This is a genomic window from Paenibacillus sp. F024 (assembly GCF_057814255.1).
In genome coordinates, this window is the sequence record NZ_JBVASZ010000003.1 from 173,014 (window position 1) to 230,684 (window position 57,671).

At 49.6% G+C, this 57,671-nt stretch carries 48 protein-coding genes and 1 rRNA gene (2 of these 49 only partly in view); 45 read left to right on the top strand and 4 right to left on the bottom strand.

Going from position 1 to position 57,671, the window contains the following annotated elements; genetic code table 11:
- The 4 genes from ACZYR9_RS05940 to hmpA form a co-directional block, all read left to right on the top strand.
- Positions 1-5,502: the 3' portion of a cadherin-like beta sandwich domain-containing protein gene (locus ACZYR9_RS05940; RefSeq protein ID WP_488977548.1), read on the top strand. The gene continues 3,249 nt to the left of window position 1, outside the view; the window shows 5,502 of its 8,751 coding nt (coding positions 3,250-8,751); its start codon lies off the left edge, out of view; its stop codon occupies positions 5,500-5,502.
- A 305-nt stretch (positions 5,503-5,807) separates the two neighbouring features.
- Positions 5,808-6,326 (top strand): DJ-1/PfpI family protein, encoded by a 519-nt coding sequence (locus ACZYR9_RS05945; protein WP_488977549.1) that lies wholly within the window; start codon positions 5,808-5,810, stop codon positions 6,324-6,326.
- A gap of 232 nt (positions 6,327-6,558) precedes the next feature.
- Positions 6,559-6,888 carry a hypothetical protein gene (locus tag ACZYR9_RS05950; RefSeq protein ID WP_488977550.1) on the top strand — a complete coding sequence of 110 codons (330 nt, stop codon included), beginning with the start codon at positions 6,559-6,561 and terminating at the stop codon, positions 6,886-6,888.
- 141 nt (positions 6,889-7,029) lie between these two features.
- Positions 7,030-8,292, top strand: a complete 1,263-nt coding sequence (hmpA, locus tag ACZYR9_RS05955; RefSeq protein ID WP_488977551.1) for an NO-inducible flavohemoprotein — start codon at positions 7,030-7,032, stop codon at positions 8,290-8,292.
- Here hmpA and ACZYR9_RS05960 read toward each other — a convergent pair.
- Positions 8,289-8,801: a Crp/Fnr family transcriptional regulator gene (locus tag ACZYR9_RS05960; protein ID WP_488977552.1), complete on the bottom strand. Its 513-nt coding sequence runs from the start codon at positions 8,799-8,801 to the stop codon at positions 8,289-8,291. The genes hmpA and ACZYR9_RS05960 overlap by 4 nt on opposite strands.
- 190 nt (positions 8,802-8,991) lie before the next feature.
- On the opposite strand from ACZYR9_RS05960, the gene ACZYR9_RS05965 reads away from it, so the two are divergent.
- Entirely contained in the window at positions 8,992-9,504 is a 513-nt protein-coding gene (locus tag ACZYR9_RS05965; RefSeq protein WP_488977553.1) for an acyl-CoA thioesterase, read from the top strand.
- Positions 9,505-9,660: 156 nt separating this feature from the next.
- On the opposite strand, the gene ACZYR9_RS05970 is transcribed toward ACZYR9_RS05965, so the two are convergent.
- Positions 9,661-10,965 (bottom strand): dicarboxylate/amino acid:cation symporter, encoded by a 1,305-nt coding sequence (locus ACZYR9_RS05970; protein ID WP_488977554.1) that lies wholly within the window; start codon positions 10,963-10,965, stop codon positions 9,661-9,663.
- 111 nt (positions 10,966-11,076) lie between these two features.
- Positions 11,077-12,105 carry a DctP family TRAP transporter solute-binding subunit gene (locus ACZYR9_RS05975; protein WP_488977599.1) on the bottom strand — a complete coding sequence of 343 codons (1,029 nt, stop codon included), beginning with the start codon at positions 12,103-12,105 and terminating at the stop codon, positions 11,077-11,079.
- Between the two features lie 88 nt (positions 12,106-12,193).
- On the opposite strand from ACZYR9_RS05975, the gene ACZYR9_RS05980 reads away from it, so the two are divergent.
- The 3 genes from ACZYR9_RS05980 to mnmH all read left to right on the top strand — a co-directional run bounded on the left by ACZYR9_RS05980 (position 12,194) and on the right by mnmH (position 15,934).
- Entirely contained in the window at positions 12,194-13,795 is a 1,602-nt protein-coding gene (locus ACZYR9_RS05980; RefSeq protein WP_488977555.1) for an ATP-binding protein, read from the top strand.
- Positions 13,788-14,543, top strand: a complete 756-nt coding sequence (locus tag ACZYR9_RS05985; RefSeq protein ID WP_488977556.1) for a response regulator — start codon at positions 13,788-13,790, stop codon at positions 14,541-14,543. The genes ACZYR9_RS05980 and ACZYR9_RS05985 overlap by 8 nt, the downstream gene beginning before the upstream one ends.
- A gap of 353 nt (positions 14,544-14,896) precedes the next feature.
- Positions 14,897-15,934 (top strand): tRNA 2-selenouridine(34) synthase MnmH, encoded by a 1,038-nt coding sequence (gene mnmH, locus ACZYR9_RS05990; protein WP_488977557.1) that lies wholly within the window; start codon positions 14,897-14,899, stop codon positions 15,932-15,934.
- Between the two features lie 114 nt (positions 15,935-16,048).
- Here the strand turns inward: mnmH and ACZYR9_RS05995 are convergent, their stop codons facing one another.
- On the bottom strand, positions 16,049-17,524 hold the full coding sequence (locus tag ACZYR9_RS05995; RefSeq protein WP_488977558.1) for a sensor domain-containing diguanylate cyclase: 1,476 nt from the start codon (positions 17,522-17,524) through the stop codon (positions 16,049-16,051).
- Positions 17,525-17,797: 273 nt separating this feature from the next.
- Here ACZYR9_RS05995 and ACZYR9_RS06000 point away from each other — a divergent pair, with 273 nt between their 5' ends.
- The 37 genes from ACZYR9_RS06000 to ACZYR9_RS06180 form a co-directional block, all read left to right on the top strand.
- Positions 17,798-19,336 carry a class I adenylate-forming enzyme family protein gene (locus ACZYR9_RS06000; protein ID WP_488977559.1) on the top strand — a complete coding sequence of 513 codons (1,539 nt, stop codon included), beginning with the start codon at positions 17,798-17,800 and terminating at the stop codon, positions 19,334-19,336.
- A 17-nt stretch (positions 19,337-19,353) separates the two neighbouring features.
- A complete protein-coding gene (locus ACZYR9_RS06005) occupies positions 19,354-20,121 on the top strand; it encodes a response regulator transcription factor (RefSeq protein WP_488977560.1) in 768 nt (255 codons plus the stop codon).
- Between the two features lie 108 nt (positions 20,122-20,229).
- Positions 20,230-21,336: an XdhC family protein gene (locus ACZYR9_RS06010; protein ID WP_488977561.1), complete on the top strand. Its 1,107-nt coding sequence runs from the start codon at positions 20,230-20,232 to the stop codon at positions 21,334-21,336.
- Positions 21,333-21,938, top strand: coding sequence for a nucleotidyltransferase family protein (locus ACZYR9_RS06015; protein WP_488977562.1), 606 nt, complete (start codon positions 21,333-21,335; stop codon positions 21,936-21,938). The genes ACZYR9_RS06010 and ACZYR9_RS06015 overlap by 4 nt, the downstream gene beginning before the upstream one ends.
- Positions 21,935-24,373: a xanthine dehydrogenase family protein molybdopterin-binding subunit gene (locus tag ACZYR9_RS06020; protein WP_488977563.1), complete on the top strand. Its 2,439-nt coding sequence runs from the start codon at positions 21,935-21,937 to the stop codon at positions 24,371-24,373. The genes ACZYR9_RS06015 and ACZYR9_RS06020 overlap by 4 nt, the downstream gene beginning before the upstream one ends.
- Complete coding sequence (locus ACZYR9_RS06025; protein WP_488977564.1) at positions 24,370-24,825, top strand: SRPBCC family protein; 456 nt, start codon at positions 24,370-24,372, stop codon at positions 24,823-24,825. Before ACZYR9_RS06020 ends, ACZYR9_RS06025 begins: the two co-directional genes overlap by 4 nt.
- 53 nt (positions 24,826-24,878) lie before the next feature.
- On the top strand, positions 24,879-25,763 hold the full coding sequence (locus ACZYR9_RS06030; protein WP_488977565.1) for an FAD binding domain-containing protein: 885 nt from the start codon (positions 24,879-24,881) through the stop codon (positions 25,761-25,763).
- The gene (locus ACZYR9_RS06035; RefSeq protein WP_488977566.1) at positions 25,760-26,284 is read left to right on the top strand and encodes a (2Fe-2S)-binding protein; all 525 of its coding nucleotides are present in this window, start codon (positions 25,760-25,762) and stop codon (positions 26,282-26,284) included. Before ACZYR9_RS06030 ends, ACZYR9_RS06035 begins: the two co-directional genes overlap by 4 nt.
- Positions 26,262-27,821, top strand: a complete 1,560-nt coding sequence (locus ACZYR9_RS06040) for a class I adenylate-forming enzyme family protein (RefSeq protein WP_488977567.1) — start codon at positions 26,262-26,264, stop codon at positions 27,819-27,821. The genes ACZYR9_RS06035 and ACZYR9_RS06040 overlap by 23 nt, the downstream gene beginning before the upstream one ends.
- Positions 27,822-28,622 (top strand): enoyl-CoA hydratase/isomerase family protein, encoded by an 801-nt coding sequence (locus tag ACZYR9_RS06045; protein ID WP_488977568.1) that lies wholly within the window; start codon positions 27,822-27,824, stop codon positions 28,620-28,622. It abuts the gene before it with no gap.
- A gap of 87 nt (positions 28,623-28,709) precedes the next feature.
- Complete coding sequence (locus ACZYR9_RS06050) at positions 28,710-30,044, top strand: MFS transporter (RefSeq protein WP_488977569.1); 1,335 nt, start codon at positions 28,710-28,712, stop codon at positions 30,042-30,044.
- A gap of 42 nt (positions 30,045-30,086) precedes the next feature.
- Positions 30,087-31,553, top strand: coding sequence for an aldehyde dehydrogenase family protein (locus tag ACZYR9_RS06055; RefSeq protein ID WP_488977570.1), 1,467 nt, complete (start codon positions 30,087-30,089; stop codon positions 31,551-31,553).
- 32 nt (positions 31,554-31,585) lie between these two features.
- A complete protein-coding gene (locus ACZYR9_RS06060; protein WP_488977571.1) occupies positions 31,586-32,764 on the top strand; it encodes an iron-containing alcohol dehydrogenase family protein in 1,179 nt (392 codons plus the stop codon).
- Positions 32,765-32,799: 35 nt separating this feature from the next.
- On the top strand, positions 32,800-33,654 hold the full coding sequence (locus tag ACZYR9_RS06065; RefSeq protein WP_488977572.1) for a R2-like ligand-binding oxidase: 855 nt from the start codon (positions 32,800-32,802) through the stop codon (positions 33,652-33,654).
- 39 nt (positions 33,655-33,693) lie between these two features.
- On the top strand, positions 33,694-35,088 hold the full coding sequence (locus ACZYR9_RS06070) for a UbiD family decarboxylase (protein WP_488977573.1): 1,395 nt from the start codon (positions 33,694-33,696) through the stop codon (positions 35,086-35,088).
- Between the two features lie 64 nt (positions 35,089-35,152).
- On the top strand, positions 35,153-36,916 hold the full coding sequence (locus tag ACZYR9_RS06075; protein WP_488977574.1) for an adenine deaminase C-terminal domain-containing protein: 1,764 nt from the start codon (positions 35,153-35,155) through the stop codon (positions 36,914-36,916).
- Between the two features lie 217 nt (positions 36,917-37,133).
- On the top strand, positions 37,134-38,603 hold the full coding sequence (locus ACZYR9_RS06080; RefSeq protein WP_488977575.1) for an aldehyde dehydrogenase family protein: 1,470 nt from the start codon (positions 37,134-37,136) through the stop codon (positions 38,601-38,603).
- Positions 38,604-38,985: 382 nt separating this feature from the next.
- Positions 38,986-39,879, top strand: a complete 894-nt coding sequence (locus ACZYR9_RS06085; RefSeq protein WP_488977576.1) for an FAD binding domain-containing protein — start codon at positions 38,986-38,988, stop codon at positions 39,877-39,879.
- Positions 39,879-40,430: a (2Fe-2S)-binding protein gene (locus ACZYR9_RS06090; protein WP_488977577.1), complete on the top strand. Its 552-nt coding sequence runs from the start codon at positions 39,879-39,881 to the stop codon at positions 40,428-40,430. Before ACZYR9_RS06085 ends, ACZYR9_RS06090 begins: the two co-directional genes overlap by 1 nt.
- 40 nt (positions 40,431-40,470) lie before the next feature.
- On the top strand, positions 40,471-42,837 hold the full coding sequence (locus ACZYR9_RS06095; RefSeq protein ID WP_488977578.1) for a xanthine dehydrogenase family protein molybdopterin-binding subunit: 2,367 nt from the start codon (positions 40,471-40,473) through the stop codon (positions 42,835-42,837).
- Positions 42,838-42,970: 133 nt separating this feature from the next.
- Positions 42,971-43,408 carry an SRPBCC family protein gene (locus ACZYR9_RS06100; protein ID WP_488977579.1) on the top strand — a complete coding sequence of 146 codons (438 nt, stop codon included), beginning with the start codon at positions 42,971-42,973 and terminating at the stop codon, positions 43,406-43,408.
- A 101-nt stretch (positions 43,409-43,509) separates the two neighbouring features.
- Positions 43,510-44,676, top strand: coding sequence for an acyl-CoA dehydrogenase family protein (locus ACZYR9_RS06105; protein WP_488977580.1), 1,167 nt, complete (start codon positions 43,510-43,512; stop codon positions 44,674-44,676).
- A gap of 5 nt (positions 44,677-44,681) precedes the next feature.
- A complete protein-coding gene (locus ACZYR9_RS06110; RefSeq protein ID WP_488977581.1) occupies positions 44,682-45,725 on the top strand; it encodes an XdhC family protein in 1,044 nt (347 codons plus the stop codon).
- Positions 45,726-45,760: 35 nt separating this feature from the next.
- Positions 45,761-46,765, top strand: coding sequence for a GTP 3',8-cyclase MoaA (gene moaA / locus ACZYR9_RS06115; protein WP_488977600.1), 1,005 nt, complete (start codon positions 45,761-45,763; stop codon positions 46,763-46,765).
- An 8-nt stretch (positions 46,766-46,773) separates the two neighbouring features.
- The gene (locus ACZYR9_RS06120) at positions 46,774-48,060 is read left to right on the top strand and encodes a molybdopterin molybdotransferase MoeA (RefSeq protein ID WP_488977582.1); all 1,287 of its coding nucleotides are present in this window, start codon (positions 46,774-46,776) and stop codon (positions 48,058-48,060) included.
- 202 nt (positions 48,061-48,262) lie between these two features.
- On the top strand, positions 48,263-49,057 hold the full coding sequence (locus ACZYR9_RS06125; protein WP_488977583.1) for an IclR family transcriptional regulator: 795 nt from the start codon (positions 48,263-48,265) through the stop codon (positions 49,055-49,057).
- 175 nt (positions 49,058-49,232) lie between these two features.
- Positions 49,233-49,700: a cupin domain-containing protein gene (locus ACZYR9_RS06130; RefSeq protein WP_488977584.1), complete on the top strand. Its 468-nt coding sequence runs from the start codon at positions 49,233-49,235 to the stop codon at positions 49,698-49,700.
- A 77-nt stretch (positions 49,701-49,777) separates the two neighbouring features.
- Complete coding sequence (locus ACZYR9_RS06135; RefSeq protein ID WP_488977601.1) at positions 49,778-50,152, top strand: NAD(P)-dependent oxidoreductase; 375 nt, start codon at positions 49,778-49,780, stop codon at positions 50,150-50,152.
- Between the two features lie 67 nt (positions 50,153-50,219).
- Positions 50,220-50,567, top strand: a complete 348-nt coding sequence (locus tag ACZYR9_RS06140; RefSeq protein WP_488977585.1) for an ATP-binding cassette domain-containing protein — start codon at positions 50,220-50,222, stop codon at positions 50,565-50,567.
- Positions 50,539-50,889, top strand: a complete 351-nt coding sequence (locus ACZYR9_RS06145; protein ID WP_488977586.1) for an SDR family NAD(P)-dependent oxidoreductase — start codon at positions 50,539-50,541, stop codon at positions 50,887-50,889. Before ACZYR9_RS06140 ends, ACZYR9_RS06145 begins: the two co-directional genes overlap by 29 nt.
- A gap of 1 nt (position 50,890) precedes the next feature.
- The gene (locus ACZYR9_RS06150) at positions 50,891-51,232 is read left to right on the top strand and encodes an SDR family NAD(P)-dependent oxidoreductase (RefSeq protein ID WP_488977587.1); all 342 of its coding nucleotides are present in this window, start codon (positions 50,891-50,893) and stop codon (positions 51,230-51,232) included.
- 107 nt (positions 51,233-51,339) lie between these two features.
- A complete protein-coding gene (locus tag ACZYR9_RS06155) occupies positions 51,340-52,287 on the top strand; it encodes a thiamine pyrophosphate-dependent dehydrogenase E1 component subunit alpha (RefSeq protein WP_488977588.1) in 948 nt (315 codons plus the stop codon).
- A 14-nt stretch (positions 52,288-52,301) separates the two neighbouring features.
- Entirely contained in the window at positions 52,302-53,276 is a 975-nt protein-coding gene (locus ACZYR9_RS06160; RefSeq protein ID WP_488977589.1) for an alpha-ketoacid dehydrogenase subunit beta, read from the top strand.
- Between the two features lie 41 nt (positions 53,277-53,317).
- Entirely contained in the window at positions 53,318-54,487 is a 1,170-nt protein-coding gene (locus ACZYR9_RS06165) for a dihydrolipoamide acetyltransferase family protein (protein WP_488977590.1), read from the top strand.
- Between the two features lie 169 nt (positions 54,488-54,656).
- Complete coding sequence (locus ACZYR9_RS06170) at positions 54,657-54,905, top strand: hypothetical protein (RefSeq protein WP_488977591.1); 249 nt, start codon at positions 54,657-54,659, stop codon at positions 54,903-54,905.
- A gap of 39 nt (positions 54,906-54,944) precedes the next feature.
- Positions 54,945-56,336 carry a dihydrolipoyl dehydrogenase gene (lpdA, locus tag ACZYR9_RS06175; RefSeq protein WP_488977592.1) on the top strand — a complete coding sequence of 464 codons (1,392 nt, stop codon included), beginning with the start codon at positions 54,945-54,947 and terminating at the stop codon, positions 56,334-56,336.
- Between the two features lie 1,126 nt (positions 56,337-57,462).
- A 16S ribosomal RNA gene (locus tag ACZYR9_RS06180) occupies positions 57,463-57,671 on the top strand (its annotated part continues 377 nt past the right edge of the window); the annotation flags it as partial.

The following is a 57,671-nucleotide window of genomic DNA, read 5'->3' on the forward strand; positions in this document are numbered from 1 at the left end:
AGTGTGAATGAAACCGGAATTTACGGCACGCTCAGACATAACGGGGTAGGCGCTCATGTGAAATATACCTTCAATAACAACACGATTCTGTTTGAGGTGGAGGCCGAGCCTCCGAAGAAAAAGTGGTGGGAAAAAGGTCTGGACTTCATGAACAGTGTCTCCGACTTTATGGATGCGGCCGAGCCATGGCTGGATTTGGCGGAAGAACTGTTTCTGGTGAATCCGGATTCCGGCAAGCAGGTAACCATCGCCTCCGCGGATGCGTTGAAAAGGGTATTTAATCTGCAGCCGGTCAGCTTGTCGGTCCAGCCGGAGGATACGGCGCAAACGGACGTCAAGGTGCGGATTGTCGATGGACAGCTTACCGCGCTTGATCGGACGCCGCTGATGACAACGGAGGCGAATGCTTCGGGCGGACAGGTGACCAACAGTTTTGCGGTAAACCGTGCTTTTAACGCCCTCATTGCCTTGACGGGCGATCAGCGATCTGCCGTTTTGAAGACCCCTGCCGTTCCGGGCCAAAGGTCCGAGCAAATTGTGCAGGCGGCAGTATTCTATGATGCTGCCAGTGATACAACATTTATGCGCGTGTCGCTGTATGCAGGAAACTGGAAGCTTGTGACCAACGGCAGCAGCCGCATCCGCGTAAATGAACTGCTGTTTGCTAAAGAATCGCTGACGCTTGGTATATTGGCAGGGCTATGGGTGCAATCGCCTGAGCGGTCGGTCACATCGATTACGATGGAGGAACGCGGATCCTACCTGCTGAAAATAGGTGCCGCACAGGGCGAGGTGGTTGTCTATAAGCCTGACGGACGGCCCTACAGCCTGCAAACGGCGCAGAATCAGCCGGATTGGAACGCCTACCGTGACGCAAACGGCAATCTGTACGCGCTGCTGGATGCGGTGGAGGCGGGAACCTGGATGATCAGCGCCGGCACCAGCCCGTCGGCCGTATTGAACAGCGTGCCGCCGCAGACAACGATCGGCGAAGTAGTGCAGTGGGGGCAAGTCCAAGCTTACCCAACGGCATTTCAAATGAGCCGCACGAACAATGGACAGGCCATCGTTGAGATTTACGGGGCAGACCCGCAGACAAAGCTGTATGCCCCAAGCGGTGAATTGTATACTTTGCAGCTTGATCCGAATCAGTCCGGCATGAATGCCATTTATGACGAATCGCAGCAGAAGCTGACCATTCTGCTTGACGGGGCTGATCTGAGCGGGCAGTGGAAGGCGGTCGGCAGCAGCTTTACCAGTGTGGTTGCCTACCAGTCCAGCAGGAAGCTCAAATCCATTAAGCCGCTGCTGATGGAAGGCCGCTTTAGCAAATACTTTGAATTGGCGGAGAATGGCAGCTATCTGCTGACCGTCATCGGTGGAAATGCTAACACGGTGATTACCGCCCCTGACGGCACTCCGTATACCTTGAACTTTGATGCTCCAAACGGCAATGCCTACCTGCAGCCGGCAGCAGACCGGATAGCAAGTGCGGGCGCGAGCGGGGATCCGCTCCAGCAGACGCAGATTGACACGCCAAATCCTGTAAAGGACGGACGGGATACACTTTACGTCTCGCTGCTGAACGCTCCTGCGGGCAAATGGACGATCCAAAACGCTAAAAAGGTGGATTTGCAAATTCAGAAGCTAAACCCGCTGCCTGCAATCAAGGCGTCTGTATCGCCTGTTTCCGGCGCGGAAAACCGTATTCAAGTGACGTGGTCGATGGAGAATGCCGCGCCTGATGCGGAAGTGACGGTTATGCTTACGGACAGCGCCGATCAATTCATCGGAGAAGTGATAGCAGACGGTCTGGCTGCTTCCGGCAGCACAATCATCGATGTTCCCGGTACGACGATGCCAGGGACTTATCATCTGTCCGTGGCGGGTACAAGCGCCGGCCGCGCGCCGGTGTACGCGATGGCGGAAGGAACGGTAGAGGTAACCGCGCCGTATACGCTTCATGCCCCAGAGCGGCCTGAGGTGCTTTCTACCGGTAACGGGGAAGTTTCGCTTCGCTTTTCTTCCCTGCCGGGAAATGTGACGGCGTATCGGGTTTGGGTCAGTAAAGGAACAGACGGACAGGCTGCTTCTCCGGTCATGGACTTTGCCCCGCAATCGGGGAATTCGCAGGTTGCGGTTGTTTCGGGATTGTCTGCCGGAGCTTCCTATACCATTGCCGTATCGGCTATTGGACAAGAGCAAGGACGTTTGGTATTGAGTCCTCAGTCCCCTGGCGTGACATTGGAGCTTCCTGTCCCTCAGCCGGCTGCTGTAACGGTATTGCTTGACGCAGGCTCGCATGCGGTCAGCGAACGCAGCTATACGGCAATGGACGGAAACGAAGAAACGCTGCTGCTTACATCAGCGGAGCAGGCTTCTTTGCAGGCGACAACAGATCAAAACGCAACGCTTACCTTATCTGTCAATGGCCTGCAGCTTGGCCGGCAGCAAGTATCGGCAGGTGCAGCTTACGCGTTTAAGCTGCATGAGCTGCTTAACGTAAGTGAGCTGAAAGAGCGGGAATACAATCTGCTGATCGAAGCGGTCAATGAGCGCGGCGACCGCAGCCTGGTGTACCGCAAGCTGTTTGTGGATCGTACCGGTCCGCTGCTTATCGCATCCGGGGGGGATGATCCACAAGGTAATTCTATTTCCTTGAACGGTACGGTTACGGCTGACAGCAAGGTCTTGATTACCGGTCAAACGGACGTTGGAGCGAAGCTTGACATCAATGGAGTCATTGTTCCTGTCGATGACGGAGGACGCTTCGTATATTACGCTCCGCTCGATTGGGTCACGCAGGCGGATCGTAACCAGATTACGGTGACAGCATCCGATGAGATTGGCAATAAGACGGAGTACGGCTTTGAGGTGCTCCGAGATACGGCAGGAACGATCCCGACTTACTCTGGCGATCTTGCTGCTTTAGCCTTGAACGGGGCGAAGATGGACACTCCTTATGAATTTAGCAAGGCTTCGTACCAAGCATTAGCCTACTCTGAGAAGGTTCGGGTCTACGCGGTTCCAATGGCGGCAGCCTCCATGGTAACGATAGACGGACAGGAACTTCCGGAAAGCGGCTATGTAGATGTAGAGGCGCCCGCGTCTGGACGTATCGTACAAATACGGGTCCAATCCGACAACGCGGCAGATAAATTGTACACGATACAAATTGACGGAACCGGCTCCAGTGTAGCGGGATTGCGTACACTGAAGCTGAATAACGCCACGGCTGCCCCATCGGGTGAAGAGCTGGCCGCGCAGACATTTACAGGAGCGGAAGAAAGCTATACCGTTTATGTAGACCATACGGTAGACAGCGTTACCTTGAGGCCTGGCGCCCTAAAGGCTGGATCAGACATAACAGTTAATGGGCTGGCGGTTCAGAGCGGGCAAGCTTCTCAACCGATTCAGCTTCAAGCAGGAGAAAATCGAATTCCTGTAACGGTTATCTCTCCGGACGGCTCGCAAACGCGAAGCTATCAGGTATCCGTATGGCGGGAACCAAGCAGTAATGCACTGCTGCGGGAGCTGGGACTGGCTACGGCCGGAGCGGAGCTGGTGTCTGGCTTTCATCCGGCTGCATTGAATTACCAGGTGCTTGTGCCTTATGCGACCGAAGCCTTTACGCTTCTGCCCGTTACGGAACAGTCCGATGCAGCGATTCGCATCGATGGTCAAGCCGTGACGAAAGGTACTGCCTTATCGATTCCGTTTAACCGGGATGCGCAAACCTATACGATTGAGGTAACCGCGCAGGACGGAACGCCGCTCACGTACACCGTTTCCGTTTTGCGTCAGCAGGCTTTGCCTGCACGGCCGCCTTTACTGGCGAGCATGCAAGCAGATCCAGTCTTGGATCATGCCTTTACACCTTACAAGCTGAAGTATGGCACTCTTGGAACAACCGATCGCAATTACGCTGCGATAAAGGCGATACCGAATGACCCTCAAGCCACTGTAACGGTCCAGGGCAAATCTTTGAAGGGCGGCGGCATCTTCTCACCTGATCTCGTGCTGGGCGATAATACCATTATTGTAAGCGTCGAATCCGCTGATCTAACCGTCTCGCAAATGTACTCCATTGATGTGGAGAGGGTAAGCGAGAGCTCTGAGGAATCGAACGTGCGTCAGACGCCGATTTCAGGCGCCGCCGGAGGCTGGACGGATCAAACCTCCATTGTTCGGACCCGCTCGGGAGAGGGAAAGACAATCGATACGGTGAGGCTGGATGTGGACAAAGCGCGCGCTATACTGGAGAAAGCTGCTCAGAACAAGGACGGCATCGCCCGCATCTATGTAACGGATGTGCCTGATGCGCCTGCGGATGAGCGAATTGTAAGCTTAGGTGCCGATACCGTGACCTTGCTTGCGGATGGCGGCATGTCGCTGCAAATCGTGCTGCCTGATGCGCAGCTCGCTTTACCGGCAGCTTCACTGAAGCAGCTCAGTAAAGATGGAAAGGATGCTTATTTCCGGGTGGTTCCGGTTCGCGCCGATGCCGAGCGCAGCGAGGTTACATCGCGCGTTCTGGCCGCCGAGCTGGTGCAAAACGCGGCGGGAGGTCAACCGGTCGCCGTTACAGGACAACCCGTCAAGATTGAAACGAATTACTCGGGATACACGACAGAGCTCCTGTTCCCGCTGAATCACTTGATGCTGCCAGACAACGAGGCAGAAGCCAAACAAATATTATCGGAGCTGGCTGTTTATATTGAGCACAGCGATGGCGACAAGGCGCTTTCGCAAGGAGAAATCCGTTATGATGCGGAAGGCAAGCTGGCCGGTATTGCTATTGAAGTCAATAAGTTCAGCACCTTTACCATTATTCAGAAGAATGAAACAGAGGCGTCTGAGGTGATTGAACCGTACCTCTCCGGCTATCCGGATGGCACCTTCCGCCCTTCGCAATCGATCACGCGTGCAGAGCTGGCGATGATTCTGCATCGCGTTCTGACCCAGAAGACATCCGGGGGCGGCGCTTCGTTGTCGGCACAGGAAGAGCAGGCGGCTGCAGCCGGTTACGCGGATGTTCCCGCGTCGCACTGGGCGGCGGATGCGATCAGCCGTATTCAGCGTTCCGGGCTCATGGTCGGCGACAATAACGGTTTGTTCCGTCCGAATGACGCTGTCAGCCGCGGGGAGCTTGCTACTATTGCAAGCAGAGTGCTGTCTGTGGCCAAGGCAGGCGATATTCCGGCAAGCGGCTATAGCGATGTGGAGGGTCACTGGGCCTTCCAAGCCATTATACGAGCCAGTGCGGCCGGTATTTTGCAGGGCTACCCGGACGGCACCTTCCTGCCGGATCATGAACTGAACCGCGCCGAAGCCGTGAAGGTGCTTAACCGCTTGTTTGAGCGTCCGGTATCCGAAGGTCCGCTGACCTCCCGCTGGCCGGACGTGCCGGAAGCACACTGGGCCTTGAAGGAAATCGAATCGGCTTCGAGCAAATTGATTTTACTGCCTGACGGAAGGGCGCATATTGTACCAAGCCGATAAGGCAGCAGCTGGCGGTTCTGTCTCTAGCCCTAATATTCAGGTAAAAGGAAAGCCCATGAGTGAAATATCACTCATGGGCTTTCGTACTTGCAGATAAGCTCCCGCAATACCATTTTTTTGATGAACCAGCTGTTGAGAATATTTTCTTGTGCCTGTTTTCGGCTTGCTCATCCTTTATTCTTCACAAAAGTTCCTTTTTGGTAACCTGGATACAAAAAAGTGCATGCTTCACAAGGAGGATGGAGAGGAGTAAGCTAAGCAAGGTCTTTAACAAATCGTTTTTACAATAAAGGAGGCAGCACGACATGAGTAAAAAAGCTTTATTGATCATACCGCCGGAACGCTTCAATGAAGATGAATTATTCAAACCGAAAGAAGCATTGGAGACGGCTGGGATAGAAGTGACAATCGCGAGCACCAAAACCGGTGAAATTACCGGCGACTATCAAGGTAAGGCGAATGCTGAAGTGATTTTCTCAGACGTGGCGGCCCGTGAATATAGTGTTGTCGCTGTCATCGGAGGATCGGGAACTAACGATCATCTTTGGGGAAATCAAGCTTTACAAGATTATTTAAAGCAGGCTCATGAGGATAAAGTTCTGGTAACAGGAATTTGTGCCGGGGCTGTCACGGTGGCCAAAGCAGGGCTGCTTTCCGGACGGACGGCAACCTGCTATCCCGTAGACGTTCAAATCAACGAATTAAAGGCCAATCATGTCGAATATGTGGCTCAACACGTTATTGCCCATACGGATATTATTACAGGCGATGGTCCGGATGGAGCTAAAGAATTTGGAGAAAGTCTGGTTAAGGCGTTAAGCTGATACCAAGAGGATTCAACATAAAGTTGGGTGCGGGAAGCCTTCTGAACTACAGAGGGCTTTTTTCCATCGCATCGGGTGTCGGCTTCTCTTTTCGGGGGATGACCAAAACATAAGAGAGGAAATAATATGGAAACTACACACCCCGGGCAAAAAAGGTTCCCTTTGGCGTTGATTGCTTTAATGATCAGCGCACTCGCGGGAAATATCCTTTGTGCTTTGTTGGAGTAGGAGCTTGATTGGCAACACGATAGGAGGCAAATTATCGGATTGGAAGCTCATGCCTTCTCTTGCTGCTATCCTCGCGTTATTAGCTGCGATTATGGCCGTGTTCACGATAAGCGCGAATAACAAAACGGCGGCAGTAATCACCGTATTTATATGGGGGGTGGCTGCCTTCGCAAGCATCCCTGCTTTCCAAATGCGGGTTCCCGATAAAGCAAAAAGCGCACCCCATTTGGCCTCTTCATTGAATATCAGTTCGTTTAACCTTGCTAATGCAGGCGGCGCTTACCTTGGCGGTCTTGTATCGATAGCAGCTGGGGGCTCTCCTCCGCTTCGTTAGTAGCGGCATCGGTGACAGCCTTTGGTCCCAGTCACAGATTATTGCCATTTGATGTGATTTCAATCACACGGTACGGGCAAATCAAGGGATTATACTTGGCTCATAGGATAAAAAATGCTTATGACCAAGGAGAGAACGGATATGTTAAGCAAAGAAACCATTCAGATCATCAAATCAACCGTGCCTGTGCTGGAAATCCACGGGGTGAGCATCACTAAACGTTTCTATGAACTGTTGTTTTTGAATCATCCGGAACTGCTGCATGTGTTTAATCATGCGAATCAGAAGCAGGAGCGGCAGCAGACCGCTCTTGCGAACGCCGTATACGCCGCGGCGATGCATATCGATAATTTCGCCGCTATTCTTCCCGCGGTGAAGCTGATTGCACACAAGCACCGCAGTATCGGGATTAAGGCAGAGCATTATCCGATTGTCGGAAAATATTTGCTTGCCTCCATCAAGGATGTACTTGGAGAGGCCGCAACAGAGGATATATTAAACGCATGGGCAAAAGCCTATGGAGTCATTGCGGACGCCTTTATTGGTGTCGAGGCAGGCTTGTACGAACAGACCGAACGGCAGGCCGGCGGTTGGGAAGGATATCGGGCCTTTGTAGTGAAGCGAAAAGTGAAGGAAAGCGGTGTGATCTCCTCCTTTTACCTCGTTCCTCAGGATGGCGGACCATTGGCTGGATTTGAACCGGGGCAATACGTAAGTGTCAAAACGGATATTCCAGGGGAAGAATATACCCAAATTCGCCAATACAGCCTTTCTGATGCTCCGGGGAAACCGTATTACCGCATCTCTGTCAAACGCGAGGACAGGTTCCCGAATCGCCCAGCCGGTAAGGTTTCCGTATACCTGCATAAGCAGGTAAAGGAAGGAGATATCCTGTGGTTGTCTGCTCCAAGCGGAGTCTTCACGTTAAAAAGTAAGGATTCGCGCCCGGTTGTTTTCATCAGCGGAGGGGTCGGAATAACTCCAATGCTGAGTATGCTCCATACCTTGGCGGATACAGACCCGCAGCGTTCGGTGACCTTCATTCATAGTGCTGCGAACGGAAGCATGCATGCTATGAGGGAGGAGGTTACATCCCTGGTACAAAAGCTTCCTAATCTGGCTGTTTACTTTTGCTATACTCAACCGACGGATCTCGATAGAACGGCCGGGGTACACCATCATGAGGGATACATCGACCTGCCGTGGATGAAAACGTTGATTCCGGATACGGATGCCCAATTCTATTTCTGCGGTCCCGTTCCGTTTATGAGGACGGTCAATCAGGCATTGAAATCGTGGGGGATTCCCGCAGCCGATAGGCATTATGAATTTTTCGGTCCAGCCGGCAGCTTGGATGAATCCGCCGAGGCGGCGGAGCAGGCCGGAGCAGCTATCCGAAATTAAGTTTCGGCCTCCTTCGATTGGGCTCGGAGCAGTCGGTTGATCGTCTCGCGCCGGAGCCCGATCAGTTGTCCGATTTCATCTTGTGTGAGAACCTCCGTCAAAGGCTTAGGACCGATATAGGTCTCAAACCACAGCTGCAGCTTCCGAAGCTTGTCTGCAGGAGCGATTTCGCTCAATTGATCGATTCTTTGGTGCATCATTCGAAGCTTGCCCTGCAGCAGTTGGGCGATCTCGCGGTATTTCTCCGGTTCCCGCATCAGGCTTTCGTACCACTGCTGTGATGGAAGGCTTTCGACCATGCTTGTTGTAAGTGCAATCGCCGTTCCGTGATAAGGCATAGGGCTGATCAAGGAATGGTGAGGAATGATTTCCCCAGGTACGATGATATTGATTAAAATCGGATTTCCGTTTTCATGGACGCGGACGATTTTGAACAATCCGCTTTGGACTTGATAAAGGGGTCCGGTTTCCCCTTGGCGAAACAATATCTCACCTTTATGCAGCAGCATCCCAAACACCTCATTTATTCCAAAACGCCTGATAGGTTTATCATCGGCGTTTTTTCTTTTCGTTATTTTTATTATAAATATACTACTTCAATGGCGTGGTCAGGCGGCAGTATGACTATACAAAACGCATAAGAAATTCAAGGTTAGGGTAAAATGTTGGCATTCTTTCAAGAAAGCGACGTGAACTCTCTTGGAACCAAAATTTGTAAAGGAAACGAGATGCTTTAGAATTTCGCGAATTTTTCCTCAGGATGTCAACAACCATAATACCATGTTCGGCGGTAAGCTCATGTCTCAAATTGATGATATTGCATCAATATCGGCTTCCAAGCTATGCCGTGTAACGGCGGTAACGGCTTCTACGGATTCCGTAGATTTTCTTCGGCCGATCAAGCCAACGGATAGCGTAAGTCTGGAATCCTTCGTGACATGGACCGGCACCACATCCATGGAGGTTTTTGTGAAGGTCATTACCGAGGATTTGCGTTCTGGCCGAAGGGAAATCGCGGCTACGTCTTTTTTAACGTTTGTCGGGCTGGACGAGCATAATAAACCGGTTCCCGTAGCTAGGGTCATCCCGGAAACCGAGGAAGAGAGGAAATTGTTCGAAACGGCTCAACATAGGGCCGAAATGCGGAGAAACCGGAGGGAAGCAAGTAAAAAATTCGCGGATTATTTGGTCACGAATTATCCTTGGGAATAAGCTTCTGACCGCTTTAAGTACACTAAACCGGCAAACGATAGATTCAACAAGCGGATTCCTTTTGAATTAAAGACGCTGGATGGCCATGATATACCAAAAGGAGCAAATCTATCGGATTCGCTCCTTTTGCTAAAGATCAATATGCTTATCTAAGATTTAAACCGACTTAGGTACACCGTTCATAATCGGCTGCGTTTCTTCCGCCGCTTGTCCGGCAGCGGGCTCAGGATGACCGCCCGGATGGAATTCATTTTCCGATTTGGCGACGATGACGGTGGCTACGCCGTTTCCGATCAGATTCGTAATGGCACGCGCTTCGGACATGAACCGGTCGACGCCGAGCAGCAGGGCCATACCCGCAATAGGGATGGAAGGGAAGGCGGCCAACGTAGCAGCTAGTGTGATGAAACCTGAGCCGGTGACGCCTGCAGCGCCTTTGGAGGTCACCATCAGGATGCCAAGCAGCGTAAGCTGCTGCCAGATCGTCATTTCCACTCCGGATGCCTGGGCTACAAACATGGCTGCCATAGATAGGTAGATGGCCGTACCGTCCAGATTGAACGAGTAGCCGGTGGGAACGACCAGTCCGACGACCGACTTGGAGCAGCCGTATTTCTCAAGCTTATCCATCATGCGCGGCAGTGCCGACTCCGAGGAGGAAGTACCGAGCACCAGCATGATTTCCTCTTTAATATAAGCGATAAATTTGAATATGCTGAAGCCGTATGCTTTTGTGATCGCTCCGAGAACGACAATAATGAAGACGGCCATCGTGATATATACTGAACCCATTAGCTTTCCTAAAGAAGTAAGCGACCCAATCCCGAATTTACCGATCGTATACGACATGGCGCCGAAGGCGGCAATCGGGGACACTTTCATGATTATGTTCACGACACCGAAAAAGGCATGTGAAAGCTTATCGAACAAATCGATTACAGGCTTGGCCTTTTCGCCCATAGCCGTCAAAGACAAACCGAAGAAGATTGCAAAGAACAGAATCGGCAGCAGATCGCCGCCGGCCATAGCAGCCACGACATTATCGGGTACGATGGCGACAAGAAAGTCGACAAAGCCGTGATTGGCTTGTTCCGCTGCTTTCTCTGTAAACTTGGAAATGTCGCCGGTCGCCTTGGATACGTCGATACCGGCTCCCGGTTTGACCAGGTTAACGACCGCAAGACCGATGGCCAGTGCAATCGTGGTTACGATTTCGAAATATAAAAGCGCTTTCCCGCCGATGCGACCAACCTTTTTCATATCACCCATGTTTGCAATCCCGTGAACGACGGTAAAGAATACAATAGGCGCAATAACCATTTTAATTAGCTTGATAAAGACATCTCCAAGGACTTTCAGTTTTTCGCCCGTTGCGGGGAAGAAATGCCCTAGGAGGATACCTAATATGATGGCAATAACGACCTGGACGGTAAGGTTTCTCAGATTGATCCGGAGCTTCATGGGACAATCCTCTCTTTCTTGTTTTGAAAACGTTTTTTCGTGTCCCAAGTGTATTAAAGAAAGCAATTTAAAACAATAATACGGTCATATTGTTTGTTTAGTATCTTTTGGTCAACGGATCTCCTTCATCAAGTCGTTTCCGATCATGGCGGCGAATTCATCATACAACGGCTCGAAGCGTTTTCTCCAGAGCGTCTTTTCCTCCTCGGAGAGTGTTATGATTTCAAGGGATTGATCTTGAAGAAGCGACGGCGGCCGGTTTTCGAACAAAAGCGCTTCGCGGCGATTCCAATCCGACGTTTCCGCCAACGCCTCCTGTAGAAGCTTTTGTATATCGGGAGGAAGCTTCTCCCAATAGGTTTTGTTAAATGTGACGACATAGCCAAGATAACTGTGATTGCTTATGGTCATATAGCGCTGGACCTGGTACAGCCTTTTGCTTAGAATATTGGAAACAGTGTTCTCCTGACCATCGACTTTACCGGTTTCCAGAGTTCGGTAAAGTTCATTAAATGGTGTGCTAATCGTCGATGCGTTCAGCGCTTTAAACTGCTGCTCCAGTACAGGGCTTGGCTGGACTCGGAACGTCAAGCCTTGAAAGTCTTCAGGCGTGCGCAGCGGTCGTATGTTATTCGTAACCTGCCGGAAGCCGTTATCCCAGAAGGCGGCCCCTTTCATCCCCCTGGCATCCAGCGTTGCGAGCAGCCGTTCGCCCAATGCCCCTTGAAGAGCCTGATCCACCTCCTGTTGATTCCGAAAAAGGAACGGCAGATCCATTACGAGCCATGCGGGGTCAATTCTGTTCATATTAGAGAACGAGGGAGCGATCATTTGAATATCGTCGCGCTGCAGGGCGGCGATTTCGGTGTCTTCCGTGTACAGCATGCCGTTGGGGAATACCTGAACTTCTATCCGGTCTCGCGACTTTTCTTTGACAAGCTGGGCAAAATGCGCCGCGGCCAGTCCCTTGGGGGTATTCTCGGCGACGACATGGCTGAATTTGATGATAATCCGGTCTTTTAGGCCTGTGAATTCCTCGTCGTAGGGCAGCTCGCCTCTCATATCGGGTTGAAAACCGATCAAATATGCGGCAAGCAAGCCAAGCACAAGAAAGATGCCGATTCCCGCAACCGTTTTGATGTGAGCCCACCTCCGGGTTATTGCTATTTCAGCCCTATTATTTCACAATGGAATAGAAAAATAAACCGCACGAAAGGACGGGGAAACGGTGAATCGGCTTCGCATCTATTGGAAAATCATGCTGCTTTCGTTCGGGCTGGTCCTTTTCTCCCTTCTGATCGGCGGTGTCGTGCTGATCGGCAGCCTCACCCGGCTTAAGGAGGATGAATTGAGAAACCGGCTGACGATCACAGCCCAAACCGTCGCTAACCTGCCGAATGTGATCGAAAGCATCGATAGACCTGATGCCGCGGCACATATTGCTCCGGTCGCGGACAAGATCAGGATTTTGAATCATGTGGATTATATCAGTGTACTGGACATGAACCGGAGAAGACTGTCCCATCCGTTATCGGAGCGTATCGGCGGAACGTTCGCCGCAGAAGAGAACGATCCTGCATTTGCCGAGCATATGTATGTCTCCAAGGTCCGAAGCGAGGCGGGTGTCGGTCTTAGAGCTTTTGTGCCCGTCATGAACACCGAGCATGAACAGGTCGGTGTGGTTGTGGCCGGAGGCTTGCTCCCGGGCATAGCTGAGCTGATCCGTGAGGAGAAACGTCCTCTTGCCGTCACCTCTCTGATATCGCTACTGTTCGGCATTTTCGGTTCGATCCTGCTGGCCCGCCATATCAAGCGGCAGATGTTTAATCTTGAGCCGCAGGAAATCGCCGGCATGTTTAGGGAACGTACGGCGGCGTTCCAGGCCATGCATGAGGGGGTTATTGCCATCGATCGCAACGGAGCCATTACGATGATCAATGAACGCGCCAAACGCATTTTTGGCGTCAGAGACGATGTCACGGGGCAGGCCATAGGTGATGTCGTTCCGGAAACCGGGCTGATGGAAGTACTCGAATCGGGGCAGCATGCGCTGGGCAGAGAGCTGAATTTCGGAGGAGCGATCCTATGGAGCAACCAAATCCCGATCCGTGATGCGGGCGAAACGGTTGGAGCCATCGGGATATTTCAGGATCGGACCGAAGTGACGAGGATGGCGGAAGAACTGACCGGCGTACGTGAATTTGTTCATGCTCTGCGCGCGCAAAATCATGAGCACATGAACAAGATACATACGGCGGCGGGATTGATTCAGCTTGGAAAGCAGCAGGAAGCGCTCAATTACCTGTTCGAAATCGCCGAGCAGCAGGAGGAGATCACGCGCTTTCTGCAGCAGCATATCGAAGATGACGGCGTGGCCGGACTGCTTCTGGGCAAAATCAGCCGTGGCAAGGAGCTTGGCATCGAGGTCAGGATGGATTCAAACAGCAGGCTGCAGCGCTTTCCGGAGCTTCTTGACCGCCATGATCTCGTATTGCTGCTCGGCAACCTGATCGAAAATGCTTTCGATGCGCTTGCCGATGTGGAAGCCGAACATAAAGAAGTGTATGTCGGTATCGAACAAAATGATGAGCTGTTGTCCATTGCCGTTGAGGACAACGGGTGCGGGATGTCGAAGGAAACGGTTGACCGTATGCTGGAGCGAGGCTTCTCTACCAAGGGCGGGGAAAATCGAGGGACGGGCCTGTATTTACTGAACGATATTGTAATGAAAGGCCGCGGCAAGTTAACCTGTGAATCCTCGATCGGTTTGGGCACAACGATGGAAATCCTGTTTCCGATGAAAGGTGGGACAAGTTTACGCGATGAATAACACAGAGAAACCGCACGTTCGGGTGCTGCTGATTGAGGATGATCCAATGGTTCAAGAAGTGAACCGGCAGTTCGTGGAGCAGGTGGACGGTTTTCAAGTCATAGGAATGGCAGCCAACGGGTTGGAGGGACTTAAGCTGATCGAGCAGCTAGAGCCCGACTTGGTCTTTCTTGACATCTTTATGCCTTCGCTTGACGGAATAGCCACTCTGCAGCGCATCCGTTCTGCAGCGATGCCTGTCGACGTGATTGTCGTGACAGCAGCAAAGGATACGGAGACCGTGCGCGCGATGATGCGTAACGGGGCGTTTGATTATATCATTAAACCGTTCAAGATCCAACGGGTTCACCAAACGCTGGAGCGGTATCTTGCACATCGCAAGACGCTTAGGCCCGGAGAATCAGTCACTCAGGATCAGCTGGATGACATTCTGATCAGCGGTGAAGCTGCAAGTGCTGAACGAATAAAGCCCGAGCCGGTAGATTATAGGCAGGTTCCGTCTGAAGATTTGCCTAAGGGGCTTAATGCCACAACGCTTAAGCAGGTGCTCAATGTCATGGAGCTCCAGGGCGGACGCCTGTCAGCTGAAGAAACGGCTGTAGGAGTAGGGATTTCCCGGGTCACGGCCAGACGATATTTGGAGTTTCTTGAAAAACGCGGGATTGTGCGTCTTGAAGTACATTATGGTACTATTGGTCGTCCCGTCAATAGATATGAATTGGTTATTGGTCAAAAAGACCAAAAATAAGATGTACGTTAAATTAGCGCGAAAATGTTAATGTTGTCAGGTGATAGGATGGAGGTTTAAATCATACAAAACATTAAGAAAATAAGCTGTCAAAAGGCCGGGGGCCTTTTTTATTTTTAACCTATTTCTGATAAAGCTGCAAGGCAACGGTTAACCCCGGGCGCGTTGATTCGAGAGCGGTTGAAGTGATATGCTGGAAAGGAGCCTATGCCTGTTCTGCCGCGGGAAAGCGAACTGCGGAGGAAGGCTTTGTACCTGACGGTACCAAGAACAAGGAGATACATCTTAAGGATTCGGGAAACCCGATATACATTACATCATCGCACAGGACCATCTAAAAGGAGTGTCAACATATGTTTCAGGATCTGACCGTAGCGGAACTGCTTGAGCTTCAGCGTAAAGGAGAAATCTCCTTGATTGATGTCCGGTCGCCGTCTGAATTTGCAGAGTCTACGATTCCCGGGAGTATAAACATCCCGCTTTTCGACGATGCGGAGAGGGCGGAGGTAGGTACGCTGTACAAGCAGGAGAGCGTAGAAGCAGCTAAAGACAGAGGACTGGAGATCGTATCGCAAAAGCTGCCTGGTTTTATCCGTGCGATCAGCCAAACCGAACAGAAGCGCAAAGCCGTATTTTGCTGGCGAGGGGGAATGCGGAGTAAAACGTCCGCCACCGTCGCTTCCCTGATGGGATTAAAGATGTTTCGTCTGACCGGAGGATTTCGCGCTTACCGCAATTGGGTTGTAGAAATGCTCGGCAATTTTCCGGAGCTTCCTCCCTGCTATGTTATTAACGGGTTTACCGGTACAGGCAAAACGGAGCTTTTGAACCGCCTAGCTCAACGGGGATATCCCGTTATTAATCTTGAGGAAATGGCGCAGCACCGGGGTTCGATTTTCGGGCATATCGGAAAGTCGCCGAACAATCAGAAATCGTTTGATTCCCTGCTGGTCCATAACCTTATCCGCTTGGGGAAAGCGCCGTATATTATTATTGAGGCGGAGAGCAAACGGGTGGGTAAGGTTTTTTTGCCCGAATTTCTTGTGAAGGCCAAAGAAAAGGGAACGACGATCTTCATAGAAATTCCGGTCGAAGAAAGAGTTGCCAATATCTTAATGGACTATAGACCTCAAGAGCATAAGGAGGAGTCCGTCCGCTCTTTCGAGCATATCGCCAAACGGATTCATACGCCTATCGCAGCCGAAATTCGCAGCGCGCTGGAGAACGACAGGTTTGACGTGGTAGCCAGACTCCTGCTGCTGCATTACTATGATCCGCGCTATCAGCATGCGTCGGAAAAGTATGAGAGGGGAAGAATCACGGTCCGCGCGTCCAACGTGGATCAAGCTTTGGAGGAAATCGTCCGGCAGCTGCCGCCTCCCCTTGCTTGAATAATAGGATAAGACGAGCGTAAGAATGTTTGGAAAACAACGGTTCTAACGCTCGTCTTTTTTTGAGTCGTCCCTTAGGGTTATCTTCGGCTCTTTTTCGGCTGATAAAAAAGTTTAAAGTCCGCTTTTATAGCGGCGCTTATCCTTGTACATTTCTTGATCCGCCCGTTCGATCATTTCATCCACCGTCACGGTCATGCCCGCCTGAAAAGAGAATAAGCCATAGCTGACTGAAACGGTATACGGCTTACTATTCAATTGATGGATATGGTTCAAATCTTTGTGTATTTGTTCCCATATGCTGCAGACCTCGGCAAGTTGTTTATGGAAAACAATAATAAATTCGTCACCGCCGTACCGGAAAAGAAAATCTTCGCCCTCCAGGCTGCTTTTTAAGACCTGACTTGCCGTAATGATCAAGTGATCTCCTTCGGCATGGCCGTATTGATCATTTACTATCTTCAGATTGTTGATGTCTACAAAGCAGACAATAAATCCGGTTCCCCGCGTTTGAGCGTTTAGCAGCTCGTCATGCAGCAGATTCATTCCGTGTCTTCTGTTCATCACCCCGGTCAGCGCATCGATGGAAGCCTGTTTTGTAAGCTCGTCCTCCATTTTTTTTAGCTCCGTAATATCGGTTATGCCTGCCAGAATGCATTTTTCGTTTTCGTAGTCCATGATCTCATAGTTAATCATAGCCCATTTGTTCCTGTGAGGGGGCACATTCAATTCGCAAACATAGTTATTTATGCTGCCCGTATGGAGCAGCTTCTGAATGAGAATTTTTTTTCCCTCCCCTTTTGGATAGGTCACCGCTGCATTAAGCTTATCCATTTGGCCGGGGGAGACCTGAAAAAATTCTACAGCTTTCGGATTGATCAGAACGATGGAATGATCTTTTATTCGGGAGAGAACCAGAGGGAAAGGGTTGACCGTAAACAGCTTCCGGAAACGCTCCTCATTCTCTTTCAATTTCAGATGCTGGATAAAATCCGATTTTTTGTAATTATAAAAAGCATAAGCAATAAAAAAAGCGATGACGGCCGTTGCCGTTGTATTCATTTGCTTCATCAGAAACGTATATTCATCTTGGCTGACCAGGGAAAGCAGAACCAGGAAAACGATGTGATTGAGCAAGAGGATCATGAAGAAATTCCGCGGTTTTAACGGAAGGATCACGGCAACGCTAATCACGATAATGATGTAGGCGTCCACATTTCCCGTCAACCTTTGGCTGTTAATGGAAGCAAGAACGCCCATGAAGATATACAAGGCGGCATAACTGTTTACAAGCAACGTTGGCCAGATGGAGTGTGCAAACGAGTTTTTATATTTATGGATTCTGTATACATACAGGAATAGGATGGACATCAGGAGGCCGGCTAAGTGTATGGCAATAAGCGTATATCGAAAGGCTGAATGCTCCAGATCTTTTAGCATGACAAAATCGGTATAAAAATAATAAGGATAAAAAAGAATCAGAATGACAGATACGATTCTGATTCGATCCAGTACGTGAAGAAGATGCGATTTTGTAAACAGCAAGCTCTCCTCTGGCGTCAAAGAAATCGGAGAATGAAATAAGCGCAAGCTAATCCACCTTTTTGTGTGATATAAGTTGTATTTTACCATAATATATCGCAGGATGGGGTGCAATGGTTAGCGATGGATTGAATTGTCTGCTTGCAGCAGCCAAGTACGCGGGCCGGCGTAAAAGGATTTTGACAGTCATTAACGAATCTTTTATGACAGAAAGGAGAAATGTGATCAGTTTCTAAAAGAACGAATATCAAAAAAACAAAAATGGCAGCGTCGGCATCATTGTACAATAGAACATAACAAACGATTGGGGAGTCGGTCACAATGGATTTGGGAACCGTGTTTGATTATGCCATTGAGAGATATCCGAACAAAATCGCTCTTGTGCAGGACCATAAAGTATTGACCTTCCGGGAATTGAACGAAGAAGTAAACCGGCTGGCATTTTCTCTTCAAAAACTGGGAGTCGTCAAAAGAGACCGGGTGATGGTGCTGCTCAAAAACCGGCTGGAGACGGTTTGCCTGTTTTGGGCCGTACAAAAGCTGGGTGCGATCTTTACGCCGATTAACCTGCGCCTTTCTCCCGAGGATACGCAATACTGCATCAATGATGCGGAACCTAAAATCGTAGTATATGAAAAATTCAGTCAACGTTCCGTTCTAAGCGCCAAATTTAATGAACGGCCTATTCTCATCAGTCTCGATCCGGATAAAGGCGATCTTTCCTATCAGGATTTGATTTCCAGAGGTATCGGTGACTTTACCGGGTCTTCCCATGACAGCGACGATATCGCCGTCATGCTGTACACTTCAGGAACGACCGGGGTGCCTAAGGGAGTCCCAAGATTTCACAAAAATGAATACGCCTCCACTATGGCGCACATCATTCAAAACCGCTATGAAATTTTTGACAGCACGCTCGGGGCCATGCCTTTATACCACACGATGGGAATACGTTCTCTACTATCCATGTGCGTTCTGAACGGCAAATATGTTCTAGCCCCGGATTTCGACGTCCGAAAAGCTCTTGCGCTTCTGGCTGAAGAAAAAATCAGCTGTCTTTATATGTATCCGACCATGTACCTTGAATTGCTGAATGACCCGCGTTTTTCAGATTTTGATCTGTCCTCTCTCAAGAAAATCGGCTATGCAGGCGCTCCGATGTCCGCGGCGCTAACCAAAAAATGTATTGAAATGCTGAAGCCGAATCACTTTATCAATCATTATGGAAGTACGGAAATCTATACCTTCACTACCTGTTCAAACCTGGACAAAAAGCCGGGATGCGCCGGAAGGCCGGGTATCCATCAAAAAATCCGCTTAGTTCCAACCGACAGCTCCCAATCCTCCTCTTCCGACGGCATCGTTAAGCCGGGAGAAATCGGAGAAATCACAGTTCAGGCCGAATCGATCGAAGCTTTTAAAGGGTATTGGAACCGACCGGATGCGACAAGAAATGCGATCCGGAACCATTGGTACTATACAGGAGATTTGGGATACTTGGATGAAGACGGAGATCTGTATGTCGTCGGCAGAGTGGATGAAATGGTGATTTCCGCGGGAGAAAACATTGCTCCTGCAGAGGTGGAAGAGGTTTTGCTTCAGCACCCTAAGGTATCGGAGGCCGTCGTCATGGGCGAAGAGGATGAACGGTGGGGACAGATTGTAGCCGCCTTCATCGTACCCAAAGACAGCAGTCTCACGGTCCAGGAATTGGACCAATTCTGCAAGCAGCATCCTAAGCTCTCCAATTTCAAACGGCCGCGGAAATATGTTTTTATCAACGAGCTTCCCAAAAGCCCCTCGGGCAAAACACTGCGACGTGAATTGCGGAAAGAACATTTATCGATCACGGAATCATAAGGCGGGAGGGGACGATCTTGACTGGACTGCTGATGATAGATGATGAAGCAGAAAGCCGCCAAGCCATTCGTATGATCATTGAAGAAAGCCAGTACAACTACCTCTCTGTTTACGAAGCAGGTTCCGCCGAGCGGGGGTTGTTTCTGTTAAAGCAAAATCAACCGAATATCGTAATTCTCGATTTGTCGCTGCCTGATATGGACGGGATCAAGCTGGGGAAAAAGATACTGGAAATGAATCCAAAGGTGTCGATTATTGTAGCGACGCATTTGAAAATGTTCGAAACCGTACAAACGGCCATGAATTCGGGCTTTTCCAAATATTTTCTGAAACCGCTTACCGAGACGGAGCTGATTACGGCTTTAGACGGTCTTCTGCTTCCGGGCTTGATGATGGAAACCAATTATTTGGGCAGCCCTTCTTCCTCCTCCAAATCGGTTGAGATGGATTTGGCAAATCCGATTCAAAGCGTAATCCGATATATTCACAGTCATTTCTACGAACCGATTACCTTAAACGAAGTGGCCGATTGGGTGTATCTCAGCGCTTCTCATTTCAGCCGTTTGTTTAAAGCGGAAATGGGCGTTACGTTTATTGAATACCTGACCAAATACAGGGTGGAACAATCGAAGCGGCTCATTAAGATGACCTCTCTGCCTATTGAGGTGATAGCGAATAATACCGGATTCGCGAATGCCGGTTATTTTGCCACAACCTTTAAGCGGCTAGAAGGGAAGACGCCTACCGAGTATCGCAATCTGTTTTCCAATTTAATGAACAAATAGCATAATTTTTAAAATAAGGTTGAAACAATCACGAAACCATTCCCGCCTGATCTTTTTTATACTAAAGGTACGAACTTGAGAGTGACAACAAGCGAGGTGAAAAGACACATGGTCGAGATTTTGAAAGCGCTGCAGCAGTGTTGGATCAACAAGGAACGAGCCGTGTTAGCGACGATCGTGGATGTGGATGGTGCGGCATACCGGCGGGAAGGAGCAAGATGTCTCGTCCTGGAAAGCGGCAGTGTGATCGGAACGATCAGCGGCGGCTGTGTGGAAGGGGAACTGCTTGAGTACGCGCGGCAGGTGCTCGACGCGGGCGTTCCCCGGGAGATCCGTTATGATTTTAGGCTGGAAGGAGATCTGTTCTGGGGTTTGGGAGTGGGCTGCAACGGTGCGTTAACGATTTGGCTTCAGCCTTTTGACCCCTTGCATGATCCGAAACAAGCGCAGGAGCAGATCCAGGCGTTTGAAAAGCGAATGTCCTCTCTTCAAGAATATATATCAGGTCTTGTGCTGGAATCGAAAGATCCGGCACAAATTCCGGTGGGCTCTTACCTGACATTCCATCGCAGGGAAACGGAATGGGGTGCCCCTCTTCATTTATCGTCCGGGCTTTCGAACAATACGGTGAACGGCGTGGGTGTAAAGCTGTTTGTGGAAAGCGTAAAACCAAGACCTAGATTAGTTATATTTGGTGCCGGCTCGGATGCCGTTCCGCTGGTGGAGGGGGCCAAGAGACTTCACTGGCATGTAACCGTAGCGGACCACCGTCAGGAATTTCTCGATCAGCAGCATTTTGCGCAAGCGGATGAGCGTATGCTGACCTCCAGAAATCAATATTCGCAAATGTCTGTGACAAACGATGCTTTTGTCGTCGTGATGACGCACAACTATGAGCTGGACCGCATGCTGGTCCAATCGCTGCTCCCCGAAGTCATTTCCTATTTGGGGGTTTTGGGTTCCCGCCATCGGATCCAAAGCATGCTGGATGAGATTCGCTCGGAGCGAGGAGAATTCAACGAAGAGGAGCTGCAAAAGCTCCATTCTCCGGTCGGATTGGATATCGGAGCGGATTCGCCGGAGGAGATCGCTTTAAGCATTCTCTCCGAGCTGGTGTGTCGCAAGAACGCACGCGACGGCCAATCCCTTCGGCTGCGTAAGGAACCCTTGCATGAACGGCAGGCTGCCGACGGGCTTCTAGTGGTGAATTTATGAAGCCGTCGGTATGGGTAGTCCTCCTTGCCGCGGGCTACTCCAGACGTATGGGGACGCGGAAGCTGCTTCTCCCGATAGGGGAAGAGCCGATGCTCCGGTATGTGGCCCAAAAAGCGCTGCGAATCAAAGCCGCCGGAGTCGCGGTTGTCGTGAATGCCGAATTTCCCGAATTAGCGGAAGCCATCGAAGATTTGCCCTTGGTTGTCCTGTCTAATTCTGAGGCTGATCGGGGAATGAGCTCTTCCCTCCGATTGGCGATGGATTACCTAACACGGTTGTCGGCGGATGCCGGATGTGTTCTTTTGGCGGACCAGCCGGGAATCGATCCGTTCGTCGTCGAGCAGGTGCTGCTGGATTACGAGAAAAGCGGAGCACCGATTGTCCAGGCCGCGTACCAGGGCAAGCCGGGTCACCCTGTTTTGTTCAGCCGTACCGTATTCGATGAATTGCAGCAGATTACCGGTGATCAAGGCGGCCGGGAGCTGATCAAGAAATATGCGGAAGTACGGCGATTGGTTCATGTGCCGGCATCCGAGCCGGAAGATATCGATGTATATGAAGATTATGAGCGACTTAAGGAGAAGGGAGGCTTCGATCGATGAAACACAATCGAATCGGCCAGCCGATGTCCCGGGTAGAAGATGCCAGGCTTACTTCGGGGCATGGCACTTACATTGAAGATATGAATCCGCTTCCAAACATTCATCATGCGGCGATATTGCGCAGTCCTTATCCCCATGCAAGAATCAAGGCGATTCGCACGGAAAAGGCGGCGCAAATGCCGGGGGTGAAAGGGATTGTTACCGGCAGGGATATTGCAGCGATGACAGCGCCGTTTCCCGTAGGGGTTACCGTGCCGGTAAAGTACTATTCGCTGGCGGTCGAGAAAGTGCGGTTTGTAGGAGAGCCTGTCGCTGTTGTCGTAGCCAAAAACCGGTATTTGGCGGAGGATGCGCTTGAGGCGATTGAAGTCGAATATGAACCTCTGCAAGCCGTAGTGGATATTGAAGAAGCGTTGAAAGAGGATGCCACGCTGCTTCATGACGAGGTCGGCTCCAACATTGCCAATCATCGAACTTTCGATTACGGCGATGTGAATCAGGCCTTCGCTGAAGCGGATATGGTCATCAAGCATAAGTTTTTTTATCCGAAATACAGCGCCACTCCGGTAGAAACCTATGGGGTGATCGCCCATTACGAGCCGAGCGGCAATCACCTGACGATATGGTCCAATTTTCATGGGCCCTTCACGCTGCAATCAGTGATGGCGGCCGCGCTGCAAATGCCGAGCAATCATCTCCGGATCATCATTCCTAAGGATGTGGGAGGGAGCTACGGCATCAAGTCGGGGGTTTTCCCTTATATGGTCTTGATGGGAGTAGTCTCCAAAAAGCTCGGGCTGCCGGTCAAATGGATTGAAGACCGTCAGGAGCACCTGATGGCAAGCTCCAGCGGAACCGATAGGGTGACCTGGATTGAGGCGGCGGTGCGAAAGGACGGAACCGTGACAGGCTTGAAGATGAAAATGGTCGATAACGTAGGCGGTTATATCCGTGCTCCCGAGCCCGCTTGTTTGTATCGTACGCACTCCAACAGCACCGGAGCGTACCGGATTCAAAACTTGTTTATGGAAACGATCGCCGTGATGACCAACAAGTGCCCTACGGGTCTGATTCGGGGATATGGCGGTCAGCAGCTGTATTTTCCGCTGGAGCGGGTCATGCATATGGTTGCCGAGAAGCTTGGAATGGATCCTGCGGATGTCATCCGGCGGAATCTGATTCCAACGGAGGAATTCCCATATCATACCGCTTCCGGCGGCATATACGACAGCGGTGATTATGTTGCGGCTTTTGAAAAAGCGCTTGAGGGCGTCGGTTACGGGCGGTTTCGGGAGCGTCAGGCGAAAGCCCGGCAGGAGGGCAAATATCTGGGGATAGGATTGGCTTGTATCGTAGAGCCATCCGGATCAAATATGGGATATATTACCATTGCTCTTACTCCGGAGCAGCGGGCGAAGTCGCTGCCCAAATCGGGATGTGCCGAAGGAGCTACCGTGTCGATTGATCCAGCGGGGGGAATATCCGTTCGCATCAGTACGGCTCCAACGGGCCAAGGCCATGAGACGGTTGCGGCACAAATCGTTGGGGAAGTGCTGGGGGTAGATCCACGGACGGTTCGGGTCATCGCCGAGATGGATACCTTAACGAGTCCATGGTCGGTGGCATCGGGGAGCTATTCCAGCCGTTTTGCCCCAATTGGTTCGAGCGCAGTGTATCAGGCGGCTGGAAAGGTTCGCCAAAAATTGCTTGCTATTGCGGCCGATCAGATGAACAAGCCGGTAGAGGAACTGGATATTCAGAACGGAAAAGTGGTTGTCCTGGACGATCCGCAGCAGCAAATTTCATTGAAAAGACTTATCGGCTCGGCCCATTGGAACCCGCAGGGATTGCCGGCCGGGCTGGAGCCCGGGATACATGAGACCGCTTTCTACTCTATTCCGACGGCTCTTCCTCCGGATGAGAACGATCTGGTTAACGGTTCTGCCACCTACGGTTTTGTGGCTGATGCGGTCACCGTCGAGGTCGATGCGGAAACGGGAGAAGTGAAGATCCTTGATTATATGACGGTTCATGATGCGGGTAAGCTGCTGAATCCACTCATTGTCGACGGACAAATTATGGGGGGGCTGGCTCACGGGCTTGGCGGAGCATTATATGAAGAATTGGCATATGACCGAAACGGACATTTTCTTACAGGCAGCTTTATGGATTACTTGTGTCCGACGGCAACGGAGATGCCTAAGGTTACGATTGAGCATTACGAAACGGCATCCCCGTTAACACCGCTGGGGGCCAAAGGATTGGGCGAGGGTAACACCATGAGTGCCCCGGTTGTCATCGCCAATGCCGTTGCCGACGCGCTCTCGCCTTTGGGGATCTCGATTGACAGCTTGCCGTTGTCGCCGAATCGGATATGGTCGCTCATGCAGGAAGCACAAAAAGGGAAGAAGCAATTGAAGGAGGAACCGGTATGAACGGTAGTGGAGAAATTACTTTAAATGCGTCTATCGATCAAGTATGGAGCAAACTCATGGATCCGGAAGTGCTGGCAGAGTGCATCATGGGCTGCAAGAAGCTGGACCTGATAGAGGAAGGCAAATATCGTGCGGATCTAACCGTCGGCATTGCGGCGGTAAAGGGGAAATATGATGCGACGATCGCGCTGATGGATGTGCAGGCTCCTGCCAGCTACAAATTGGTAGTGCATGGGGAAGGCGGGCCGGGCTTTCTGGATGCGGAAGGACAGCTTCAGCTGACTTCTGTCGACGAAGGTAAAACGACGCTCTCCTACAGCTATAACGCAGAGGTTGGCGGGAAAGTGGCAGCGATCGGACAAAGAATGCTGGGCGGAGTCGCTAAGCTGATTATCAGCGATTTTTTCAAAAAGATGAAAAAGGAAATCGAAAATGACAAACAATCGGCGTAGGGACGGTTCTAAAACACAGAACACAAGCCTCGCTACGAGAGGAAGGGAAGGGTATGAAACCGGCATCCTTTGATTACTTCCGTCCCTCGACGGTGGAAGAAGCGTTTGAACTGCTGACCCAGTCCGGCGACGATGGGAAACTCATCGCCGGAGGACAGAGTCTTATACCGATTTTGAATATGCGGCTGTCCGCTCCGGGGTGCTTGATCGATATCAACGGATTGCAAGATCTGAGCTACATTCGGCAGGAAGCTGAATGGATCCGAATCGGCGCCATGACCCGGCAGCGGGAGGTGGAGAAATCGGGGCTGATTCGCGAGCTAAGCCCGCTCTTATCGGAGGCGGTACCGTTTATCGGCCATATGCAAACTCGTAACCGGGGTACCGTAGGCGGCAGCGTGGTCCATGCGGATCCGACGGCCGAGCTTCCTTTGTCGCTGCTGGCGCTGGACGCAAGGGCCGTGATCCAAAGCGCCGATGATATCAGGGAGGTGGAGCTGCGCGAGTTTTTCATCACTTATCTGACCACCGACATTATGCCCGGCGAGCTGCTTACGGAAGTGAAAATCCCGCTGAACGGGATGCCTAAGGGATACTCGTTTCAGGAGTACAGCCGGAGGCACGGCGACTTCGCCTTAGTGGCGGCCGCCTGTGTCATCGACACCGATGCCGAGGGACGAATCACAGCCGCACGGCTTGCATTGGGTGGAGTGGATGCCGTTCCGTTATTGGCGGAAGAGGCGACGGAGCTCCTCATAGGAGAGAAATTGACAGAAGCTTTATTGGAAGAAGCGGGAGCTGCGGCATCGGCACAGGTCGATCCGGAGGGCGATTTGCACGCATCCCGGGAGTATAGACTCCATTTAGCGGGTGTGTTTGCCAAGAAGGCCATGAGGGCCGCTTATCACCGAGCCATCGGAAAGGGGGGAGACGCATGATTCAAGCGTCCGCTAACGAGACGATAGAGGTCCGCGTAAACATTAACGGCAAGACCTATGCAGAGCGGGTGGAGCCTCGAAAGCTGCTGAGCGACTTCCTGCGGGAGGATTGCGGCTTAACCGGGACGCATATCGGCTGCGAGCATGGTGTCTGCGGAGCATGTACCGTTCTAGTTAACGGGTCTGCGGTCCGAAGCTGTCTGATGTTTGCCGTCCAAGCGGAAGGCACGGAGATTACGACCGTGGAAGGCTTGGCTAAAGACGGCCAGCCCACTCCTTTGCAGGAGGCATTCTCTGAATGCCACGCGCTGCAGTGCGGTTTTTGTACCCCTGGCATCCTCATGTCGTCTGTCGAATTCCTGGGTTCTCATTCCGACCCGACAACAGATGAGATTAAGGAAATGCTGTCAGGCCATTTATGCCGGTGTACCGGATATAAGGGAATTATTGAAGCAATCGAGAAAGAGGCAGTCAGACGAAAGGACGGTGGAAGCGTCAATGAATCTGGGGACACTGTTTGAATTTGCGGTGGAGAGGCATCCTCAGTTCGAAGCCCTGATGCAGGGGGATATCCGCTTTACCTATAAGGAAATCAATGTGGAAATCAATAAGGTAGCCTCCGCTTTGCAAGACATGGGGGTAGAACAGGGCGACCGGGTCGTCCTTGTTCTGAAAAACCGGTTCGAGATGGTGACGTTGTATTGGGCAGTACAAAAGCTTGGAGCCATCTTTACTCCGATCAATTTCCGCCTTTCCCAGGAGGAAATCAAGTACTGTGTGCAGGATGCGGATGCCAAAGCCGTTATCTATGAACCGATAAGCGAAAAAGCGGTATTGGAAGCGGTCAAGGAACTGAACGTTAAGAAAATCGGCGTGCAGGGTGCGCAGGGCGCCGATGTTACGTATGAAGAACTTAGGGATAAGGGATCGGGAAAACCGGTACAGCCGAAAATTCATGATGAAGACATCTGTCTCATGCTCTATACGTCAGGCACGACCGGGCGTCCCAAGGGAGTTCCGCGCAGCCACAAGAATGAGTACACGGCTGCAATCGCTCATATTATTCAAAACCGATATGAAGAACAGGAAAGCACCATAGGCGTCATGCCCTTGTACCATACCATGGGCATGCGTTCCCTCCTATCGATGGCTTTCCTGAACGGAAAGATGGCGATGATACCGGATTACAGCCCGCTAGCTGTTCTCGAGCTGATCGAAAAGGAAAAAATCAGCTGTGTGTATCTGGTACCAACCATATTCCATGATGTAGTATACCATAACGACTTTCAAAATTATAATCTTTCTTCGTTGAAGAAAGTCGGCTACGCCGGTGCGGCAATGACCGAAGTCCTGACCCAGGAAATTTTTAACAAGCTGAAGCCGGAGGTCTTTGTTAATCATTACGGCTCCTCCGAGGTTTACACATTCTCGTATTGCAATTATTTGAACAAAAAAGCGGGATGTGCGGGAAAGGCCGGATTTCATCAAAATCTGCGCGTCGTCGTTCCCGATCCGGAAGGCAACTCCACGCCTAACGATATCGTTCCCTACGGTGAGCCCGGGGAAATTATCGTCGATTTAAGAACGAGTGAAGCGTTCCAGGGGTACTGGAATCGCCCTGATGCCAACAAGAAGTCAATCCGCGACGGATGGTATTTCACGGGCGATATGGGAATGCTCGACGAAGACGGCGATCTGTTTGTGCTTGGACGTCTGGACGATACGATCATATCCGGCGGTGAGAATATTCATCCGCTGGAGGTGGAGGATGTCATTGCGAAGCATTCTAAGGTCGCTGAAGTGGCTGTAGCGGGGCTGCCGGATCCGCGGTTTGGAGAAATTGTTACCGCTTTCGTCGTACCCAAGGATCCTTCTCTGACGGTGGAGGAGCTCGACGATTACTGTAAAGAGAGCAATGAATTATCCAACTTTAAGCGCCCGAGAAAGTATGTATTGGTCTCCGCCATACCGAAGAGCCCCGTCGGGAAAATATTGCGCCGGAAGCTGAGAAGCGGGGAATATGAAGAACTATATTTAAAAAAGGAGAGTGCATCATAAATGGAACAGCAGAAACTAGGACAAATCGAGTGGGATCACATCCGTGTGGAAAAAAATCAGGAGCGCAAGACGGCAACCATCATTCTGGATCGTCCCGAAAAAATGAATACGCTCAGCTACATTGCACGATCCCATTTGAACCAAATCTTTGAGCAGTTAAACAAGGATGACGAAGTACGGGTCATTATTATCAAAGGCGAGGGAGACAAGGCGTTTACTTCCGGAGGCAATATCGCCGAGTTTATGGAGCGGTCCCCGGAGGAGCTTTCTGTACTGCACAAGAACGTGGCGGCTCCGGAACGTTCTCCTAAACCGGTTATCGCCCAGCTTCAGGGCTATACGTTTGGCGTAGGACTCGAGATCGCGATGGCTTGTGATTTCCGGGTTGCATCGGAAACGACGCAGTTGGCCTTGCCGGAGCTTAGATTGGGAATGATTCCGGGAAGCGGCGGTACGCAGCGAATCGCAAGAATCGCAGGACTGGGCCGGGCCAAAGACATGATTATGCGCGCACGCCGAATCCCTGCAGCAGAGGCTTACCAATGGGGACTTCTCACCTCGGTATCGCCGCAGGAAGAGCTGGAGGCTGCGGTGCAAAGCCTGGTGGATGAGCTGCTGGAGTTCTCTCCGTTGGCGCTCAGCACATTGAAAAAGGTGCTTAACGCTTCTCAGGAGGGTCCGCTCAGCAGCGGCCTGGAGATCGAAGGATATGCTTACGGAATGCTTAGAAGCACGGGGGATTTTAAAGAAGGCGTGGATGCGTTCTACAGTAAAAGAAAACCGAAATTCACCGGAAAGTAAGGTCTTGAAGCCTGCCGGGGGCGAATTCCTGCCCCCAAGGCTTAAGGGATGGCATGTATCATATACCCAATATCGGAGGGAAAAAAGATGTCGCTCGTTACTCAGGAAAATACCAACATCAATGCGCCGAAGGTTACGGTTAGCCGTCGCCAAATGATTAACGCTTCATTAGCTTCTCTTTTAGGCTGGTCGTTGGATTTGTTTGATTTGTTTATCCTGCTCTTTGTGGCGCCTGAGATCGGAAGATTGTTCTTCCCGACGAGTATACCGACACTTTCTTTGGCCGCCGTCTATGCTTCTTTTGCGATAACTTTGATCATGAGGCCGCTCGGTTCAGCTATTTTCGGCAACCTGGCGGACAGAACCGGCAGAAAGCGGGCCATGACTATCGCCGTAACCGGTGTCGGTATTTCGACCGCATTGTTCGGAGCTTTGCCTACCGTTTCGCAAATCGGGATTTTTGCAGCGGTACTGTTCATCATTCTGCGTTTGGTGCAGGGTATTTTTGTCGGCGGTGTCGTTGCATCCACGCATACGATCGGTACGGAGTCGGTTCCACCCAAGTATCGCGGCTTCATGTCAGGTCTGATCGGAGGCGGCGGAGCCGGTCTGGGCGCGCTGCTGGCTTCCATTGTGTACTTTATCGTATCGGCCATATTTCCGGGAGAGGCCTTCAGTGAATGGGGCTGGCGGGTTATGTTCTTTACGGGAATTCTCAGTTCCATCCTTGGCCTGTTTATTTTCAAATCGCTGGAGGAATCCCCCTATTTTGAACAGCTTAAGCAGGCACAAGGGGATGCCAAGCCTCAAAAAACACCTTCCCGCGTTGTATTTTCTCGTGACTACCGTTCCATTCTGCTTGTGAATGTGATGATAGTAGCAGGTGGCGGGACAGCATACTACTTAACCAGTGGCTACCTTCCTACTTTCCTCAAGATAATCAATAAGATACCGGCTGAAACCGCATCGATGATCCTCATGGGTGCCAGCGTGACCGCGATTATATCCGCTGTATTATTCGGCGCCCTCAGTGATTATATCGGACGCAAAAAGGTGTTTTTGATCATTGGCACAATCAATCTTGTGGCACTGCCTATTCTTTACAACCAACTGGCAAGCTCGACCAGCATTTCTTCGATTACAGCCTGTGTCTGGGCGCTGGCTTTCCTGGGCAATGCCGCCTATGCGCCGGTCCTCATCTTCCTGAACGAGCGCTTTCCTACAGCCATACGGTCTACAGGTACCGGACTTTCCTGGAATATGGGGTTTGCGGTTGGAGGCATTATGCCGACCTTCGTACAATTATCCAGCGGAACAACAGAAAACATTCCTGCTATGCTTGGCTATTTTACCATAGGCATTTTTATTATCTATCTGATTGGAAGCGTAATCATACCGGAAACCAAGGGAGAATTCAAGTAAACGGATCTGCAGCATAAAAATCCATACCGTGGGAGGGAGAGCATGTCTTCTTTAACCGAACAGAAGCCGGCTGTTTATTATAATTATGTCGGTGGCGAATGGACGGAATCCGCATCACGGGAAAGGCTGGAATCGCGAAATCCGGCTACCGGTGAACTGGTCGGCTATGCGCAGAAATCAACGGAAGCCGATATCCTGCAATCCATCGATTCCGTTTACGAGGCCTACCGCACAAGTGACTGGGGAATGAATCCGAAGCGCCGTTATGAAGCTTTATTAGGCTTGGCGCAGCAAATCGAAAGCAATCTGGAGCATTTGGCCCGGCTGATGACGATGGAACAGGGCAAACCGATCCGCGAGTCCCGTGTGGAGCTTACGGGGTGCGTGGATACGTTGAAATATTTTGCGGGCGCTGCCCGTACCGTATTCGGTCGCTCGGTACAGCTTGAGCCTTCGAATTTCGGCGTGATAGCCAAAGAGCCTATCGGCGTCGTAGGGATTATTTCGCCCTGGAACTGGCCGGCGCTGCTGATGATTCGGGAGCTGGCTCCCGCGTTGGCGGCAGGTAACGGGGTCATTGTCAAACCGGCGAGTCTTACGCCGATCATCTCCGTCGAAATTTTTAAGCTGATTGATCGGGTACCGCATTTCCCCAAAGGCATTGTCAGTATTGTGACGGGCCCCGGACAATCGATCGGCGCTGCCATGGGATCAAGTAAAAAAATAGATATGATCAGCTTTACGGGAGATACCTCTACCGGGAAGACGATCATGGAGCTGGCCACAAGCAACATCAAAAAACTGGCTTTGGAGCTTGGAGGCAAATCGCCGAATGTTGTGTTTGAGGATGCCAACCTGGATAAAGCGATACCGCTGATCGGACGTTCCATTTTTATTTCCGCCGGACAGATCTGTATGGCCGGTTCCAGACTGTTGGTTCAAGAATCGATTAAGGATGAGGTGCTATCCCGCTTGAAAAGCTATACCGAGAAGCTCTCGGTCGGTAACGGGCTGATGGAAGCTACGGATATGGGTCCTTTAGTTTCGCAAAGTCAGCTTGATTTAGTGAACGAGTACTGTGAAATCGGGCGCCGGGAAGGAAAAATCATTACAGGCGGCTACCGATTAACGGGTGGAGATTACGATAAAGGTTATTTCTACGCCCCTACGATCATTGACGATCTTCCATCAAGCTGCCGTGTCGTCCGGGAAGAAATTTTCGGTCCGGTTCTCGCGGTACAAACCTTTTCCGATGATGAGGAAGCTCTTGCCATGGCCAATGATACCGATTTTGGATTGTCAGCCGGGGTGTGGACGTCGAGCTTGAACCGGGCGATGCGGATGTCACGCGGAATTCAGGCCGGAACCGTGTGGGTCAACACCTACAACAAGAACTTTCCCGAGGCGGAATTCGGAGGCTACAAGCAAAGCGGCTTAGGGCGGACGCGGGGCGTTGACGGGTTGATGGAATACTGCGAAACCAAGCATATTCATTTTGAAATGGACTAAACCAATGGATTGCGAAAGGAGGCAGGACAACGGTGATCGGAAAGCTGGCAGTCGAACCGAAGGAATTTGAATTCTCGTTTCATCTTCCGACTTTAATTGAGTTCGGATACGGCAAGGCGGCGCGTCTTGGAGAAAGATTACTGCAGCTCGGGGTAAGAAAAGTATTTGTGGTCAGCGACAAAGGGGTAGAGTCGGCAGGCCTGCTTACCGCTATGACGGAATCGCTGCGGTCAGCCGGCATGACGTACGATATCTATACGGATGTCGAGCCCGATCCCAGTCTGGAGACGATTAACCGCGGGGCTGAGGCGTTCAGGACCCAACCGTATGATTGCATCGTTGCCGTCGGCGGGGGAAGCGCGATTGATGCCGCCAAAGGGCTCCGCGTGGTTGCGGCCAACGGAGGAAGCATCGGCGATTATGCCGGTGTAAATCGTATCCCTTCTGTGAGCCAAGTCCCTCTGATTGCCGTGCCGACCACTTCCGGTACGGGAAGTGAAGTGACCATCTTTGGCGTGTACTCGGATTGGCATAACAATGTGAAAGTGACCGTAACCAGCCAGCATATGGCTCCGACGATTGCTTTGGTTGATCCGGAGCTCACGATGAATCTTCCTGCAAGGATGACGGCGGCTTCAGGTATCGATGCTTTGGCGCACGGGATCGAAACCTTCTTTTCCGTAAGGGCCCGTCCGGCCTCCGATGCGCTGGCGATGCGGGCGATTGCCGCCGTCAATGCCAATCTGCGTCGCGCGGTACATGAGGGATCCGACATCGAGGCCCGCATCGGAATGTCCCATGGGAGCTTGCTCGCCGGCATGGCCTTCAATAACGGATTTTTGGGCTTGGCCCATGCGATAGGCAGCGCTCTGTCCGGACACTGTCACGTTCCGCACGGGATCGCGATCGGACTGCTGCTTCCTTCCGTAGTTGAATTTAACGCCTTCGTCCGTCCGGAAAAGGCGGCGACGATTGCCCAGCTGATGTCCAGCATATCCAATGGTACAGGTTCCAAAGTAGAAGGGGCCGCATCGGCTGTGGCTCATATGGTACGGGATATCGGGCTGCCTACCCAGCTTCGAGAGGTCGGAGTAACGGAAGAGAAGCTCACGGATATCGCCAAAGATTCATTCAAAAGCGGAATGATGAAGTTTAATCCTCGAACTCCGACGGAATCGGAAGTACTGGAGCTTTTACAACGCATATTCTAGTTTGGCTAATAACCAATATAGGGGGGCAGTTGATCATGAGTCAAAACGGAATGCAAGCCGAAAGCGAGGAGCTCATCCCAAGCCTTGACCGGTCAACGGATGAGGTGGCGTGGGATTTGTACCGCAAAGCGATCCGCTTTGGCACCTGGGACCCGGCCGCCATCGATCTGAGCCGGGACAAAGCTGATTTTGAGTCTCTTGATCCGGATCTTCAAGGCTATCTGATTCATTTTTGCACAGGTTTCCTGGATGCGGAGGAAAACGTGGCCTTAAAGTTCTGTCCGTGGATTATGCTCGGCTCCTCCACCGAGCAGCAGGCTTTTTTAAGCACCCAGCTGCTTGAGGAATTTAAGCATACGGAGTTTTTCATGCGTTATTTCAAAGAGGTATTTGGTCAGGAACGAATTCACGGCGTGAAAAACATTGTTCAGCAAAAGCTCGATGATCGGGTGAAATTGATGCTGGCGGCTCTTGAGCAGGAACCGGAGGACCGTGAGGCGGCTTTGGTCGAAGGGCTGACCCATTATCAAGGGATCATTGAAGGCGTTCAGGCCATGACCGGATATGAAGTGTTTGAAGCGGTATATGGAAGCAAAGGGCTGTTTCCGGGACTGGCGGAAGGATTCGCCCGCATTAAGGAAGATGAGGGCCGGCATGTCGGCTTCGGACTCCGCATGTTAAAGCTGTTCGCCCGCAATCCCGTTCATGCCAAGCGTATTCGCGCATTGTACGACGATTTTCTTCCGTACATTCTGATCCGTTATGATCAGCCGATCGTGGTCAACGGGCGGGAATATCCTACACCGCCTGAAGTCCGCGGTCGTGAGCGGTTAACCCGAATGTTCGAACGCCGTCTGAAGGATATATTCGGCAAGCCTGCTGCAGTGTAAGTCGTAAGGAAACATCAAGCAGGGGAGGAATCGTTCTTTATGAGGGCCAAGACGTTTCGCACATGGCTTGAGTATTTGGAATCCAAAGACCGTTTGGCGGTCATAGATAAAAAAGTCAGCCTGCAGTATGAAGCAGCGGCTGTTGCCAAAAAGCTTGACGGATTGAAAGCTGTGTATTTCTCATACGTAGAGGATTATACGATTCCGGTTGTATCGGGCATCTGTTCTACAAGGGAGGATTTTGCGGAAGCGTTGGAAACCGATCTCAACGGAGTTATTCCGAAGTTTACCCAGGCCGTTTCCTCTCCTCTTCCTTGCAGACCGGTGGATCACTCGGAAGCTCCCGTCAAAGAGAATATTATAAGGAAACATATCGATTTAATGAAAATGCTGCCGATTCCGGTTCATCATGAGAAGGATTCGGGAAATTACATTACGGCCGGATTGTTTATTGTGCGGGATCCGGTTACACGCAAACAGAACGTATCCATTCATCGTTTGCAGGTATCGGGAAAAGACAAACTGGGAGCCCTGCTGCTGCCCCGCCATACGCACCATTTATATAAACAAGCGGAGGAGGCCGGCAGGCCGTTGGAATGCGCCATCGTCATCGGAGTCGATCCGGTTACGCTGCTGGCTTCCCAAGCCAGCACTCCGTTTGGGGTGGATGAGCTGGAAATCGCCGGAGCGCTTCGCGGAGAGCCGTTGGAGGTCGTCCGATGTGAAACGGTCGATATCGATGTCCCGGCGTATGCGGAGATTGTGCTTGAGGGCAAAATCCTGCCTCACGTGCGCGAGCCGGAAGGCCCCTTCGGTGAATTCCCTAAATACTATGGTCCCCGCAGCGATAAGGAAGTCGTCCAAATTACTGCGGTGACACACCGTAACCATCCTATGTTTTACACAATCGTTCCTGCGGGCTATGAGCATCTGCTGCTTGGAGGCATTCCCCGGGAGGCAAGCCTGTTCCAGACGATCAGGCAAACCGTGCCGACAGTCAAGGCCGTCCATATGAGTGTCGGCGGAACCTGCCGTTACCATGCTATCGTTTCCATCAAAAAAAGAAATGAAGGGGAAGCCAAAAACGCGATGCTCGCCGCCTTTGCCAACAGCTTTGACATCAAGCATGTCGTTGTTGTGGATGAAGACGTAGACATTTTCAATATGGAGGAAGTGGAATGGGCCATCGCCACGCGTTTTCAGGCGGAAAGGGATCTGGTGGTCATCGATGGAGCGCAGGGCTCCAAGCTTGACCCCTCAACGGACGATGGATACGGATCGAAAATGGGACTGGACTGTACGGTTCCACTGAAAAGCGAGCCTATGCGGTACTTACGGGTTCGGATTCCCGGATTTGAGACCGTCCGGTTAGAGGACTATGTGAATTCTAAAGCGGGTATACGGTCGATTCATCTGGAGGCAAGGAACAGATAAAGGCTTGAACAGAACCGGCATTCGATTCCAGGCGGCCATCTCATCATGAAAAGAGGGAGAAATCATGAACAGCACTTTACGCCATTTGACGGAGGAAAAATTAAACGCATTGATTTCTGTCTCACGGTTCAGAGCACCGGCAACCGCTTGGATCAAGGGGGGCCAGGTTCTTAACATCTATACCGGTGAAATGGATGAGCGGCATGTGGCTATTTTTGAAGACCGCATCGCTTACGTAGGCGAGAAAGAGCCCTTGTGGGATGCGAATACTCAAGTGATCGAGGCGCAGGGATGTATTCTTGTCCCCGGATATATTGAACCTCATGCCCATTCATTTCATGTTTATAATCCGAAGTCGTTGGGGGAATATGCATTAGCCCGCGGAACGACAACGATACTGCATGATAATTTGCCCTTTTTTTTACAGCTTCGGCAGCATGAACTCGAAGGATTGATCGATATATTTGAGGATATGCCGGTCAAAAATTTTTGGTGGGCTCGTCTTGATCCGAGTGTCAGAGAACAGGAGATGGTGCAGCAGTTTACGGCAGACCGAATACAGAGAACGCTGCGGCACCCGTCAGTACTGCAAGCGGGCGAGCTTACCTTTTGGAAGGAAGCCATTGACGGCGACCCCTCGATGATCACCCGCATGTGGGAGGCGCGGCTTGCCGGCAAGCGCATCGAAACGCACAACCCCGGCGCATCCGTAGAGACTCTAAATGCCGTAGCTGCTGCGGGCGCGACCGGCTGTCACGAAAGTATTACTGCAGAAGAAGTGATGAGAAGAATTCGCCTAGGCTATTATGCAACCCTCCGTCATTCTTCGATCCGACCCGACTTGGGTGAATTGATCAAGGGCCTACTGGATTCCGGCTGCCGTTACTGGGATCGGATGATGTTAACAACCGACGGTTCGCCGCCTTTTTTCTTAGCTGCGGGCTTTACCGATGAATGTATACGGATTGCTATTGATGCGGGTTTGGACCCGGTGGACGCCTACCGGATGGCATCGCTGAATCCTGCCGTCTATTACGGTCTGGATCAGGATCTGGGAGGGATCAGTCCGGGACGGATTGCAGATATTGTCTTTTTGGAGGATCTCAACAATCCTACACCTGTGAAAGTGATGGCCGATGGACGGATCGCAGCGGAAAGGAAGGCGCTGACCACGCCCTTTCCCGAGGTGGACTGGAGCGCGTTTGGGTTCGAATCCATTGCTTACATGGGTCCATATGCTCAGCCGGAATGGTTTGACGTGCATCCGATGGAAGAAAAAACTCCGGTGATCGAGCTGGTCAATGCCGTGATCACTCGTAACCGATTGGAGCAGCTGACCGTTTTTGAAGGAAAAGTGAGCCTGACAGACTCACCGGGTTATGTATACGTCTCTCTCCTTGACCGCAGGGGAGAATGGATTACTGCGGGAGTGCTGAAGGGCTTTGGCGAAGTGGACGCCTTAGCCACCACCTATTCTATAACGGGCGATTTAATTGTTCTTGGCAGAGATCCGGTACAGATGGCCCAGGCGGCTAATCATGTCCTGGCGGGTCAAGGCGGGATTTGCGTGTATCATCGGGGGGAAATGCGGTTTGATTTGCCTTTACCCTTATTGGGAACGATGAGTCTGCTGGATATGGATGACTTAATTGCGGAAACAACACGATTGTTTAGGCTCCTTGGCGAAACGGGGTTTGGTTTTGCTGATCCGATTTATTCATTAGAATTTCTGTCCTCCACTCACTTGCCCAAGGTAAGGCTGACTTCCCAAGGAGTGGTCAACATAAACAATGGAGAAATTTTGCTCCCTTCCCGCAGATTACAATGAAATAACCGTCCTGAAAACGGAAGAGAACGTTTAAATTTTGATAGAGGGGGTGAAACGACGTGGTGGGATGCAGGACAGCATTGCTTTGGGAGGTGATGTCTATTCCATATTCACCTTGCGTTTGAGGACTATAAGTAAACCATCTGGATTATGTTCATGAGAATGATAGAAGCGTTATCGAGGGTGAAAAAATAAACTAAATGAGGAGTGAATCAGCATGTCAATGGTATCTCCCGTTAAATTATGGAATAAAGTATTTATCGGTGGCGAGTGGAAAGAAGGGTCTAGTGACCGGACTGTAGCAGTTACGAATAAATTCAGCGATGAAGTGATTACCGAGATTAAGCTTGCCAATAAACAGGACATTCATGAAGCCTATGAAGCGTCAAGGAAGGCTCAGGCAGAGTGGGCTCAGGTTTCGCCGCATGAGAAGGCCGCATTGATGGAAAAGGCTGCGGCACTCATTGCTGAACGCCAGGAAGAAATTGTAAAAATGCTTGTGGAAGAAAGCGGAAGCTCGCAATTAAAGGCAACGATTGAGGTAGGAGCTTCCATTGGCGATGTCAAAGAAGCGGCTAAGTATTGCTTCCAAATGAACGGCGAGATTCTTCCTTCTTTTATTCCGGGCAAGGAAAACCGCATTTATCGCAATCCGGTCGGCGTCGTCGGAGCGATCACACCTTGGAACTGGCCGTTTTATCTGAGTATCCGTGTAGTGGCCCCGGCCATCGCAACCGGGAACGGGATTGTATTAAAAGCAGACTCCCAAACTCCGATTACAGGCGGGCTTATGATTGCGAAAATATTTGAAGATGCGGGACTTCCCAAGGGATTATTCAGTGTAGTGGCATATGACCTGGAAGAAGTCGGCGACTACTTTGTAGAGCATCCGATTCCTAGAGTGATTTCATTTACGGGCTCCACAGCGGCAGGGAAAAAAGTGGCTGAAATTGCCGGTAAGAATCTGAAGAAGGTGGCTTTGGAGCTTGGCGGCAACAATGCCTTTATTATTCTTGACGATGCGAATGTGGATCAAGCCGTCGCTTCCGCAGCCTTCGGCAAATATTTGCATCAGGGCCAAATATGTATTGCCACGAACCGATTTATCGTGGACCGCAAAATCTATCCTGAATTTGTCACTAAGTTTAAAGAAGCAACTTTAAAAGTAAAAGCGGGAAATCCGGCCGAAGCCGATACGATTATCGGACCGATGATCAACAAAAAACAAATCGAAAAGGTCCAAAGCTTAATCCAACAAAGCCTCAGTGAAGGCGCTAAGCTTGAGCTTGAAGGCAAGGTCGTAGGAAACGTTATTGAGCCTTATATTCTTACCGACGTTACCAACGATATGGCTGCAGCCAAGACAGAGATCTTTGGTCCTGTAGCGGCCATTATTCCTGTAGACAGCGAGGAGGAAGCGATTCAAATCGCCAATGATTGCGATTTTGGATTAAGCGGCGCGGTACATTCCGGATCGATTGAGCGCGGGGTCAAAGTGGCGCAGCAAATTGTTACGGGTATGATTCACGTCAATGATCAGACCGTAAACGTGGAATCCCATATTCCGTTTGGCGGGGAAAAATCATCGGGTCTGGGCCGTTATTGCGGTGAATCGGCTTTGGAGGAGTTTACAACAGTAAAATGGATTTCTGTGCAGCAGGAGCCGCGGCAGTATCCGTTCTCGTAATGATGAGTTTTGGGTTTGAATAATTAGAGTTTATGATGGGGCTGTTGATGCAAGATCAACGGCCCTTTTTCATTCATAAAAAATGAAAAAAATACAAAATTAAGAAAAATATTACTTTCGTATTATACTAAAGAACAGAGAACTATTTTTTCATAATGTGAAAACGGTTTCATTGATATTAAATATCTGAATTGCTATACTATTCTTAACATTAAGGCAGCATAACAGACGAATTCCGGTTTGGAAGCAGTAAAAAATTTAATGTTGAAAACAAATGAATAAGAAAGGGTGATCCTTATGAGTCGAAGGAAGGGATGCTAAAGAGCTGTTGTACAGGATCAAAGATATAAACATCATTTTAAAATGAAGAGGTGAAACGTTTATGTATCCGGCACCAATATCTGAATATTTTGCTCCGTCATCTTTAGAGGAGTGTTTGGAGCTGTTGGATCAATACGGAAGCCAAGCGAAGATCATTGCCGGCGGTCAAAGCGTGCTGCCGATATTGAAGCTAAGAATGATGGAAGCTTCAGCCGTCATAGACATTAATAAAGTGATGGAAATACAGGAATTTGGCGAAAGATTCCGGGAACCGGAAAATCGGATTCTCAGAATCGGTTCATTAACCCGGCACAGAACGTTGGCCGCCCATCCGTTAGTGCTGTCCAAATATCCCATTATTTCTGATGCGGCAAGATACATAGGAGATGTACAGATCAGAAATAGAGGCACCATCGGCGGGAGTTTAGTTCACGCGGATCCGGCAGCTGATCTTCCGGTACCGATCCTAGTTCTGGACGGCACTCTCCGGGTTCGCTCCAAGGGCGGCGAGAGCATATATACTGCTGAGGATTTTTTCCTTGGTTTGATGATGACGGTTGTCGAGGATAATGAGCTTCTTGTATCCATTGATATTCCGTCCCCCGAGCCGGGATCAGGAGCGGCTTATAGTAAGCACGCCGTCGTATTTGGTGATTTTTCGGTGATTAGCGTGGGAGCCAGAGTCACTCTTCTTGACGATATTTGCCAATCTTCCCGAATCTACGTTGGCGGAGTGAATCCCCGTCCACAGCGTGCTGCCGGTACCGAAAAGTTCCTCGCCGGAAAAGCGATCACTTCACAGCTTCTGCAGGAAGCGGCGGACGTCCTGGCTCAAGAAATTGATGTGGAATCGGATATGCGGGCAACGGCTTCTTACCGAAAAGTTCTTCTTAAGGAATACGGGGTTAGTGTATTAACCAAAGCAGTCCGTAGAGCAAAGGGGGATGTCATTTAATGGCGAATTCAATACAAGGCATTCAAAAAGCCGGTACGGATGGAACAAAAACGGTTCAGGTCCGCGTGAATGGTCGAATCGTAGAGAAGCAAGTCCCGATCCGTATGCTGCTAGTGGATTTTTTACGGGAAGAATTAGGTTTTACAGGTACTCACGTGGGGTGCTCTGTAGAAGGAAGATGCGGAGCCTGTACCGTCGTGTTAGACGGAGAAGCCGTGAAATCTTGTTTAATGCTGGCTGTGCAGGTAGACGGCTCCAGCATTATGACGGTAGAAGGATTGGGAGAGGCCGATAACCTTCATCCTATTCAAGAAGGCTTCTGGGAAAAACATGGTCTGCAATGCGGCTTTTGCACACCCGGAATGATGATGTCAGCCTATAATCTATTGAAGGTTAATCCGCATCCTTCCGCTAACGAAATCAGAGAGGCATTGGTCGGAAACTTGTGCAGATGTACCGGTTATCAACACATTATCGAAGCGGTACAATATGCCGCCGATCGTTTAGCCTCTATGCCTAAAGAGGAACGCGAAAAATGGTTGGCTAATTAGGACAGGTTTACTATTCTCTATTAAGGAGAGGATTCGTTGTATGACTATAACTATATCTGAGACGAAATGGGTGGGACGGCCTATTCGTCGCCGTGAGGACCCTCGGTTATTGGTAGGCGAGGGAAAATATATTGCCGATTATACCGCCCCTGGAACAACCTATCTTCATGTGGTACGAAGCGTTCATGCGCATGCGCGAATTCGGAATATCGATATCAGCAAGGCGGAGAATTACCCTGGTGTGGTGGCGGTTGTGACCGGTGCCGAGGTTGCCGCAGCGATGAAGCCGATGCTCGTTCCATCCATCATACCTAATTTGGGCGGAGAGCTGCAGATCCCGACCGTTTATCCGCTGGCGATCGATAAAGTCCAATGGGTAGGGGACCCGATCGTGGCCGTGATCGCGGAAAGTAAATATATTGCGGAGGATGCGGCGCAGCTGGTAGAAATTGATTACGAACCCCTGCCTGCACTGACCAACCCGGAGGAAGCGCTCAAGCCTGACGCTCCGAGGCTTTATGACGATTGGAAAAACAATGTCCTTTGGCACGGTGTGCTTGCCAGCGGAGATGTGGATAAGGCATTTGAAGAAGCGGATTATGTACTTTCCGAACGGTTCTACGGACATCGTACAGGAGCGGCACCAATGGAAACGCGCGGGGCACTGGCCACCTATGACGGATTTTCAGGCTTGACCATTCATGTCAACTCGCAGCGGCCGCATATTCTGCGGATGGCCATATCGCAGATTATGAATATTCCTCATCATAAAGTGCGTGTTATTGCTCCTAAGGATGTTGGCGGAGCCTTTGGTACCAAAGCCCCTGTATATCGGGAAGAACTTCTCATCAGTTATTTGGCGCTAAAATTAAAAAGACCTGTCAAATGGGTCGAAAACCGAATGGAAAGCTTGATGACCATCGGACATGAACGTGACCAAATTCATAACCTGGAGATTGCTGTTCGTAAGGATGGTAAAATTCTGGGCCTTAGAAATCGTATGATCGCGGATATTGGGGATGGAAGAATCGGAGTGTACTTGGGATTTGTCATGGCATGGTTAGGCGCAGCATATTTAACGAACTCTTATGAAATTCCGAGTGTGCACATCGATCTGTCTTGTGTAGTAACCAACAAGCCCTCATTAACGCCCAGTAGGGCATTCGGGGAATTCCCTGCCCGATTTGCAATGGATTATGCTATGCATTTGGCAGCGAGAGAACTCAAGCTGGATCCCCGTCAAGTGTTTGAAATGAACATTATTAAGAAATTTCCTCATGTCACAGCTACGGGAATCACTCATGACAGCGGAGATTATGAAGGCGCTTTCAAGAAACTGTTGGAACACCTCGATTATGACCGGGTGAAAGAGGAGCAAAAAGAAGCACGGAAGAACGGCCGTTTAATCGGTGTCGGTTTTGCTATGGGCTGTGAAATGTCCGGCTTAGGCTCACAAATCTTTGTGCCGATGGAAAATCAACCGGGATATGGGGCTGCTACAATCAAGATTGATGCTCATGGCATGGTTCAGGTATTTGAAGGGGATTCCCCTCAGGGGCAAGGTCATGAGACGACGATTGCGCAAGCCGTGGCCGATGAACTTGGAGTTACCATGGACGATGTTTATATCAGTTATGGCGATACGTTTGGAACTCCCTTCGCTTCGGGAACCTTAGGAAACCGGGGAGCGTCATATACGGTTAGTGCCGCAGTTCTCGCTTGCCGGAAAATAAAACCGAAAATCCAAAGAATTGCTGCCCATCTCCTGGGAGTAGAGGCTGCACCGGAAGACTTTATTTTTGCCAATGGGGAGGTCATTTGGACCAAAGAACCAAGCAAAAAAATAAAGCTTCGGGAGATCGCAGATGCGGCGATACTAGGTCCAACCAAACTCCCGCCGGGAATGGAGGCCGGCTTGGAAGCTACCGCTTACTTCGAGGCCGATATTGCCGGGATGTTAAGCATTGGCGTACATGGGGCCGTTGTGGAGGTAAACCCTGAAACAGGCAATTATAAGATTTTACGTTATGTCGTTGTAGACGATTGCGGTGTCCCGATCAATCCGATGATCGTCCGCGGGCAAGTCCATGGCGGAGTGGTGATGGGAATAGGCAACACCCGATATGAAAAGTACGCATTTGATGAAGCAGGTCAGCCTTTATCTACGACATTAATGGAATATCATATGCCATCCTCCGCCGATGTTCCCGATATCGAAATGATCGAGTTTAATGTTCCGACGCCTTATACTCCTTTGGGCACAAAAGGGAAGGGAGAGGGAATTCCGGGACCAGTTCCGGCGACCTTAGCCAGTGCGATTACCGATGCAATTGATCGTCCGGGCTTTAAGCTTCTGAATTTACCTTTGACAGCGGAATCGATTTGGCGCACGTTAAATCAAAAGTAAAAGGATATTTCTCACGCAAATTCTTTCTTATAATGATAGCATGGATAAGTTTTCAGCGAAGCTGAATCATTCGAAAGGTCTTCGATCAGAATCTTTTCTTACAATAAGCGCTACTTAAGGAGAGTGGAATGGGATGAAAGTGTCCGGTACCTATGAGCTTCCGACCAATTCGGCTGCGGCTTATCAACTGCTTACCGATCCAGAGGTTCTGGTACGAACCATGCCGGGCCTGAAATCGCTGCAATCCATTGGCGATAATAAATACAATGCGGAGCTGGAAGTTGGAATCAAGATGGTGAAAGGGCGTTACAAAGGGACGGTACAACTGGTTGATGCGGTTGAAGGAGACCGGTTTCGGTTAATTATGGAAGGCCAGGGACCCTTAGGATTTGTGCAGCAGGATATGCTGATTAAGCTCGAGCAGATTGGAGAATGTCAAACCAATGTCATATGTGAGGGAGAGGCTACGGTCGGGGGAGTCATTGCCGGGATCGGACAGCGGATGATGTCGGGTGTAGCCAGTTTATTAATGGGGCAATTTTTTAGCGCAATGAAGAAAGAAGCAAGTTAAGACCAATAATACAAGTTAATTTCATGCGCACCAAAATCGCTGGAAGACTGCTTTACAGCGGTTTTGGTGTAATTTTTCAATAGGGGAAGGAGGGGAGGAAGGTGGGACAGCAGCATAGGGTATGCAAAGACTTATTGGGTACTGCGAAAGACCTCGCTGAGTTCATTCGAAAACAAGTTGCACAAGAGGCAGATAAGGAGCGGATCCTGCTGAAGGTTTGGCCGCAGCTTGTAAAGGCCGGATTTCACCGTTTGTTGATGGATACCCGTTTTGGAGGACTGGGGCTGGATCTGAGAATTTACTTGCAGGCGGTAAGACGATTAGCTTACGGAGACGGAGCGCTAGCCTTAGCAGTGCATGTTCATAATGTTGCGGTGTATATGATGTATGAATTGGGAAGGAAAACATTCCAGCATCGCTTAAAGACATGGCTGGATGAGGCAAACCTCTTTGCGCTTGCCCGGTCTGAAGAGGGAAGGGACTACAGGTATGATTTTTCTACACGAATAACTCAAAGCCGTTCCTCGATGGTTCTTAGCGGACAAAAGGATTATTGTACCCTTGCAGGCCTAGCTGATTACTATGTCGTTTTTGCGCAAACGGAGTTGAGCGAACCATCTATGAATTCTTTACAGCTGTGCTTGGTCAACGGGAAGGATCCCGCCGTTGAAGTGATCAAATCCAACGGTCTGGAATCGATGGCTGCTTCCTCCACCTATAGTGTCCGGTTTACATCTTATGAACTATCTCCGGCTGAGCTAGTTGGGCGGCCTGGAGCGATTATGGATTTAATCCATCCCGATATTCTCCCCCTTGGAATATGCGCGATCAACCTCGGCATGGCCGAGTTAGGAATAGAGCTTTTTGTGGAGAAGCAAAGACAGCACTGCGTTGACAAAAATGAAGATGCCGAAGTTATGAGATGGCTAGGTCATATCGATGTCCTGTCACATAGCACACAATTATTACTGGATGTGTCCATAAACTCCCGGCCCGGGTCAGAGGCCGGTTCCGGCATTTGTTTAAGACGGGCCAAGGCAGCCTCCGATCTGTTGATTCAGGATGTGACCGAAGGGGCAATCCGCTACTTGGGCATGGATGGAATTAAGGCGCCCAATTCTTTTATCTATTTAAGAAATAATGCGTATGCCACCCGGCTATTGCCGCCAAATACACGAAAGTGCTTGTCGACGCTCGGTTCCGAACTTATCAAGCAAGCTGTTGAACCAGGCATATCGTATGAAAATATATTCATGTCAGAGGAGTAACGACTATGAATGATGCTTACCGGATTTTAAGGAAAATGAAAGAAAAGAATCAACAGCAATTTGCCATGGCGACGATCATTGCTGTGGACGGTTCAACATACCGCCACCCGGGAGCAAAAATGTTAATCGGGGAAGACGGCAGTCAATATGGGACGATCAGCGCAGGCTGTTTAGAAGAAGATTTAGCTTACCATGCCCGCGAGGTCATGACCCATCGCCAGCCCAAAACGGTCATTTATGATTTAAGGTCGGAGGACGATTTGTCATGGGGACAGGGAGCCGGCTGCAATGGGAGCATCGAGGTTTATGTTGAGCCTAATGAATGGGGATATATACCTCCATATCACAATCAACCCATATGGCTCAAAGTGGAATCGGTTCTGAACAACGGCAGCAGGGTTGCGAGCGCTAAACGTATAAGTGACGATGCGGAGAAAAGAGTGCATTTATTTTATTCGGACGACGGGGCGGTTCTTGGGGAGGCGGAAGCAGACTTGAAGGAGAAGATCTTGCCGGAGTTAAAGAGGTTTTTAATCAGCGGCAAGAAGATACAATTAGTACGTCCGGCTGACGCTGAAGGCGAATTCTTATTGGAATTGTACGAACCCAGAGAGCAGCTATACATATTTGGAGCGGGGCCTGATGTAGAACCTATAGTCAGACTAGCCTCTCACTTGGATTTCTATATTACCATTATCGACCCCAAAAGCAGTCGCTGCAACGCAGACATTTTTCCAACGGCGGATCAATGGATACCTGAGCATCCGGAAGCTTATCTGCAAAAAAATAAAATACCTAAAGCAAGCTATGTGCTTATTATGACGCACAGCTTTCAGCGTGATCAAACCATTTTGCGTCATTTGATTTCAACCCCGCCTCAATATCTAGGGGTATTGGGGCCCAGACTTAGAACTACTCGTCTCCTGTCGCCTGATCCCTTACCCGATTGGGTTCATTCCCCAATAGGTTTAGGCATCGGAGCGGAAGGGCCTGAAGAGATTAGTGTCAGCATCATGGCCGAGCTGCTAAAAATCAAAAATAAAAAATAACATGAGGGGGAGAGAAGGTGGCTCTAATCGGCAAAATGACAGACACGCTGCGGCGTCCTCTTCGTGATTTGCGAATTTCTGTGACCGACCGGTGCAATTTCCGCTGCCGTTATTGTATGCCGGAAGAGCTATTTGGTCCCGACCATCGATTTCTTCAAAAGGACCAATGGCTTGGATTTGAGGACATTGCTCGTTTGGCTCGCATTTTCGTATCGCTCGGCGTGGAGAAAATTCGTATCACGGGCGGTGAACCGCTGCTGCGTAAAGATCTGCCCCGTTTAATCCGGATGCTTCGGTCGATTGAAGGTTTAATCGACGTTACCTTAACCACCAACGGTTCGCTGCTTGCAAAACATGCGAGGGAGCTAAAGGATGAGGGCCTTGAGCGGATCAATGTAAGTCTGGATAGCATAGACGAAACCCGATTCGGCCAAATGAACGGAGGTCGCTGCGATGTCCAAACGGTGGTTAAAGGGATCGAAGCCGCTTCTAAGGCTGGTATTAAAGTGAAAGTGAACATGGTCGTCATTAAAGGGATCAATGATCAGGACATCGTACCTATGGCCCGTTTTTTCCGCGGGACGGGGCATATTTTACGCTTTATTGAGTTTATGGATGTCGGGAACAGCAACGGCTGGAATCTGAAGCGGGTGGTGACCAAGCAAGAAATCCTTGAACGCATCCATGCCGAAATGCCCTTACAACGAATGCCCTCCGCTTATTTGGGAGAAGTGGCCGACCGCTACCGCTATGAGGGTACAAATGAAGAGATCGGCATTATTTCTTCCGTCACGGATTCCTTTTGCTCCACCTGCACCAGGGCCCGCCTATCGGCGGACGGTCACCTGTACACGTGTCTGTTTGCCTCAGAGGGAACGGATCTTCGTTCGCTGATTCAATCCGGTGCAGAGGATAAAAAAATACGGCGGTTGATTAGGGAAGTATGGGGCGGCCGTCGGGATCGTTACTCCGATGAACGGCTTCTCCATACCCCAAGCCCGGAAAGAAAAAAGATCGAGATGTCCTATATTGGAGGTTGAAGCCCGTTATGCCGTTATATATACCCAATGCTACACCCATCCCGTTGGAGGAAGCACAACGTCTTGTACTCGCGACAATTCGTCCTCTTTCCATGGCTTATGTATCTTTGTCCCAAGCCTATGGGTATTGTCTTGCGGATCATGTGTCAGCTGATCATAACGTCCCCATGTTTGACCGATCTACTGTGGATGGGTACGCTCTTCAGGCGGAAGACGTGAAATGGGCCAGTCAAATGAACCCTGTGAAGTTAAGCAGCATGGAAGAAATACCTGCAGGATATATACCGCAAAAGGATATCGTTCCAGGCAAGGCAAGCCGCATTATGACGGGAGCGCCTATCCCCAAGGGTGCGGATGCGGTTGTAAAAGTAGAGGAAACGAAGGTGGAGGAGGATGAGGGACGATCAAGCGTGTGGGTTTACCGTGCCGTTCCGGCCGGAGAATCGATTCTAAGGAAGGGAGCGGACGTAGAGGAAGGCAAAATCATACTCCCGGAAGGGACCTTGATAGGGCCCGTCGAAGCCGGCCTTTTGTCCACTTTTGGAGTTGGAGTTGTTCCGGTTTATGCCAGGCCCAAGGTGGGGATTCTTTCGACAGGAACCGAGCTGCTGCAGGTCGAACAGCAGATTTCTCCCGGAAAACACCGTGACAGCAACGGTGTTATGCTGGCCGGACAGGTGAGAGAGGCAGGCGGAGACCCTGTTTATTTGGGGATTGTAAAGGATAATCCGGAGGAACTGGAACGGCGGATGCTCGAAGCTCTTCAGCAGGTGGATGTTTTAGTGACCAGCGGGGGCGTTTCTATGGGGGATTATGATTTTTTGGGAAATACATTTGAGAAAATCGGCGCAAAAGTAGTGTTTTGGAAAACTTTAATTCGTCCGGGGATGCCCGCTTTGTTTGGGATGTGGAACAATAAGCCTATTTTTGCCTTGGCGGGAAACCCGGCTTCGTCTTATGTGAACGCCTGGCTTTATTTGCTTCCGGCCATACGAAGGATGTGCGGTTGGAGAAATCCGCTGCCTCAACGGTTAACCGGGATATGCGATGAACCGATTGAAATGATGCAAATGCCGCATACTCGGTTTCTACGAGGGTTCGCTTATGCTTCCGGTTCGGGTGAACTGAGAGTTAAAATCTCCCCCAAGCAGGCTTCCGGCGTGCTATCCAGCTTTCTGGAAAGCAATTGTTTAGTTAGAGTCCCCGGAGGAAAAGGGTATGCTTCCGGTGAACGGATCGAAATGGAGATGTTAGGAACGATGGGGGAAAGCGTTTGGCCTCCAATAATCAATTGACGCATTTTAGCGTGTTTGCTCGAAAATCCTTGAATTTTCAAGGGTTTTTTTGTTGTACAGCCACATCCGATGTCGTGTTATGTATACATGGATCGGATCAGTACATGGATTGTTTTTCGAATAGTTTGAATATTTCATATTATGAATTTATTTTCATTGAACTCAGAGATATTCACTGTTATATTTTGTTTAGGTGATGCTCATGGAAAAAGAAAAGACAAGAATAAGATCCGTTTCCAAAGCGCTTCAAGTCTTAAATTTGCTTGGAAAAAACCCGGGAGGATTGCTTATTAAGGAAATCAGCATCGACCTCCATTTAAACTTAAGTACTACATATCATTTAATCAACACGCTGCTCGACTATGGGTATGTGACCAAAACCAAAGATGATGTCTATTCGATTGGCTATCAGATTCCGTTTTTGAACAATGCTTTTTTGCAGTCCATGACCCCCGAAACCACCTTGAACATGTATTTGCAGGAGCTTTCCAACATTACGCAAGAAACCGCCTATTTGGGCAAAGAAATTGATGATTCCGTGATTCTTACGGGCATTATCGACTGTCCTCAAGCTGTAAAGGTGAAAACGCTTTATATTGGTTATAAGGAATATCCTCATGCCCGGGCCTTGCCTAAGTCGGTTATTGCTTTTTGGCCGGATTCAAAGATCGAAAATTATTTTAAAGATAACCGGTTTGAGAAATTAACGGAATCCACCCCGTCCAATTTGGATGATTTAAAGGCGGAATTAGCTGAAGTCAAAAAACGAGGCTATTGTTTGGATGATGAAGATTTTATGAAAGGGATATGCTGCATAGCTGCTCCGGTTTTTGGAGCGAATAAAAAGCCGTTGGCAGCCTACTCCGTGACAATGCCGCTTGAAAGGTACAAGCACCATAAAGACGAGTATATCCAAAAGGTTTGTATGATTGCCAGGCAGGCCTCGCAATCTTTAGGCTATTTTGATTTTGAAGGAAATGAGAATATAGAGCCTTAGAATACTAGATACAAAGTCATGACAAACAAACTGACTCCATTCTCCTGCACTTTGTGAAAGCGCTTGTATTATGGTGCAGGAATGTAGGCCATATCAAATTTTTATGGAAAAGCTGGATAAGGTAGCGAAAATCATATTTGATTTTCTACATAAAAAAATTTAGGAGGAATGATCAATGAATTTAAAGGATGTTCACAAGCGTGTAATTCGCAGACAGGATGTAAAGGCCAACTGGAATGCATTCCCGGATTTTAAGAAAGCGACGTACAGATACATTGGGACATTGGCTGCTACAGAAACCACCATTCCGCCTGTATTGATGGAAAGCCAAATATCCATGGGAATTATAGAGGCAGGCCCGGGTCCCCAAGCCAGGTTGCATGATCATGAAGTGGAAGAAATTTTTATGCCTCTTGATGGTTTGTGGGAGTTTTTCTGGGGTCCGAACGGCGAGGAAAGAACGACATTAGGCCCATTGGACGTTATATCGGTTCCGCCCGGTGTGCTTAGAGGATTCAATAATGTCGGTGGGGGAACCGGCCGTCTGTTAGTGTTGAATACAAGCGCGAATGCCCAAGGAGCCGCATTTGATGTCAAGGAAGAACTATCCAATGTAACGGCAACGAATTACAACAAACAGTAATATGCAAATAACAATGCTTTACCCGTCGTTATGCCGGCGGGTAAAGCACTGTTATGGAAACCGGCTCAAGCGATCTCATGGTTAAAGATGAGGAGGCCCATATGAAAATCGGTTTTGCAGGACTCGGAAGAATGGGCTTTGCCATGGCAGAAAGATTATTGGCTTCAGGTATGGATCTTACCGTTTGGAACAGAACGAGGCTTAAAGCAAAGCCCTTATTAGACCAGGGCGCCAAATGGGCGGAAACGCCGAACATATTAACGGAAGGCTGTGAAATGATACTTTCCATTGTTACAGATGATCAAGCGGTCAAAGACATTTATACCGGTAAAGACGGTCTCTTAACAGCCGACTTGAACGGCAAGCTTTTTATAGAAATGAGCACCATTCATAATATTCTTACACCTTATCCGAGGCGGTGGCGATCGGTATCAAGGCAGGCATTGACTTGAAATATATGCTTGAATTGATTGCGGATAGCCCTGCGGGAATCAAAGTTCTCCCGTAAAAATTCCGGCGATGCTGCAGAAAACGGAGGAAGTCTCTTTTGACATCAAGGGCATCAAGAAGGATCTGGCCAATATCATCTTGACGGGCCAATTTTATGGAGTTCCTACTCCGGCCGTCAGTCTGTCGCATCTTTCCTATATAACGGTGGAGGAGCTTGCGAAAAGATTAAAGGTACGCACCGTGAATGTGGATTATCATGTGGATACGTTGAGTGGAGGGAATAGGCAAAAGGTGCTTATTGCCCGGGGGATGTTTGCTCAAGCCCGGATCCTGATCTTTGTTGAGCCTACACTCGGGGTAGATGTTGGAGCCCGGTCTGAAATCTATTTTGGCGCATTATACATGCTTTCGGAATAAAGCCGTAGCCATCCTGGGAGGCGCAGAAGGGATTGGGAAATCGTGCGCCCTTCTATACGCAGAGCAGCAGGCTGACATTTATTTGGCGGACATTAACGAAGAAAAGAGCATGAAGCTGTGCAGGGAGATCAAGGAACGGGGAGGACGGATCACGTACATCAAAACCGATGCGACAAGCTCCGAGGAAATTCGAAGATTTGCCGACAGGGCTGGAGACAAAGCCGATTTATATGCCGTTGTTAATTGTACTGGCGGTTTTACCGGCTACACGCCGACAACCCATATGACCGATGAGGAATGGGAGAAGGTCATTTCGTCTTAACATGTACAGTGTATTCTACAGCTGCAGGGAGTTCGCCAAACGGATGATGCCGGCCCGAACGGGTTCGTTCGTTAACGTGAGTTCCATATCCGCCCGTACCGCCTTAAAGAACACCCCTATTCATTATTCCTGTGCCAAGTCTGCCGTCGAATCGATGACAAGAGGGATGGCGGCGGAATTGGGGCCCTATGGAATTCGTGTAAATACGGTTGCACCAGGCACAACAAAGACGGACCGCGCGATCGGCGTAAGAGGAGAAGAGGTCATGGACCAGTGGGGGAAAGAGATCCCTCGCGGAACCCTGGCTGAGCCTGAAGATATTGCGAATGTGATCTGTTTTTAACCAGCGCAGAAGCCGCTCATATTACAGGCGTAAGTCTTGATGTCAATGGCGGCCAACTCATAGTTTAACGGCAGGATTCATCATTTAACATGAAACAGGAGGTTTCCATGGATAAAGAATTGTTAACGGAAGCTTATACCCTAATGAAAACCATCAGAAGATTTGAAGAAACGTTAAGCGATCTATTCGCGGAAAATTTCATCCGGGGTTCCATTCACTTGTCCATAGGTCAAGAAGCGGTAGCTGCCGGCGTCGGTTTAGCGATGGCTCCACAGGATAAAATGACCACGACATACCGTGGGCATGGCCATGTTATTGCAAGAAGAACACCGGTGAAATTGTTGATGGCAGAAATGCTGGGAAGAGAGACTGGAATCAACAAAGGACGCGGGGGCTCGATGCACTTCACCGACGTTAGCCGTGGCGTTCTAGGGGCCAATGCGATTGTGGCTGCAGGCCTTCCTCATGCGGTTGGTGCAGCGTACAGCGCCAAATATCTCAAAGAGGATTATGTTACCGTAACAATCTTCGGCGATGGCTCAACGAATCAGGGGGCGTTCCATGAGGCGTTGAATCTGGCTGCAATCTATAAGCTGCCCGTACTGTTTGTTTGTGAGAACAACCTGTATTCGGAAATGACACCGATTGAAGAAATCGTACCGGTCGAGAATATGGCCGAACGTGCGGAGGCGTACAAAATTCCTTCCTATATCGTCGATGCTTACAATGTCGAAGAAGTCTACGATATCACCAAAAAAGCGATTGAAGACATACGTGCCGGCCATGGACCGATATTTTTGGAAATGAAAACGTATAGACTTGTGGGACATATGTATGGGGATCAGGAAATTTACCGCAGTAAGGAAGAAGTGGCGTCTTGGGCGGCCAGAGATGCGTTGAAGAGGGCGGCGGAAAAGCTGTCCCAGATGCAGGTCGATGTGAAAAAGCTGGATGAGGCTGTTGAAAAAGAAATTGAAGATGCAGTCCAATTTGCTAAAGAAAGTCCTTGGCCGGATCCGAAGCATTTATTTCACGGAATCTATTACGGAGAATAGGAGGACAATCACACATGGCTCAAAAGATGACTTACACCCAGGCACTCAACTTGGCAATTAAAGAAGAAATGGAACGGGATGACCGGATTGTATTATTCGGTGAAGATATCGGTAAACCGGGAGGTGCGTTTCAAGTCACAAAGGGGCTATGGGAACAGTTTGGGTCCGACCGCGTACTGGATACCCCCATTTCGGAAACCGGATTTTTCGGAATGGCCATCGGGGCAGCCCTTACCGGGTTAAGGCCGGTGGTAGAGATTTTATATATGGATTTTTGTGCGGTTGCGATGGATCAGCTGATCAATCAGGCGAATAAGCTGACCTATATGTCGGGCGGTCAGTTTCCGGTTCCTGTCGTTTTTCGCGGACAGCAGGGGGCGGGGAGAGGCAACGGTGCGCAGCATTCCCAGAGCTTTGAATCGTTATTCTGTAATATGCCCGGCATTGAAGTCGTTCTGCCTTCGAGTCCCAATGACGCTTACGGCTTATTCAAAACTGCGGTACGCAACAGTAAGCCCGTCATCTTTCTCGAGCATAAATTGCTGTACGGCATAAGAGAAGAGGTCGAGGTAGGTCAAGACCCGATACCATTTGGCAAAGCGAACATCATCCGAAGCGGTGATGATGTGACCATTGTAGCCGTTTCAAGAATGGTGCAATTTGCTAAAGAGGCCGCCGATAATTTACAAAAACGAGGAATATCTTGCGAAATCATTGATCCTCGCACGCTCGTACCCTTTGACTTGGAGACGGTCAAAATATCGGTTCAGAAGACGGGCCGGTTAGTCGTTGTGGAAGAGTCCCACAAGTGGGGTTCCATTGGAACATCCATCATCTATGAGGTGATGGAGCAGGTGTTTGATTATTTGGACGCTCCACCGAAATTAATCGGCACGGAGAATGTTCCGATCCCTCACAGCAAGACTCTCGAGGATGCTGCGCTTCCGTCTCCCGAAAAAATTGAGAATGCTGTCTTGTCCGTGGTTTAAGCAAAAAACGTGGACATAATGATGTGAAAGGAGGGATTTCCATGCAAATTATCTTACCCAAACTAGGCGCAAACATGGATAGTGCCGTCCTTACCAGGTGGTTAAAGTCGGAAGGGGATCCCGTAGACAAAAATGAAGTGATAGCGGAAGTGTCGACGGATAAAGTCAATATGGAGATTGAGGCTCCCGAAAGCGGTATTTTGGTCAAGCAATACTTTAAAGAAGACGACGATGTGCCTGTAGGTGCTGCGATAGCGGAGCTTGGAACCGAAGCGATGAAGGCCGCCGCACCTTCACAAGAAGAGGAGAAAGATGCTTCACCGAGCGGATTGAACCCAAAAGCTTCTCCCTCTGCGCGAAGACTCGCCCATACCCTAGGAGTTGATTTATCCAAGGTCACGGGGACAGGACCTAACGGGCGAATCACCAGTCAGGATATACAAAATTATGCGGATGCAGCACAGGCGGTTGTTAAGACCGAGGAAGAGGTTCAAATACCTCAGGCGGAAAAACGCAGTCCGCTGCCGCAGCAGCCGGATATGGAAGTTTATCGGCTGAATCGCATTGAAACCATCAGCGGAGAACGAATGCGGCAAAGTCTTCAGTCGACGGCTCAGCTTACGCTCACCCGGGAAGTTGATGTTACCGAGGCGTTAGCTTTGCTGGAATCGATAAAAAAAGCCCAAAGGGATAAGATTACTTTTACAGCCATGCTTATTTTGGCGGTGACCAAAGCGCTGCAGGTGCATCGGCGCTTCAATGGAAAGCTGGAGAACGGAGAGGTTCGAATTCCTGCAGCCGTAGATTTGAACGTAGCTGTGGCCACGGATAAAGGACTTGTGGTGCCGATCATGAAAGATGTACAAAGCAAATCGCTGTTATCGGTTGCCAGGGAGCTTAACGATATCGCAGCTAAAGCGAGAAAGGCGAAGCTCGAGTCGCATGATGTAGAGAATGGTAATTTTACGATAACCAATCTTGGAGCGAGTGGAGTCGACACATTTACTCCTATATTGTATCCGGGCCAAACCGGTATTTTGGGAGTCGGAAGAATACTGGAACGTCCTTGGGTGGCGGAAGGCCGAATCGAGATCCGTTCGATTCTTTCGTTATCATTGACTTGGGATCACCAGGCCGCAGATGGGGCTCCGGCAGCTCAATTGATGAAAACGATTGCGGACTATTTGGAAACACCGGGCTTAATGTTGTAAAAATGCAGTATAGAATGAAACCGGGCGGGTGATGACTTGTCTGGTTTCTAACCATGTACGGATTTTCTCAAAGGAGTGTTATCCATTTGTCGGGAACCGCATTGGCGAAAGCATTTCAATGGTAGCGTCCTCTTTTCGGCCCTGTATTGGTTTGTAGTGAGGTTAACGAATGCCATGGACTCATCCCTTTTTTTATATCATTCTGCTGATAATTTTTATTCAGCTTGTGGAGATCGAATTTAAGCTATTCGAGCTGCTTGCAATGATTGGCAACCAGCTATTTATTACAAGCGTGAGTCTGATGCTGGGAATGGGGGTCATGTTTCTGCCTTACCCTTTCTTTCAGCAGCTTCATCCTATCGTCGGCAATAGTGCAGGAAACGAATTGGTCATATCGGTGTTGTCTTCATCGTATTAGAAAGGTTCTTCAATATGAAAAAAACGGGAGGATTAAAAGATGGCTCAAGGGCTTGATGTCGTTGTGATCGGTGCGGGTCCCGGAGGATATACGGCTGCCATCCGTGCGGCCCAATTGGGAAAAAAGGTAACGGTAATTGAGAAAGATAGCTTGGGTGGGGTATGTCTGAACGTGGGCTGTATTCCTTCCAAGGCGCTCATTTCGGCAGCCGAAGCCTATCAAAAGATGTCCCGCTATGAGGAAATGGGTATTGAAGTGGAGCGAGTGAAAATCAATTATTCCAAAGTGCAGACATGGAAAGAGAGTGTGATTGAGAGACTGACTGGCGGAGTTGACAGTTTGCTGAAAGGACATCAAATTCAAGTCATCAAAGGCGAGGCGGCATTCATCAGTAGGAACGAAATTCGCATTGATCGTCCAAATGGCTCTGAAGTCTACCGGTTTAAGCATTGTATTCTCGCTGCAGGCTCCAGACCGGTGGAGCTGTCCGATTTTCCATTCGGCTCAAGGGTTCTTTCATCGACAGGGGCCTTGAATTTAGGGGTATTGCCTAAACGATTGATTGTTGTTGGCGGTGGATACATAGGAATTGAGCTGGGGCAAGCCTTTGCTAAATTCGGCACTAAGGTCACCCTTCTTGAGGGCGGAGGTGCAATTTTGCCGGGCTTCGATAAACGCTTGGTAAGTATGGTGAACCGGAGCTTGAAAAAAGCAAACGTTGATGTTTACACGAAGGCAATGGCTAAACATTGCGCGGAAAAGAACCATGAGATCACCGTCACCTTTGAAGCAGCAGGGGATGAAATCGAAGTTACAGCCGATTATATATTGGTTACGGTTGGTCGCAGGCCCAATACGGATAAGCTGGGATTGGATGTGGCAGGAATAAAAGTAAATGATAAACGATATATCGAAGTGGATCGGCAATGTCAAACGAGTGTACCCCATATTTATGCGATCGGTGACATCGTCCCGGGTCCTGCTTTAGCCCACAAAGCTTCTTATGAGGGAAAGGTAGCAGCAGAAGTCATTGCAGGCGAAAAGAGTAAAATCGATTACCGTTGTATTCCTTCGGTTGTTTTTTCAGATCCGGAAATTGCTGTGGTGGGACTAACGGAAAAAGAAGCATATGAACAAGGGATTGAAACCAAGGTAGGAAAATTCTCTTATGCGGCCAACGGAAGAGCCTTATCCATGCATGCTGCGGAAGGATCGGTTACCTTGATTGCCGATAAGAAAGCAGGCGTAGTGTTAGGTGCTCAAATTGTAGGTCCCGAAGCATCCAATTTAGTGGCAGAGGTGGGATTGGGCATTGAAATGGGGGCGACGCTTGAGGATGTTGCTTTGACGATTCATGCGCATCCTACGCTTGGGGAGATGGTCATGGAGGCAGCCGAAAATGCATCGGGACGAAGTATCCATTATATGTAATATATTTGCACCTGGGTTAAATATGTATTGCCACGTACGGCGAAGGCGCTAAGCTAGCAAAAGACAGAGATCTTTGTGACTGTAGCGGCTACGATTCCCATGGTGAGGAGTAAGTGGTTTAAGTCGCTAATGATTTCGAATTTCGAATTTGGATTAAGCGGTGCAGTACATTCCGGATCGATTGAAACGCGGGATTAAAAGCAGCAAGAGTCCTAGGTTTGAGTAATTACAGTCTATGATTGGGCTGTTGATGTAAAATCAACGGTCTTTTTCCTTCATTGAAATTTAAAACAAGAAAAATGGCGATTTAAACGGCGAGAGAAATCTCTTCAACGGAACTGAGTTCCTATAGAAATGATCACAAAGGAGAATGTCGATAAATTTGATGTTTCACCCTTTTATACTTAAATTTAATTTCCATGCATGTATTGTACGAAAGTGTATTTAATCTCCTGGTACTCTCGGTAACCCTATTTTTTTTTAGCCAACTATATATGTCTGACAAATATGTATAACGAATAAAATTTACGTAATGGATAATTGGAATATATTACCAAAAACTCTTGAGGTGTTTCATTTAAGGAATTGGGCGGTTTTTCCCAAACTAATGTACGAGAAGGAAGTCGTACAAAATATTTTGATGTAAGAGAACCGAAAGGACCCATTTAGTTAACCCATCCGTACATTGTAATATTTTACTTGCCACTGAAGGGTAAATATGATAAATTACTACACCTGAGCTGCTGCGAGGCAGTGCAGGCAGTAAGACAAGCTGATCGGTTATTCTGGGCTTGCGGATGATCCCAAGATTGGAAAACAAAATATGCTTGCAAAATGAAATTGAATATGGTAAATTAACTAACCGTGACTCCGAAACGGATCAACTGAAAACAGCTTCTAGACGAAAGGATTCGTTCCTCCGCAGGATAAAAAAAACAGTTGCCAAACGGTACGGAGATATGGTAGATTGGTTTTCCGGCCGCATGAGACAAGCGGTTGGGTGAAACAATAAGAACATTGTCCTTTGAAAACTGAACATCGAGTGAGTGCGAAGTCTCATAAGAGATTTCGAAATGAAGTCAGTAACGAATTGAGCAATCAATTCTCTACTATTAAAGTATTACCTTTAATGGAGAGTTTGATCCTGGCTCAGGACGAACGCTGGCGGCGTGCCTAATACATGCAAGTCGAGCGGATTTATCCTTCGGGATAAGTTAGCGGCGGACGGGTGAGTAACACGTAGGCAACCTGCCTGTAAGATCGGGATAACTACCGGAAACGGTAGCTAAGACCGGATAGGTGGTTTTCTCGCATGAGAAGATCAAGAAACACGGG

Excerpts from the sequence above, each read along its gene's own strand:
- ACZYR9_RS05945 (WP_488977549.1), top strand. The coding sequence starts at position 5,808 with ATGAGTAAAAAAGCTTTATTGATCATACCGCCGGAACGCTTCAATGAA.
- hmpA (WP_488977551.1), top strand. The coding sequence starts at position 7,030 with ATGTTAAGCAAAGAAACCATTCAGATCATCAAATCAACCGTGCCTGTG.
- ACZYR9_RS05960 (WP_488977552.1), bottom strand. The coding sequence starts at position 8,801 with ATGCTGCTGCATAAAGGTGAGATATTGTTTCGCCAAGGGGAAACCGGA.
- ACZYR9_RS05970 (WP_488977554.1), bottom strand. The coding sequence starts at position 10,965 with ATGAAGCTCCGGATCAATCTGAGAAACCTTACCGTCCAGGTCGTTATT.
- ACZYR9_RS05985 (WP_488977556.1), top strand. The coding sequence starts at position 13,788 with ATGAATAACACAGAGAAACCGCACGTTCGGGTGCTGCTGATTGAGGAT.
- mnmH (WP_488977557.1), top strand. The coding sequence starts at position 14,897 with ATGTTTCAGGATCTGACCGTAGCGGAACTGCTTGAGCTTCAGCGTAAA.
- ACZYR9_RS06000 (WP_488977559.1), top strand. The coding sequence starts at position 17,798 with ATGGATTTGGGAACCGTGTTTGATTATGCCATTGAGAGATATCCGAAC.
- ACZYR9_RS06010 (WP_488977561.1), top strand. The coding sequence starts at position 20,230 with ATGGTCGAGATTTTGAAAGCGCTGCAGCAGTGTTGGATCAACAAGGAA.
- ACZYR9_RS06015 (WP_488977562.1), top strand. The coding sequence starts at position 21,333 with ATGAAGCCGTCGGTATGGGTAGTCCTCCTTGCCGCGGGCTACTCCAGA.
- ACZYR9_RS06020 (WP_488977563.1), top strand. The coding sequence starts at position 21,935 with ATGAAACACAATCGAATCGGCCAGCCGATGTCCCGGGTAGAAGATGCC.
- ACZYR9_RS06025 (WP_488977564.1), top strand. The coding sequence starts at position 24,370 with ATGAACGGTAGTGGAGAAATTACTTTAAATGCGTCTATCGATCAAGTA.
- ACZYR9_RS06030 (WP_488977565.1), top strand. The coding sequence starts at position 24,879 with ATGAAACCGGCATCCTTTGATTACTTCCGTCCCTCGACGGTGGAAGAA.
- ACZYR9_RS06035 (WP_488977566.1), top strand. The coding sequence starts at position 25,760 with ATGATTCAAGCGTCCGCTAACGAGACGATAGAGGTCCGCGTAAACATT.
- ACZYR9_RS06040 (WP_488977567.1), top strand. The coding sequence starts at position 26,262 with ATGAATCTGGGGACACTGTTTGAATTTGCGGTGGAGAGGCATCCTCAG.
- ACZYR9_RS06045 (WP_488977568.1), top strand. The coding sequence starts at position 27,822 with ATGGAACAGCAGAAACTAGGACAAATCGAGTGGGATCACATCCGTGTG.
- ACZYR9_RS06050 (WP_488977569.1), top strand. The coding sequence starts at position 28,710 with ATGTCGCTCGTTACTCAGGAAAATACCAACATCAATGCGCCGAAGGTT.
- ACZYR9_RS06055 (WP_488977570.1), top strand. The coding sequence starts at position 30,087 with ATGTCTTCTTTAACCGAACAGAAGCCGGCTGTTTATTATAATTATGTC.
- ACZYR9_RS06065 (WP_488977572.1), top strand. The coding sequence starts at position 32,800 with ATGAGTCAAAACGGAATGCAAGCCGAAAGCGAGGAGCTCATCCCAAGC.
- ACZYR9_RS06070 (WP_488977573.1), top strand. The coding sequence starts at position 33,694 with ATGAGGGCCAAGACGTTTCGCACATGGCTTGAGTATTTGGAATCCAAA.
- ACZYR9_RS06075 (WP_488977574.1), top strand. The coding sequence starts at position 35,153 with ATGAACAGCACTTTACGCCATTTGACGGAGGAAAAATTAAACGCATTG.
- ACZYR9_RS06080 (WP_488977575.1), top strand. The coding sequence starts at position 37,134 with ATGTCAATGGTATCTCCCGTTAAATTATGGAATAAAGTATTTATCGGT.
- ACZYR9_RS06085 (WP_488977576.1), top strand. The coding sequence starts at position 38,986 with ATGTATCCGGCACCAATATCTGAATATTTTGCTCCGTCATCTTTAGAG.
- ACZYR9_RS06090 (WP_488977577.1), top strand. The coding sequence starts at position 39,879 with ATGGCGAATTCAATACAAGGCATTCAAAAAGCCGGTACGGATGGAACA.
- ACZYR9_RS06095 (WP_488977578.1), top strand. The coding sequence starts at position 40,471 with ATGACTATAACTATATCTGAGACGAAATGGGTGGGACGGCCTATTCGT.
- ACZYR9_RS06100 (WP_488977579.1), top strand. The coding sequence starts at position 42,971 with ATGAAAGTGTCCGGTACCTATGAGCTTCCGACCAATTCGGCTGCGGCT.
- ACZYR9_RS06110 (WP_488977581.1), top strand. The coding sequence starts at position 44,682 with ATGAATGATGCTTACCGGATTTTAAGGAAAATGAAAGAAAAGAATCAA.
- moaA (WP_488977600.1), top strand. The coding sequence starts at position 45,761 with ATGACAGACACGCTGCGGCGTCCTCTTCGTGATTTGCGAATTTCTGTG.
- ACZYR9_RS06120 (WP_488977582.1), top strand. The coding sequence starts at position 46,774 with ATGCCGTTATATATACCCAATGCTACACCCATCCCGTTGGAGGAAGCA.
- ACZYR9_RS06125 (WP_488977583.1), top strand. The coding sequence starts at position 48,263 with ATGGAAAAAGAAAAGACAAGAATAAGATCCGTTTCCAAAGCGCTTCAA.
- ACZYR9_RS06130 (WP_488977584.1), top strand. The coding sequence starts at position 49,233 with ATGAATTTAAAGGATGTTCACAAGCGTGTAATTCGCAGACAGGATGTA.
- ACZYR9_RS06135 (WP_488977601.1), top strand. The coding sequence starts at position 49,778 with ATGGTTAAAGATGAGGAGGCCCATATGAAAATCGGTTTTGCAGGACTC.
- ACZYR9_RS06140 (WP_488977585.1), top strand. The coding sequence starts at position 50,220 with ATGCTGCAGAAAACGGAGGAAGTCTCTTTTGACATCAAGGGCATCAAG.
- ACZYR9_RS06150 (WP_488977587.1), top strand. The coding sequence starts at position 50,891 with ATGTACAGTGTATTCTACAGCTGCAGGGAGTTCGCCAAACGGATGATG.
- ACZYR9_RS06155 (WP_488977588.1), top strand. The coding sequence starts at position 51,340 with ATGGATAAAGAATTGTTAACGGAAGCTTATACCCTAATGAAAACCATC.
- ACZYR9_RS06160 (WP_488977589.1), top strand. The coding sequence starts at position 52,302 with ATGGCTCAAAAGATGACTTACACCCAGGCACTCAACTTGGCAATTAAA.
- ACZYR9_RS06165 (WP_488977590.1), top strand. The coding sequence starts at position 53,318 with ATGCAAATTATCTTACCCAAACTAGGCGCAAACATGGATAGTGCCGTC.
- ACZYR9_RS06170 (WP_488977591.1), top strand. The coding sequence starts at position 54,657 with ATGCCATGGACTCATCCCTTTTTTTATATCATTCTGCTGATAATTTTT.
- lpdA (WP_488977592.1), top strand. The coding sequence starts at position 54,945 with ATGGCTCAAGGGCTTGATGTCGTTGTGATCGGTGCGGGTCCCGGAGGA.